Origin of the sequence: Myroides phaeus, assembly GCF_900099675.1 — a bacterium.
Classification (GTDB): Bacteria; Bacteroidota; Bacteroidia; order Flavobacteriales; family Flavobacteriaceae; genus Flavobacterium; species Flavobacterium phaeum.
In genome coordinates, this window is record NZ_FNDQ01000016.1 from 1 (window position 1) to 57,671 (window position 57,671).

The window sequence follows — 57,671 nt, forward strand, 5'->3', positions numbered from 1 at the left end:
TAAAGTATAATCTCGTTGACTACGCTTTTCCCTTGTGTTTTCTGTCTCTTTCATAAATAAGTCTATTTTGTGTAAACCTATTTTAGGACGGGACATAGGTATAAAAAAAGCCTTTTCAATTTTGAAAAGGCTTTTCGTGCTATTTTATTACAAAAAAATGTGTTTTATTCTTCTTCGTTCTTTAAAGCATTCCATCCTTGAGCTTTTAATGGAATTTTAGTATTTGCTCTTGTAATTAGATGAACACCTTCTTTTTCTTCTGTCATATGTCCTACTACAGTTAGATTTGGATTTCCTTTAATCTTGTCGTAGTCTTCCATTTTCATAGTGAATAGTAGTTCATAATCTTCACCTCCGTTGATTGCCATTGTTGTTGCATCAATATTGAACTCCTCACACGTATTGATAAACTGTGGGTCAAGAGGTAATTTATCTTCATAAATATTACAACCTACTTTAGAGTGTTTACACAAGTGCATTACTTCTGATGACAAACCATCAGAGATATCAATCATAGAAGTTGGTTTAACCCCTAAATCTGCTAATAACTGTTTTATATCTGTACGTGCTTCTGGCTTTAATTGTCTTTCAATAATATAGTCATAAATAGCTAAGTCTGGTTGGCTATTCGGGTTTACTAAAAATACTTGTTTTTCTCTTTCAAGTACTTGTAGCCCCATATATGCTGCTCCAATATCTCCTGTTACAACAAGTAAGTCGTTATCTTGAGCTCCATCTCTATAAATTAGTTCATCTTCTTTTGCTTTACCAATAGCAGTAACGCTAATGATAAGTCCTTTTTGAGATGAGGTAGTATCTCCTCCTATTAAGTCTACTTTATAGTATTTACAAGCTAAATTGATTCCTTCATAAAGCTCTTCTAATGCCTCTAAAGGGAAGCGATTAGACACAGCAATAGATACTGTGATTTGTGTAGGAATAGCGTTCATAGCACAGATGTCAGAAATGTTGACAACAACTGCTTTGTATCCTAAGTGTTTTAAAGGAGAATAAGAAAGGTCGAAATGTACACCTTCAACTAATAAATCGGTAGAAACAACAACTTTGTCACCTGCAAAGTCAAGTACTGCTCCGTCATCTCCAATTCCTTTATTAGTAGTAGGTTGCTCGATTGTAAAGTTTTGAGTTAATTGCTCGATTAAGCCAAACTCTCCTAAGTTTCCTAAATCTGTTTTAGACTGGTTTTTATTTTCGATCATTGTATTTCTTCTTGTTTTGAATGGCAAAGGTAAAAAGAAAAGGCGATAGATTTTTTTCTATCGCCTTTTTCTATTATAAGTTAGGTCTTCTAAACCTTTTGAAATTACTATTATAAGTATTAAACTCTTCTTTTAAAGTAGCATAATTACTTGCATCGTACTCTTTAACTATTTGAAGTAATTGACGCCAAACTTCAATGTCTGTTACAATTTCATTACCATAGTATTCGATGTCTTCTAATTTCAACGTTTTGTAGTAATCTAAAGACTCTTTGCTTTTTTGAACTAATTCAGTAGCAAGTTGGCGAGCTTTTTCTTTTTCTCCAACGTTGTAATATCCTTCTACAAATGGATGAACTAATTCATACAAACCGTAGTATTTGATAGGCATATTAGTCATTGCTATATCAATGATTTCTTTTGCTTTATCTTTTTTATTTTCTTCAATTAATTTCTCCATTAATCGAGCAAGGTTTATTCTGTAACTTACAGCATTACGTCTTGTCTGTGGGTCGTGGTAGATTTTGTCGCTACCCATATTACCCCAATACCAATTTTTTACAGTATTATACATTCTATCTGCATCGATAGAACCTCTATCTAATGGGTGATTATTTTCTGCTGTTGTTTTGATAGGAACTAATTTGTAAACTAATCCATTTAGCTGTAAGTAATCCTTCATCCAAATAAAATCATCGTCATTCCAGCTACCTCCAGAGAAGTAAATAGGTCTTTCCCAGTTGTTATTAGCTACAATATCCAACATAATTAAGCGGTGTTTATAAATCGCTTGGTCTGTGATGTCAATATCTAATTGTGGTAAGATAGAGTCTCTTAAATGAGGTGATACAATATTGTTTTTAGCAATACTCGCACTGTCAACAGGAATAGATATTTTGTTTGTAGGTGCTAAATATAACGTTGTCCCAGCTTCTGTAGTCATCTTAGTTCTTTTGTCGTCTGAGCGAATAAAGTTTAAGAATGATTTTACATCAACTCTTTGATCGATTGTCTGGTTGATTAATATTGCTTCACGCTTGTTACCAACATATTGATCATGTGTAAAAGAAATAGGCAGTGGTTCTGATTCGTATGCTTTTGCCTTCATTTGATCGATATACCAGTCTAACGGTAATAAACTTGTACAAACCACACGCACGTCCGTACGGTATCCTTCTACATCTTGTAAATACCAAAGAGGGAAGGTGTCATTATCACCAATCGTAAATAAAATAGCATTCGGATCACACGAGTCTAAGTATGCTCTTGCATTGGCTAAAGCAGTATAACGGTCAGAACGGTCGTGGTCATCCCAGTTTTGCTGTGCCATTAAAACAGGCGCTGCTAATAAAGATGCCGCTAAAATAGCTGGACCAGCAATTTTTGGACTAACGTATTTTCTTAGACCATCATAGATAGCAAATACTCCAAAGCCTAACCAAATTGCAAATACATAGAATGCAGGAACTACTGCATAATCACGTTCACGAGGTTCAAAAGGTCTTTCATTTAAGAACATTTTTAAGGCGATACTTGTGAATAAAAACAATACTAAAAGTACCCAAAACATTTTAGGGTCTTTTCTAAAGTTGTAGATAAATCCTATTAACCCTAAGATAAAAGGTAAGAAGAAATAAGTGTTTCTTCCTTTGTTTTCTAATACATCCGTAGGTAGGTTACTTTGAGAACCTAAGCGTATTTCATCTAAAAATGTAATCCCACTTAACCAGTTTCCGTGTTGTAAATCACCTTGACCTTGAATGTCGTCTTGGCGTCCTACAAAGTTCCACATTAGATATCTCCAGAACATATAACCAAATTGGTAGTCAACCATATACACCATATTATCTGAAAATGAAGGTACTTCAATCTCTAAATATTGTCCATATTGGTCTAAGAATTGGTCTAATCCTTCAATGCCAATTTCTCCTGTAGCCAATCCTTCTTTTACACCTTTAACAAGTGCGTTTAATTGAGGATCATCATATTTAGGGCTTGGATAGAAATTCAATGGTTTTGAATAACGCATATAATTGATACGGTGACTTCTATCTGTACTCCACATTCTTGGGAAGAACCCTTTGTGTGTTTCGTCGAAGTTTTGGCCAGCGTTTTTCCATTCGTTCACGATAACGTACTTACCTGTTTTGTAATCACGTTCATAGTTCGGTTTATCGTCTTTCCAAGGGGTGTTTTTGTCTAAGCCAACATACTTTTTAGTGAAGTAAGAATCATAAAATATACTCTCGTCACCATACTGTTCACGTTGGTAATAAGCTAATAATTCGGCAGCATCAGAAGGTGTATTCTCGTTGATTACAACATTTGCATTCGCACGAATAGGCAACATAATCCAACTTGTAAGTCCAATACAGATAAATAATAGAGAAAGGATTATTGTGTTGGCTGTTACTTTATTTTTCTTCTCTGTGTATTTTAAACCAATCACAAAGAAAGCTACAATAGCAAGGAAAGCGAAGATTGTTCCACTGTTAAATGGCAGACCAATACTATTAACCATAAAGATTTCTGTCTTTCCAAAGAAAGCTAAAAGCTTAGGAAATAAGAAGGCAAATAAGAAGAATAAAACCCCAACAGCCGCAATGTTTCCTATGATAAAGTTCTGAATTGTAATTTTTTGATACTTCTTAAAAAAGTAAAGTAAAGCAATTGAAGGTACTGTAAGTAATGCCATTAAGTGTACACCAAACGAACATCCGATTACTAATGAAATTAGCAATAGCCATTTATTTCCTTTAGGTTGATCTAAATCGTCATACCATCTTAATCCCAGATAGAGTAGAAGTGATATTAAGAACATAGCAGAAGCATACACTTCAGCTTCTACAGCACTAAACCAGAAACTATCACTAAAAGTAAATGCTAACGAACCAATAGCAGCACTTCCTAATACTACAATTGCATTCATATTTGTCCACTCGGCCTGAGAAGAAACTATTTTTTTTAGAATATTGGAAATTGACCAATACATAAAAAGAATTGTAAATGCACTTGAGAGTACAGCTACCATATTGACCATTAAGGCAACTTTGTCAGGAGAAGTTGCGAACATTGAAAAGAACGCTCCTAACATTTGGTAGAAAGGTGCTCCAGGAGGGTGTCCTACCTGTAGCTTGGCAGAAGTTGCTATATATTCTCCTGGATCCCAGAAGCTCACAGTAGGTTCTACTGTCAAAGTGTAGGTGATTAATGCTATTAAAAAGCATAGCCAACCGCCTATAATATTCCACTTCTTGTAATTGAATGTCAGCATATTTGTAATTACTTGATATATTTATAGTTTGTACTTACAAAGAAAAGATTTTTTTTGAGTTGCTTAAAGGAATAAGAAAAAATTAATTTTTTTTAACTGAAAAGTTTGGAGAATATAAAAATTGTGCTACTTTTGCATCCGAATTGAAGAAGTAATAATGCTTTTGAAATGATTGGTATTGGCCTATGGTGTAATGGTAACACAGCTGATTTTGGTTCAGTCGTTCTAGGTTCGAGTCCTAGTAGGCCAACGAAAGCCTCTTGAGAAATCAAGAGGCTTTTTTTATGCTTTGAAATTAATTGTTAAAGTTTTCTTATCGTATTGTTGAGAATGAATAGGTTACGGTTTTACTGAGGAGGATAACAACAAAAAGTTTAAATAATATTTGCAAGAATAGAAAAATGTGCTAATTTTGCCCTCGCATTGAAGAAGTAATAACGCTTTTGAAATGATTGGTACTGGCCTATGGTGTAATGGTAACACAGCTGATTTTGGTTCAGTCGTTCTAGGTTCGAGTCCTAGTAGGCCAACGAAAGCCTCTTGAGAAATCAAGAGGCTTTTTTTATTGCTCAAGGTCATATAAGGAGTAGTGAACAAATAAAAGAGGTCAGATATTTATCTGACCTCTTTTATAATTAATTATGTCCTGTGAAGTTTGCTTTTCTTTTTTCTAAGAAAGCTGTTGTTCCTTCTTTAAAATCTTCTGTTTCGAAACACTCTCCAAAGTTTTTGATTTCCTCGTGGTAACCATTTACATTCTCTTTGAAGTTTGCATTGATTGATTTGATTGCTTTGGCAATTGCAGTTGCTGAATTTAAAGCTATTTTAGACGCTATCTTTTTTGTAAAGTCTAAAAGTTCGTCTTGTTCTACAACGTGGTTAACTAAGCCGTAATTTAATGCTGTTTCTGCATCAATCATTTGGGCAGTCATAATCATTTCCATTGCACGTCCTTTTCCTACTAATTGTGGTAAACGTTGTGTTCCTCCGTAGCCTGGAATAAGGCCTAATGTTACCTCAGGTAATCCCATTTTAGCATTTTTTGAAGCAACTCTAAAATGAGAAGCCATTGCTAACTCTAATCCTCCTCCTAATGCAAATCCATTAATTGCAGAAATTACAGGTTTACCTAAATTTTGAATATAATCAAATAAAAGCTCTTGTCCTTTAGATGCTAATTGAGAACCTGCACTTTGTCCAAAGTTTGAAAACTCTTTGATATCTGCTCCGGCTACAAAGGCTTTTTCTCCACTTCCAGTCAAGATGATAACTCTTGTATCTTTATCTTTTTCAAGTTGTTTTAAAGCCTGGTTTAATTCTTCAATTGTAGGCTTGTTTAGAGCATTTAGTTTTGTTGGACGATTAATCGTCACTATGGCTAAATTACCTTCTTTCTCGATTAGAATATTTTCAAAATCCATAATATATATTTTTAAGTTTTAGTTATTGGTAATGTTACAATGAATGTAGTTCCTACATTTAGTTCACTTTCAAACATAATAGTACCGTTGTAATTGGTGATAATGTTTTTAATAATACCTAACCCAAGTCCCATACCACTTGATTTTGTAGTAAACTTAGGTTCAAATATTTTAGTCTTATCTTCAATTGTTATCCCTGTTCCATTATCTGAAACTTGGATAATTACGTTCTCATTTGTTCTTGAGATACTAACATTTACCTGAGGATTTTCGTTGTCATCAGGAATAGCTTGTATTGCATTTTTGACTAAGTTAGTAATAATTCTAATTAGTTGTGTTCTGTCTATTTTGGAAATGATCTCTTTATCAGTGCTTTCAAAATGAATGAAGCTTTCATTAAAGATGTCTAATGAAAGTTGCACGGCTTTTACAACATCGATTGTTTCATTTTGTTGCGCTGGCATAGAAGCAAAACTTGAGAATGCTGTAGCCACAGAGGTCATTGTGTCTATTTGCTGAATTAAAACTTGACAGAAGTCGTTTAGTTTTTCTTTTACATTAGGATCTTCTGGATTGAAACGTCTTTCAAAACTTTGTACCGTTAACCTCATTGGTGTTAATGGGTTTTTAATCTCGTGGGCAACTTGCTTTGCCATTTCTCTCCATGCTTGTTCTCGTTCGTTTTGAGCGAGTTTTAGATATGATTCGTCTAATTTTTCAACCATCTCATTATAAGCGTGAATAAGTGTTGAAATCTCCTTACTGGTAGAAGACATTTCAATCTTTTCATTTTTCTGTCCAAGTTTAGTGCTGGTGATCTTTACACTAATGTTTTTTAAGCTTTGTGTAATGTAGTTGGAAAGGAAGTAAGAAATAGCTATGGACATAATTAGCATAATTATATATACTTGTCCGAATTTAATCATGAAGTTTTTAATCTCATTTTCGTAAAATTCTGTCTTCTCTTCATAAGGAATTTTGATAATTCCCAAAGGCTTAAATTTTAGGTCTTTTAGAAAACTATAGGCAATGCGAATTCTATTGTTGTCAATCGTTTGAATATCGACAAATCGTTTGTTTGGTGCCGATTGTATAGTCTTTAAGATTAAAGGAGATATATTTTTGGGAATACTATCAACAGAAAAAGTACCTCTTGATGAAATCAAGAGGTTACCCGTTAAGTCGTGTATATTAATTTCTGTATTGTGAATTGCTGCTAATTCGTGGATCTTATCTCTAAAGATAAGAGGAATATTCTCTGTGTTTAGAGGATATGTGGTTGTTGTAAGGATGTAATTTATATTCTCATTAACGGAGCTTTCCTTTCTTTCCAATCTATACTGATGATAAGTACGTGCTTCTTCTCTGAATTGATAAACAGATACTGCTGATATCAAAACAGAAGATATTATACTTAGGAAAATTAATGAAAAGAATATTCTGTTTCTCAACGAGAAATTCTTTAATATAAATTCATCTTTCATTATTTGTTGTTGCGTTCTCTCACGCGTTTATAAAATTTAATGCCAATCATTAATAAAACTGAAAGGCCAACTAATCCTACAACGCCAAAGATCCAATTAAAAGTACTCTTTAAAATTACTAAAAATACAACAGAAAATAAAATAAGAGTTGCTCCTTCATTCCACAATCTAAAATAAGAAGATGTTTTTGTCAAGGTTCTCTTATTTATTTGTTGTACATATTTGTGGCATTGCAAATGATAAGCGATTAATAAAACTACAAATAATAGTTTGATGTGCATCCATGGCATTTGTAATAAAGCAGGATTGTAAATAAACATTCCAACTCCAAAGGCAGTAGCTAACACCGCAGCAGGCCACGTAATAATGTTCCAAAGCCTATTGGTCATTATGGTGTACTGATCTCTAAGAATTTTTTGTTCTATTTCTGTTTTATCTGCTGTTTCAGCATAATAAACAAATAAGCGTACGATATAAAATAGTCCTGCAAACCAACATACAATGAAAATGATGTGTAGGGCTTTGAGGTAAAAATATAACATGATTATTTATTTTGCCATTCTTTAATCCACGTAACTAATGCGTCAATCCACATCTCGTCTTCATTTAAACAAGGAATTGTTCTAAACTCTTCTCCTCCGTGTTTGATAAACTCTTCGTGTGCTTCCATTCCGATCTCTTCTAAAGTTTCTAAACAGTCTGCTACAAAGGCTGGTGTTACAACAGCTAATTTCTTAATCCCCTTTTCTGCTAATCCGTTTACAGTTGCATCTGTAGGTGGTTGTAACCATTTGTCTGCTCCTAAGCGCGATTGAAATGAGTTTGTGTATTTGTCTGTCGGAATGTTTAATTTTTCAACTACTTGACGTGTTGTTTCTAAACATTGATGTCTATAGCAAAAGTCGTGCGCTTTTGATGCTGTGACGCAACAAGAACCATCTATTTTACAATGTCCTTTCGTAACGTCTGATTTTCTAATATGTCTTTCTGGTACGCCGTGGTATGAAAAAACAATGTGATCATAGTCGTATCCTTCTAAATGTGATTGAATAGAATGTGCTAAAGCATCTACATATTCTTTTTTGTTGTAAAAAGCAGGGAAGCTTGTTACTTTCATTGCAGGGAAGTGTTTTTGTCTAACTTCTTCTGCTAAAACATCAATTGTTTCCGTAGTCGCCATTGCAAATTGTGGGTACAATGGAATCATTAATACATCATCAACACCTTTAGCGTGTAAAGCGGCTAATCCAGTCTTGATTGATGGTTCGCCATAGCGCATAGCTAATTCAACTGGAATATCAACTTTTTGTTGCACTTTTTTGTGTTGACGTTGTGAAATAACAATTAATGGAGAGCCTTCTGGCCACCAGATTTTTTTATAAGCTTCTGCTGATTTTTTAGGTCTTGTGTTTAAAATGATACCTTTAACTAAAAGAGCTCTTAGGATGTACGGCATATCAATTACCCTTTCATCCATTAAGAATTCTCCTAAATATGGTTTAACATCTTTTGCAGTGGGCGTTTTTGGCGACCCTAAGTTTACTAATAATATACCTTGCATTGTTTAATTGTTTGAGTTTAGAGACATTAAGTATTTTTTTGGAGTAGTGCCAAACTTCTTTTTAAAAGCAGCAATAAAATGACTTGCTGAACTATAGCCAATTTTTAATCCTACTTCATTTACATTATAAGAGCCATTGTCTAATAATTTTCTGGCATATTCCATTTTATAATCAAATAAGAAACTAAATACTGAGTCTCCGTAAATTTGTTTAAAGCCTAATTTTAATTTTTTAATATTAATTCCCACCATATCTGCTAATTCTTGCAATGTTGGTGGTTCTGCCATTTTACTTATTATAATATCCTTTGCTTTTTTGATTTTCACAACGTCATCTTCGTCAGATAAGAAAGGACAGTTTTCTAAGTTTTGGTCTTCATTTTGGTTAAAAAGCAAGCTTAATAACTCATATGTTTTTCCTGTGTAGTAAAGTTTTTTGATTGAAGGATTCATATAGAAGTTGAACAATTGGTTCAAAACAATCGCCATTGAAGGGGTGATGTCTTCTTCTCCATAATACTTCTTATCTTGATTTTCTGGAGTCAAAAAGCCTATAAACTCTGCTTCTGTTGAGAAAAGAGAGTGGAATTTTTTAATCGAGATCAATACACTAATAATCCAAGTGTTTGGAGCTATTTCAAGATGAACTGGTAATTTCTTTTGTGGATTATAAAGAATAAGAGATTTATCTTCATTAAGAGCCAGTGCATAAGCTCCTTGGTTAAATATAAACTTGCCATTTCCCTTTAAACCAAAGTAGAATTGGATAACATCTGTGCCCATTTCTCTTTCAAAGCGAATAGATTGTTGGGTGGTGTTTTCAAAACGCAATATTGAAAAATGTTCGTCTATAATAATTTCTTCAGTTGGACTCATAGCGATATTTTATGGTTAATAGAAAAAACTTATTGTTATACTTTTTATTTAGAAAGACTCTAATTAAGCTTTATTGGAGCCCTTGCTATCCCTGCAAATGTACTGTATTATAACGGAATATGATTCTTTTTTTTTGATATTTCTCTTAGCGATATAAATAGTCCCTCCAGCGTTACTTTTGTCGATTCATTAATCCTAAATTTGTTTACTTTTTTGAAATAACGATATAGTATGGACAAAATAGATAAGGCTAAATCCGCTACTTTTTATGCAGTCGGTTTAAGTTATAAGAAAGCAGATGCCGAAATGCGTGGAAAGTTTAGTCTAAGTGATGAAGCCAAAGAGAATCTATTGAATCAAGCCAAGAATGAAGGAATCGGAAGTTTAATTGTGATTTCTACCTGTAATAGAACTGAGATATTTGGCTTTGCACAACACCCTTTTGAACTGATTAAATTACTTTGTGATAATAGTAATGGTACTGTGGATGATTTCCGCAATGTTGCTTATGTGTATAAAACACGTGAGGCTATTGAGCATTTGTTCAGAGTGGGTACAGGGTTAGATAGTCAGATTTTAGGGGACTTTGAAATTATCAGTCAAATTAAGAATGCCTTCTATTTATCGAAAGAAAAAGGGTTAACTACAAACTACTTCGAACGTTTAGTTAACGCTGTAATTCAAGCAAGTAAACGCATTAAGAATGAGACTGAGTTGAGCTCTGGTGCTACTTCTGTGTCTTTTGCTTCTGTACAGTATATCATGGACCACGTTGAAAACATATCGAACAAGAATATCTTGTTGTTTGGAACGGGTAAAATAGGACGCAATACGTGTGAAAATCTTGTAAAACACACAAAGAACGATCATATTACTTTAATTAATCGTACAAAAGAAAGAGCTTTAGAGGTTGCTGGTAAGTTTAACTTAATTGTAAAAGATTATGCTGATTTACAATCTGAAATTCGCAAAGCAGATGTGTTGATTGTGGCTACAGGGGCACAGAAGCCAACTGTTGATAAAGCGTTATTAAGCTTAAATAAACCTCTTGTTATTTTAGATTTATCTATTCCGATGAATGTTTCTGAGGATGTGAGAACCCTGGATAATGTAGAGTTAATACATCTTGATTATTTATCTCAAATGACAGATAAAACAATTGAGAGAAGAAAAGAATTTATTCCCCAAGCAGAAGAGATTATTGAAGAGATTATGAAGGAGTTTATCGCTTGGACTAAAATGCGCAAATTCGCCCCTACCATTCACGCCTTGAAATCTAAATTAGAGGAAATAAAAGATGGTGAGTTAGATTATCAAAGGAAGAAAATTGATAATTTCGACAGTGAGCAAGCTGAAATTATCAGTATGCGCATTATTCAAAAAATAACGACTCACTTTGCTAACCACCTTCGTCACGAAGAAACAGTGGTTGACCAAAGTATAGAGTGGATAGAAAAAGTTTTCCAATTAGAATCCAATCATAATGAATAGAGTTATCAAAATCGGTACACGTGATAGTGAACTGGCTTTATGGCAAGCAAAAAAAGTTGAGAGCGAACTTAAGAAGTTAGGTTATCAAACTCAATTAGTACCTGTTAAGTCTACGGGTGATTTAGTATTAGATAAACCCCTATATGAAATGGGTATCACGGGTATTTTTACAAAAACCCTTGATGTAGCTATGATAAACAAAGAAGTCGATATTGCAGTGCATTCGATGAAAGATGTGCCTACTATGCTACCAGAAGGTATTGTGCAAGGGGCTGTTTTAAAACGTGCTAATTCTGTGGATATCTTGTTACATAAAGGTGATGTTGATTTTCTTAATCCAGATAAAGAGGCGGTTGTTGCAACAGGTAGTTTAAGAAGAAAAGCACAATGGCTTAACCGTTTTCCAAAACATACGATAGTTGATTTACGTGGGAATGTAAATACGCGTATGCAAAAATTAGAAGACAACGATTGGAATGGAGCAATCTTCGCTTCAGCGGGATTAGATCGTATTAAAAAGAAACCTAAAAATTATATCAACTTAGATTGGATGATTCCAGCTCCAGCACAAGGCGCAATGGTTGTTGTTGTAAACAGTGACGATAGTTTTGCAATGGATGCAGTTTCTATGTTAAACAACTATGAAACGGAAATGGCTACACATATCGAACGTCAGTTTTTACGCACGTTAGAAGGTGGGTGTACTGCTCCAATTGGTGCATTAGCTACTTATAATGACCACGATGATACAATCAACTTTAAAGGGGTGTTGTTCTCTTTAGATGGAAAAGAAAAGTTTGAAGTTAATAAAGTTGCCCCAATTGAAGAATGGAAAAAGCTTGGTTTTTTTGCAGCTAAAGAAATTCTTGAAAACGGTGGAAGTATGTTAATGGAGAAGTTGCGCGAGCAATTAAAAAAATAATATGTCTGTAATTCCTACAATTTTATCTACACGTAAAGTAAAATCAAAAGATTTACAAGGGTGGAACGATGCTGCTTGTACACTTTTACAAGCCGACTTTATAACAACAGAGGCAATACCCTTTGATTTAACAAAGGTGAACGAATATTTGTTGTTTACCAGTCAAAATGCTGTTCGCAGTGTTTTGCAAATTGATGAGTTGGCAGTGTTGCAATCAAAACCGACACTATGTGTAGGGATTAAGACCAAAGAATTATTAGAACAAAACGGGTGGAAAGTAAAAGCTTGGGCACATTATGCAAAAGATTTAGCTCCTATTTTAATAAAGGACTTTAAACAATATACGATCACTTTCTTTAGTGGAAGTATGCGAAGAGATGTTTTACCAGATGCATTTCGAGCGAATAATATTCACTTTAACGAGTTTAAGGTTTATCAAACAGTATTGAGTCCCCATAAAATATCTGATAAGGTTGATGGACTGTGTTTTTACAGCCCATCGGCAATTCAGAGTTACCTCCAGTTAAATACAATTACCGATGAGGTGTGTTTTTGTATTGGAGATACAACAGCAGAAGCATTAAAAGAAGTAACACAAAATATTGTATTGGCAGAACAACCAACAGTTGAATCAACATTACAAGCTTGTGTCAAATATTATCAATAAAGTCAGCTAAAAATTGACGTATTAAAATCTATAGGAAATGATTAAAAATGATTTATTCTTAAGAGCCTTAAAAGGAGAAACAGTAGAAAGACCACCTGTGTGGATGATGCGCCAAGCAGGTAGATATTTACCAGAGTTTCGTGCCTTACGAGATAAATATGATTTTTTTACACGTTGTAGAATGCCTGAGATCGCGGCTGAAATTACAGTGCAACCAATTCGTATTGTAAAACCAGATGCTGCAATTTTATTCTCAGATATTTTAGTAGTACCACAGGCGATGAATATTGATGTAGAAATGAAACCAGGTGTTGGACCTTGGGTGCCTAACCCTATTCGTTCTGCAAAAGATGTTGAGCAAGTGATTGTTCCTAATATTGAAGAGACATTAGGATATGTAATGGATGCTATTAAAGTTACAAAGGAAATGTTGAATGATGAGGTGCCATTGATTGGATTTGCTGGTTCTCCTTGGACTATCTTTTGTTATGCAGTAGAAGGAAAAGGTTCTAAGAGCTTTGATTTAGCAAAAGGATTCTGTTTTTCTGATCCTGTTGCAGCACATACATTGTTACAAAAAATTACTGATACTACTATTTTATACTTAAAAGAAAAAGTAAAAGCAGGGGTTAATGCTGTTCAGATTTTTGACTCTTGGGGTGGAATGTTATCTCCGGTTGACTATCAAGAATTCTCTTGGAGATACATTAATCAAATTGTAGAGGCGTTATCAGAGATTACTCCTGTTATCGTTTTTGGTAAAGGATGTTGGTTTGCGCTTCCTGAAATGGCAAAATCTAAAGCATCTGCATTAGGAGTTGATTGGACTTGTAGCCCACAAAATGCTCGTTTGTTTACAGGTGGAGATATTACTTTACAAGGAAACTTTGACCCAAGCCGCTTAATGTCGCCAATTCCTACTATCAAAAAGATGGTACACGAAATGATTGATGCATTCGGAAAAGATAAATATATCGTGAATTTAGGACACGGTATCTTACCTCATATCCCTGTTGACCACGCAAAAGCTTTTATCGAAGCTGTGAAAGAATACGAACAGAAATAATAAATATAAACAGAAAGGTTTACGAGTTAATTGTAAACTTTTCTGTCTTTTTATACCATATCGTTTATGCTAAATAAAGGAATAAAAAGTGAAGAAGATAGACGTATTGAGTCTATCGTTATGAAATTGTCGTCTATTGGTTTTGTACCTGATGACAAAAAAGTTATGGAAGACTTAGATGAGGAGTTGAAAAAAGTAGGGTTGAGTTATGAACATATGTTGACAATGACAGATAAGGAATTAGCACAACATCTCCATCGACTTAATTTTGCTTGGGATAAAATGGAGCAATTTGCAGATATTTTAGTTCAATGGGCTAAAAAAGAGGTTGCTTTAAAGCCAAAAGCAAAGGCTGTCTATCAATATATTCAGGATGAAAGCAAAATGTTTTCATTTGATATAATGAGCAAGATTAGTCAATTATAAAACAAGGTGATTGTTATGGCTATGGCGTACTATATCTGTTGTGATATAATTTTAATAGCTAACAAGAAATAGTGAGGGTAAACTTATAAACAATAGTGTTCATAAGTTCTTTTTTGTAGTAAAAAGCCTTCGGAAAGAATAGGTAGTATGAAAGAAAAATTTTATCAGTATATACAACAACTACAAGACCAAATTACAAAAGGGTTAGAGGATGTTGATGGAAAAGCTAAGTTTCAAGAAGATTTGTGGACTCGCCCTGAAGGGGGAGGTGGAAGAACGCGTGTCATTGAAAACGGGAATGTATTTGAAAAAGGGGGAGTAAACATCTCTGCTGTTCACGGCGTTTTACCTGTTTCAATGCAAAAGTATTTTAATGTAGGAGATGTTGATTTCTTCGCTTGTGGATTGAGTTTAGTTATTCATCCTACAAGTCCAATGGTGCCAACTGTTCACGCTAATTGGCGTTATTTTGAAATGTACGATAAACAAGGAAATGTGGTACGTTCTTGGTTTGGAGGAGGACAAGATCTTACGCCTTATTACTTATTTGATGAGGATGCGATTCATTTTCATTCTGTGTGTAAAACGGCTTGTGATAAACACAATGAAGCGTTTTATCCTCAGTATAAAAAACAATGTGATGAGTACTTTTGGAATGCACACCGCAATGAAGCAAGAGGTGTTGGGGGATTGTTTTTTGACCGTTTAGAAGAAACAACGGAAATGACTTCACAACAATGGTACGATTTTGTTACGGAGGTAGGGAATAGCTTCTTAGAGGCTTATGTGCCAATTGTTGAAAAACGCAAAGATTTGCCGTATACTGATGAACAAAGAAATTGGCAGGAGATTAGAAGAGGTCGTTATGTTGAGTTTAATTTAGTACACGATAAAGGAACTTTATTTGGACTGAAAACGAACGGTCGTATAGAGTCTATTTTAATGAGTTTACCTCCACACGTGCAGTGGGTGTACGATCATCACCCTGAAGAGGGAAGTGAGGAGGCACGACTATTAGAGATACTTGGTAATCCAAGAGAATGGGCAATTTAGTTTTCTGTTAACTATAAACAATATTAAAAACACATCGTAGTTTCCAGTTAGTGGTTTGCGGTTTCAATACTGTAAACAGTCAACCGTTAACTGTAAACTATCGACATTAATCAAAATATAAAGATTATGTTTCCATTACAAAGAGGTAGAAGATTAAGAACAAATGAGTCTATTCGTAGTTTAGTAAGAGAAACTATTGTGACTCCACAAGATTTTATGTTTCCAATGTTTATCGCAGAAGGAACAAATGTACAAGAAGCTATTCCGTCAATGCCAGGAATGTTCAGACGCTCTGTTGACTTAACGGTTAAAGAGGTAAAAGAACTTTATGCATTGGGTATTCGCGCTGTAAACATTTACGTAAAAGTAAGTGAGCATTTAAAAGACAATGCAGGAACAGAAGCGTGGAATCCAAACGGATTAATGCAAACGGCTATTAAGGCAATTAAAGACGCTTGTCCAGAGATGATTGTTATGCCTGACGTGGCATTAGATCCATATTCAATTTATGGGCACGATGGTATTATTGAAAACGGAGTAGTTGTCAATGACCCAACAGTAGATGCATTGATGAAAATGAGTGTTTCTCACGCTGAAGCAGGAGCAGATTTCGTAGCACCAAGTGATATGATGGATGGTCGTATTTTGCGTATGAGACAAGCGTTAGATCAAAGCGGATTTACAAACGTGGGAATTATGAGCTATTCTGCAAAATATGCGTCTGCTTTTTACGGACCTTTCCGCGATGCTTTGGATAGTGCACCTGTTGATAATATGGAGATTCCAAAAGATAAGAAAACGTATCAAATGGACTATGCAAATAGAATTGAGGCAGTAAAAGAAGCGTTGTATGATGTGGAAGAAGGAGCAGATATTTTAATGGTAAAACCAGGGATGGCTTATTTAGACATCGTACGTGAGGTTAAAAATGCTGTGAATGTGCCAATTTCAGTTTACCAAGTTTCTGGTGAATATGCAATGGTTAAGGCTGCATCAGAAAGAGGATGGTTAGACCACGATCAAATTATGATGGAGCAATTAACTTGTATTAAACGTGCTGGGGCAAGTATTATCTCAACATACTTTGCTAAAGAAGCGGCAATTTTATTGAATAAATAATTTTTCAATTGTTATAATGAGAAGGGTGTCCTACTGCGACACCCTTTTTTTGTGGCCTTTTTTTGTTATAAATGGGAGGTGCTTAATTGGAATAGATAGTAGGATAAACATTTTTATTTTTAACTACAACCAGTATTTTTAAAACTTATTTTCGATGATAAGGTGGTTTTAAAACAAAATTATATGAGTTTTATACTGTCTGTTTGTATATTCATTCTTAACTGTATGTATATTCAATGTACAGTTTTACATAAGAAGTATACATTGACTATACATACAGTATACATACACTATACAAGGAAGCACTTTAAGATGTGCTTAATTATACTTTATTTTTAGTATAATTTGTGTATTACAGCAAGTAGAGACAAGGCGTTTGTTTCGTCATTTTATCTAAATAAATAGAATGTTTTTCAAATCTATATTTTGGTACTGATTTTGTAGTTTTGTAAGAACAACAAATAAATAAAGTGTATGACAACATTTATAAAATCTGCTTTAGTGGTTTTTGCCGCTATGAGTATGCTTGCTTGTGGTAATAAAGAAGAAAAGAAAGCACCAGAACCTGTTTATGAATCAGAAAGAGGTGGAGCGACAGAGATGTCTGATGCAGAGAAAATAGCTTTGGGTAAAAAGTTATTTGAAGGAAAGGGAACTTGTTTTTCGTGTCATATGGCCGATAAAAAAGTGATTGGACCAAGTATTAAAGAAATTGTTGAGGTATATGAAAAGCACAATGCTGATCTTGTTTCGTTTTTGAAAGGTAATGAGGAACCAATTGTAGAGCCTTCTCAATTCGCTGTGATGCAAGCAAATTTCACAATAACTAAAAAGATGACTGATGTTGAGTTGGAATCATTAGTTGCTTATATGAAAAGTATTTAGTTGAACTGTAAAACGTTCTCATTTATAGTTAGAAATCCTGAGGTGTAATGCTTCAGGATTTTTTTTGTGTTTTTTGAGAGGTATTGATCTTCTTTGAAAAGAAAAGGCCTTTAATTCTGGTAATGAGTAGATTGATCGTTGTTTGCTTACTAATAAGAAAAGTGTTTTTTTCGTGATTAATAAGTTTTTATAGAAGAAATGTGAATAGAATAATTTAATTAATTGTATGAAATACAGTGTTTTATTCTATTAAAATTAGAAAGATAGAAGATTTGATGTATAGAGTGTTGAGGTTCGCTTTAAAAGTTGTAATAACCTTTTTACTGCTTTTACAAATGAATTATTTAGATGAATTCAAAATGTTGTTAAACCCTTGTAAATGCTGGTTATTTAGACTTGTTCTAAGGATGTTTGAGGGGTATATTTAGTAACTTTACTAAGTTAAATTAAACTAACAATTCAATGGACTTCATATATCAAGAACCGTATCCAATCCTAAAGGATGATACACAGTACAAAAAGATATCTTCTGAGTATGTAAAAGTAGAGAAATTAGGAGATCGTGAAATTTTAGTAGTTGATCCTAAGGGGATTGAATTATTAGCAGAAACGGCAATGACTGACGTTTCTTTTATGTTGAGAACAGCTCACCTTGAAAAGTTAAGAGCTATTTTAGATGATCCGGAAGCGACAGATAACGATCGTTTTGTGGCTTATAACTTATTGCAAAATGCAGCTGTTGCTATTGACGGGCAATTGCCTTCTTGTCAAGATACAGGTACTGCAATTGTAGTAGCTAAAAAAGGTGAAAATGTATATACAGGTTCTAATGATGCCGAGAGTTTATCAAAAGGGATCTTTGAAACTTACCAAAAGAAAAACTTGAGATATTCTCAAATTGTTCCGATTAGTATGTTTGAAGAGAAAAACTCTGGTTCAAATTTACCTGCACAAATTGATATTTATGCGACACAAGGGAATAAGTATGAATTCTTATTCTTAGCAAAAGGTGGAGGTTCTGCTAACAAAACGTTCTTGTACCAAAAAACTAAGTCTTTATTAAATGATAAAAACTTAACTGAGTTTATCAAAGAAAAAATTATGGACTTAGGTACTGCTGCTTGTCCTCCTTATCACTTAGCTTTAGTGATTGGTGGTACGTCAGCTGAGGCTAACTTAGCTGCTGTGAAAAAAGCATCTGCAGGGTACTATGACAATTTACCTACTTCTGGTAATATGGGAGGTCAAGCTTTCCGTGATTTAGAGTGGGAGAAAAAACTACAACTTATCTGTCAAGAGTCTCATATTGGAGCGCAGTTTGGTGGTAAATATTTTACTCACGATGTACGTGTAATCCGTTTACCTCGTCACGCTGCTTCTTGTCCTGTTGGATTAGGTGTTTCTTGTTCTGCTGATAGAAATATCAAAGCGAAAATTACTGCTGAAGGATTATTCGTTGAGCAATTAGAAACTAACCCAGCAAGATTATTACCTGCGACAGCTCCTCATTTAGAAGAGCCGGTAGTAATTGACCTTGATAAACCAATGAAAGAACAATTGGCTGAATTGACAAAACATCCAATTAAAACTCGTGTAATGTTAAATGGAACTGTGATTGTAGCACGCGACATCGCTCACGCAAAAATCCAAGAAATGTTAGACAATGGGCAAGAAATGCCTGAGTACTTTAAAAATCACCCAGTGTATTATGCTGGACCTGCAAAAACTCCAGAAGGAATGCCTTCAGGAAGTTTTGGACCGACAACTGCTGGACGTATGGACCCATACGTTGATGCTTTCCAAGCTGTAGGTGGTAGTATGATTATGCTTGCTAAAGGTAACCGTTCTCAAGCTGTTACTGATGCTTGTAAAAAACACGGTGGTTTCTATTTAGGTTCTGTTGGTGGACCAGCTGCTATACTTGCAAAAGAGAATATCTTAAGCGTTGAGGTGGTTGACTTCCCAGAATTAGGAATGGAAGCTGTACGTAAGATTAAAGTGAAAGATTTCCCTGCGTTCATCATCACTGATGACAAAGGAAATGACTTCTTCCAAAACTTATAAGAATAAACTAACGATTCAATAAGCAAAAGAGCTAACTATTATGGTTAGCTCTTTTTTTGTGGGATAATTTTAGTGGGGAATATTCTAAATCTAATAGTTGTTTATAGTGTAAGTAAATACTTGATTTTGAAATAATAATATTATTATAAAACTGGTGTTAATATTAGCAAATACGAGTGCTTTTTTTTTATTATTTCGTAATTTTAATATGTCCTAAAGAAGTGAATAAAGGTTGTAGGAATAAGGATAAGGTTACCAATTAAAACAGAAGGCATACTTTCTGTATGCGTTTACAAGAAAATAAGTTTACATAGTTTTGATTTATATTTGAGATTTAAAAGAGGCTGTCTTTTTAGACAGCCTTTTTTTATGTTCTGTGAATTCAAGTGTATAGGTGTATTTCTTGTTCAATTTAAAAAAAATATTCTTTAATTGGTTGTTTTATAGTTTGTTAAATCAATATAAAATAGGGATAATCGTTTTTATAAATAAAATTTTCTTGCAGATTTTGAGGTCAAAATGTTAAATATAATTTTTACTCATTCTAAATAGTGATGTTTTGTAATTTTGAATGGAAGTAAATTTAAAAATATAATAATGATTTATGAAATTGGTTAGTTAGTTTTATAATTGATAAAGGATGCTTTTTGTTTTTATAAGGCATCCTTTATTTAGTTTACTAAGTACTCAATAGTTTTTTTGACTGTGAAATGTGGTTGAGTCATAGCATTAAATGTCAATAAAGGGTTTGGTAATAGTTAATCATTTTATCAGTTTTAATAGCATACAGCTGTATTAAATTATTTAGAATTAATCAGAAATAAATTAACTTTGCAGCATGCAAACGGATAAAAAAGATATTAGAAGCTTATCGAAAGAAGAATTGAGAGACTTTTTTGTAGCTCAAGGTGATAAGGCATTTAGAGGGAACCAAGTTTACGAGTGGTTGTGGAATAAAGGAGCGCATACTTTTGAAGATATGAGTAACTTATCTAAGACTACACGTGAAATGTTGATGGATAATTTTGTGATTAACCACGTAAAGGTGGATAATATGCAATGTAGTTCAGATGGAACTATTAAAAATGCTGTGAAACTTCACGATGGCCTTGTAGTTGAATCTGTTTTAATTCCAACTGCTACAAGAACTACTGCTTGTGTTTCGTCTCAAGTAGGATGTAGTTTAGATTGTGAATTTTGTGCTACTGCGCGTTTAAAACGTATGCGTAACTTGAATCCAGATGAGATTTATGACCAAGTATTGACGATTGATCGTCAGAGTCGTGAACATCGCAATATTCCATTGTCAAATATTGTATTTATGGGAATGGGTGAGCCATTGATGAACTACAATAATGTACAAAAAGCTATTGATAAGATTACTTCTGAAGAGGGCTTAGGTATGTCGCCTAAACGTATTACTGTATCAACTTCTGGTATTCCAAAGATGATTACGAAATTAGCAGATGATGGCGTTAAGTTTAAACTGGCGGTTTCTTTACACTCAGCTATTGAGGAGATTCGTAACCGTATTATGCCTTTCTCAAAAAGCTTTCCTTTAACTGATTTGCGCGATTCATTGCAATACTGGTATTCTAAAACGAAGAGTAAGGTTACTTTTGAGTATGTGATTTGGAAGGGAATTAATGACGATAAAAAGTCTATTGATGCTTTAGTTAAGTTCTGTAAATACGTTCCTTGTAAAGTAAACTTGATTGAGTATAATCCAATAGATGATGGGGAGTTTCAACAAGCAGATGAACAAGCAACGCTGAATTATATCAAAGCATTAGAGGCAAATGATATTACTGTAGTTGTAAGAAGAAGTAGAGGAAAAGATATTGATGCTGCTTGTGGACAATTAGCTAATAAGTCGTAATTACTTTTAACAGAAGTAATGTTGATTATTGGTTTAATGACGCTTTTTTTCAATCGATTTTAAGATTTGTTAGAAATGCTTGTTTTTTAGTTGTTTAGGATTGTGAAATCTCTTAACAGGAAAGGAGCTATAGATATAAAAAAGTCGTATTTTTGGTTACAATGAATATAGTACAGCAAATAAAACAGCCCATACAGCAGGAGATGGACCTCTTTGAAAAGAAGTTCCGCAATTCAATGGCTACAAAAGTAGCCTTGCTGAATAGAATTACTTACTACATTGTAAATAGAAAGGGGAAACAAATGCGTCCAATGTTTGTTTTCTTAGTGGCTAAAATGACAGGAGAAGGACAAGTTAATGAACGCGCTTATCGCGGGGCTTCTGTTATTGAACTTATCCACACAGCTACTCTTGTACACGACGACGTTGTGGATGATAGTAATAAGCGAAGAGGGTTCTTCTCTCTTAGTGCTTTGTGGAAAAACAAAATTGCCGTTTTAGTAGGTGATTACCTTTTGTCAAAAGGATTATTATTGTCAATAGATAATGGTGATTTTGACTTATTACGCATTATTTCTGTGGCTGTACGTGAAATGAGCGAAGGGGAGTTATTACAAATTGAAAAGGCAAGACGACTTGATATTACTGAAGATGTTTATTACGAGATTATTCGTCAAAAAACAGCTACATTAATTGCTGCGTGTTGTTCTCTTGGTGCGGCAGCTGTTCAACCAGAGAATGCTGAACTTATTGAGCGTATGCGTAAGTTTGGTGAGTTGATAGGTATGGCGTTTCAGATTAAAGACGACTTGTTTGATTATTCTGATGGGCCGATTGGTAAGCCAACTGGAATTGATATTAAGGAGCAAAAGATGACTCTTCCGTTGATATATGCATTAAATGTGTCTGAGCCGAAGAACCGAAAATGGTTGATTAACTCGGTGAAGAACTATAATGAGGATAAGCGTCGCGTGAAGGAAGTGATTGCTTATGTGAAAGAAAAGGGAGGATTGGAGTATGCTACAAAAAAGATGGTTGAATACCAACTTGAGGCATTAGCTATTTTAAATGATTTTCCTGATTCTCCTTATAAAGAAGCGTTAACCACTATGGTTAATTACGTTATTGAAAGAAAAAAGTAGTAATCTACTTTGCTATATATACACGGGAGTTGCTTAGACTAAAATGGTTTAAGCAACTTCTTTTTTTATCTTTGTCTATTCAAAATTAAAGTGAAATGATTTCTAAAAGTACTATTGATGCCGTTTTTGACGCAGCTCGTGTAGAAGAGGTGATCGGAGATTACGTAAACCTGAAAAAATCGGGTAGTAATTTCAAAGGTCTAAGCCCTTTTGTGAACGAGAAGACTCCGTCGTTTATGGTATCTCCAGTTAAGCAGATATGGAAAGACTTTAGTTCTGGAAAAGGAGGGAATGTGATTAGTTTCTTAATGGAACACGAGCATTTCTCTTATCCTGAGGCAATTCGCTACTTAGCCAAAAAGTACGGTATCGAGATTGAAGAGACGCAACAGACAGATGAGGAGAAGGAGCATATGAATGAAAAGGAAAGTATGTTTGTGGTGTCTGAGTATGCCAAAAAATACTTTCACGATACAATGTATGAAACGGAAGAAGGAAAGGCAATCGGGATGTCTTATTTTAAAGAACGTGGGTTTACACCAGAGACTATTAAAGACTTTGGGTTAGGATATTCTCCTGATAAATGGACTGCATTTACTGATGATGCGATACAAAAAGGATATTCATTGGAGTACCTTGAAAAGACAGGACTAACGATTGTTAAAGAAGACAAGAAGTTTGACCGCTTTAAAGGACGTGTGATGTTCCCTATTCAAAGTATGTCTGGTCGTGTTTTAGGATTTGGTGGACGTATTTTGACTAATGATAAAAAGGCTGCTAAATATCTGAACTCCCCAGAGAGTGATATTTACCACAAAAGTAAAGTGTTGTATGGTATCTACCACGCAAAACAAGAAATAGCAAAGAAAGATAATTGCTACTTAGTTGAGGGGTATACAGACGTTATCCAGATGCATCAAGCAGGGATTAAAAACGTGGTTGCGTCTTCGGGTACTGCCTTAACACCCGATCAGATTCGCTTAGTAAGCCGTTTGACAAAAAACATTACGATGTTGTTTGATGGTGATGCTGCAGGAGTACGTGCTTCGTTGAGAGGAGTAGATCTGATTTTAGAAGCAGGAATGAATGTTCGTGTTTGTTCGTTGCCAGAAGGAGAAGACCCAGATAGTTTTGCAAGAAAACATACACAAGAACAATTAGAGGCGTATTTTGAAGGAAATGCGAAAGACTTTATCCGTTTCAAAGCAAGTTTGTTGATGGATGAAGCAAAGAATGATCCTATCAAAAAAGCTGATCTAATTAGGGATATGGTTGTGAGTATTTCTAAAATACCAGACCAAATTCAGAAAGAGATTTACGTGCAAGAATGTGCGCGTATAATGGATATTTCAGAGGAAGTATTGTTTAATTCTTTAGCACAAATCGGGCGAAAAGAATTAGCAGATGCTAATAAAAAGTTCATTGAAGAGAAGAAAAAACTCGAAGTAGTTCATTCAACTCCACAAGATAAAGAACAGATAGATCCTCAATATAATTTAGAGCGAAAGATAATAGAGATATTGCTTTTATACGGTAATGAACGCGAAGTTTTTATTGAGTTACTTCTGGATGCAAATGAAGATAACGAAGTAATTGAAGTAGAGAATAAAGTAGAGCAAAAGGTGTATGAGCGCATTTTCTTGAGTTTACAAGAAGATGAGGTGCAATTAGCTAATCCGTTATTTAAAGCTATTTACAGTGATATTATGGATTATTACAACCATAATGAGTGGAGTTTAGAAAACTATTTAAAAAGGTTAGATCCACAGTTTTCAAATGAAGTAACCAGTATCATTATGGAGGATGAAAAGAATTCATTACACAAGTGGGAGTCACAGAATATTATTGTGAAACAAAAATCACAAGGTATTTCTCAGTACGTTACAGAAACAATATTGACACTTCGAATGTATTTAGTTAATACAATGATAGATAAGTATAAAGCGAAATTGAAAGATGCAGAAGAGAAGCGTTCGTTGGAACTATTGTCAATCATTATGGATTATACAAGTCTGATAAATATGTTTTCAAAGCGATTAGGACAAGTAACGTCTCGTTTTAAAACAATAGATAATTAAACAAGAAAGCCACTTTAGACTCTAAAGTGGCTTTCTTGTTTTTATTCGTATATGATTGTATCAACGATTACATCATCTGTTCTTAACTTTGGTACAATAGCATTGTACGTTATAAAGTCCTCATATCTTTGACGGTTATTGTAAAGTTTAACTTCTAATAAAACTTGATTAGAATAATTGCAAAATTGCGTTAGGATGGTTTCAATTTTTACATTTCTGTTTTTAATATAAACCTGCCCTATGATTAAATCATAGCGAGAAAAGTCTATTTGATTTTCGAAATAACGCGCATCTTTAACTCTATCTCTAAATTCTCTTTGAGACCTAATAACCGTGTATTCATTTACTTTAAGTCCGCGAACGATTAAATCTCTTGGATCAATATTAGCAGAAGGCCTAAGATCATAAGTATTGACATATCCTTCATAGCATCCATAATCATCTGTTGTAGAACAAGCAGAGAAAGACAAGATAGCTATAAATAATAAAATAATTTTTTTCATTCCCTTATTTTTTGTCAAATGTAATATTTTTAGCCAATAACTGACAAAAAGTATAGAATAGCGATTGTTATTTTAATTCTTGCGGTATTATACAAACTGGAATAGGCTGTATTTTGTGTTGATTGATTCGATTTAATCGGCTGTATATTTCGAAAACTTCTTTTTCTCTACCTGTAAAGTCCTCTACTTTTGCACCTCTTTCATAAGCAAGCATTGCTACTTCTAATTCGTCATAATTAGCACCTAATTGATCCTCATCAGAACGTTCATCACCAAATAAACCATCTGTTGGTTTAGCGATTATAATGCTACTCGGAACTTTTAAGAACTCACCAATAGCTCTAACTTCAGATTTCATTAAGTCGGCAATTGGACTAACATCTACACCACCATCACCATATTTTGTAAAGAAACCAACACCAAAGTCTTCTACTTTATTTCCTGTTCCTGCAACTAAGCTTCTGTGTAATCCAGCATAGTAATAAAGCGTAGTCATTCTCAACCTCGCTCTTGTATTAGCAAGCGTAAGATTTAAAAGGACTTCGTTGTCAGAAGAAGGTACAGCATTTTTAAATGTTTCGAATGATGAAGTTAAGTCAGCTTCTGTAGCTTGAACATTAGGAAAGTTTTGTTGTAAAAAAGCGATGTGCTCTTTTGCTCTACTAACCTGTGTAGGGTCTTGATGAATAGGCATCTCTACACAAAGAAGAGGTAGTCCCGTCATCGCACATAAGGTTGAGGTAACAGCAGAGTCAATGCCTCCTGAGATCCCAATTACATAACCTTGTACTCTTGCATTCTCAGCGTATTGTTTTAACCAAGTAACAATATGTTGTGTAACCGCTTGTGTATTGAAGTTTTTATTAATCATGTCTTAGAATATTTGTGATAGGTTGTGTACTATCTTACTATATTTGTATTCGGTATAAAAATATAACAAGATGACATTTTTCAAATTTAGTAATTTATCCCTTGTAGTTTTGTTTGTGAGTAGTCTTTTTTATGTTGGATGTGGCAATAAAGAAAGTCAACTCGAAAAGGAAATAGGTGCTATTCCTGTTGAAATGCAAGTAGAGCGTTTTGATGAAATATTTTATGCAAGTAAAGCAGAAGAGTTACCTGCAGTAAAACAAAAGTTTCCTTATATGTTTCCAGCTCAACTTACAGATGAGTTTTGGATTGAGAAAAAGAGCGATACAATTTTTCAAGAGTTAAATGAAGAAGTAGAGAAACAATATAAAGATTTGGGTGCTTTGCCAAAGGATTTGGAATCATTCTTTAAGCATATAAAATATTACTTTCCTGAAGAGGGTACAAAAAAGAAAGTAATAACAGCAATTTCAGAAGTAGATGTTTCTGTGAAGGCAATATATGCTGATAGTTTAGCTTTGATTGCTTTGGATACTTACTTAGGTAAGGACCACCGATTTTATATGAATTTCCCGGAGTACTTAAGAGGAACGTTTGACAAAAGTCAGATATTACCAGATTTAGCAGAGAGTTTTGTGATGCAGAAAATGCGACCGAATACTGACAGAACATTTGTAGCAAATATGGTTCAACAAGGGAAGATGTTATACGCAAAAGAGCTATTGTTGCCAAGAGTTGATAAGGAAAATTTAATTGGTTATACCAAAGAACAATTAGCTTGGTGTGGGGAAAATGAAGAATATATGTGGCGTTATTTTGTTGAAAATCAATTGTTATTTGAAACAGATTCAAAGTTAAGTACCCGTTTTATAGAGCCTGCACCTTTTTCTAAATTCTATTTAGACATAGATACAGATAGTCCAGGAAAAGTAGGGGCTTGGTTAGGTTGGCAAATTGTACGTTCGTATATGAAAAATAATAATGTAACTTTGCAACAACTTTTTAATACACAAGGAAAAGAAATTTTCGAACAATCAAAATACAAACCGAGAAAGTAATGAGTAAAAATCACGTTTCTGATATAAAAATTAGAGTAGAGTTAGATGAAAATCGCGTTCCAGAAAATATATCATGGACTGCAAAAGACGGTGGTGTTGAAAATGCTGCTTCAAAAGCGATGTTGTTATCTATATGGGATCACAAAGTAAAAGAAACTTTGCGTATTGATTTATGGACAAAAGATATGCCTGTTGATGAAATGAAAAAATTCTTTCATCAAACATTAGTAGCTATGGCGGATACTTTTGAAAGAGCGACAGAAGACGAAAAGATGTCTGCTACAATGAAAGACTTTTGTGATTATTTCGCAGAGAAAATGGACTTATTAGAAAAATAAAATAAGGAATAAAAAAGGAGCTTAATAGCTCCTTTTTTTATACTACCATAAGGTTACAACCTCGTATGTCAGAATTGTCAAATCTTCCAAGTATTTCGAAAGTTCCATCTGAGTATTTCTTTCCTAAATCTTGTGTTGCGATAAATGAACACGAGTTTATATTCGCTAAATCAATTACATTAACTCCTCCTGTTTTACCTTCTTCCACATAAGTTAAAGCATCTTCGGGATCGCGCGTAAGGATATCCATCCACGGTGGGCATTCAAAAATACCGTCTCCAAAAGAATACCCTTGAGACAGTAATTCTGTCATTCCATACTCTGAGTGTATTTTATTTACACCGAATCCGTCACATAATATTTTATGTAATTCCTCTCGGATCATTTCTTTTCTACGACCTTTCATTCCTCCTGTTTCCATAATAATGGTATTTTTTAGGTCAAACTTATTCAGTTCGATTAAATCAAGAAGAGCATAAGTAACTCCGATAAGAAGAATGTTTTTTCCTTGTTGGTCTAAGTCTATTAATTTAGAAGATAGCTCTTCGTAATTGTGAAGATAGAAACCACTTTCAGGATGATTAGAAGAATTGATGAAGTCCTCAGCCATATAAATAAGAGAAGATCCTTCACGCTCCAAATAAGAAGGCAAAAGAGCTAAGACTACGTAGTCTTCAATATTTCCATAAAAGTGTGAGAAAGCAGCTCTAAAGCTCTCCTCGTAGAAAGACAGGTCTGTTACGTGATGTTTACTTGTTACCATTCCTGTTGTACCACTACTTGTAAAAGTAGTTTTAATAGGATCTTTAGAGCTTAATACCTCTTTTGATTTAAAGAATTGGATAGGTAAAAAAGGTACATCAACTAATGTTTTTACATTGGTAGGAGTTCTTTCTAATAAGTTACAGAATTGTTGATATACAGGATTATTTTCATACTGAAAACGAAAGACTTTCATAGCAATTTTATGAAATTCTTTCTTCGTTTGAATTTGTATAATTTCTTCTGGTTTAAACACGGTACAAAATATTTTAAGGCAAAAGTACAAATAAAAAAAGAGCATCACTTTTATGCGATGCTCTTTTTCAGTTAAATCTAATATTTTAAAAATGCTTACTTGATAACAATCTTTCTTGTAGAAGTAGCATTATTTTCTCTAATCTTTATAATATAAATTCCTGCATTAACGCTGTAAGGCAAACTAAGTTCTTTTGTATTCATAGTCATTGCAAATACTTTTTTACCCACTACATTATAAAGCTCAACCTCTTTAGGGTCGTTTTTCGTCGATTCTATATACAACTTTCCGCTGGCAGCAGCAGGGTTAGGGGATATAGATAGCCCTTCGATATTCTGGTTCGAAAATCTTGGTTCATTGTAACGCAATCCACTTTGCGCGAATGCTGAGCTTGCGCCTAACATTGTAATGAACAATACGATAGTGTAAAAGTATTTATTTGCCATCTAAGAGAAATTATGGTATAAAAGTAGTAATAATTATTCTAATAAAAAATTAAAAAGCGTATGCTTTTTAGGGCATACGCTTTTTTTTAACATTTTTTATTTTGAAAAGTGATATGTTATAATCCCACTGTCCATCCTTTTGTCCATTCTGGAACACCAGCACCATTACCAGCACCACTGTTATTTGCTTCACTTAGTACTTTAGTTGCATCAGAAGCATTTCCTTTTGTGTCTTTACCAGAAACTTTAGTTGTTACATCAATTAACTGTACATTTTTAACAAATAAAGATCCTTTAGATACGTTGTCAAGTGTTTCATCGTGTTCAACATCGATACCTACTTTCCATCCGCTTAATACAATATTAGAGATTTGACCTTTAGTACCTTCACGTAATTTTAAGGCAGTACCTTCTCCTTTTTTAGCAGAGATTAAAGTAACACCATCAATTTTTGGATCAGAATATGGGTTTGCACTTCTGTTATTACTGTTATTATCTGCTTCAAATCCTCTATCTGCAGTTCCTGATTGTTTAGAATACCAAAATTTGTTTTCTTGTCCATTCCACCCTTCAGTCCAATCGAATTGGTCGTCATCGTTGTTTGTAGATACTAAATATTGCGCACTTACAGTTCCACCAAACCACTCAAAACCATCATCTGAACCTTCGTGAGCTTGTACATATTGAATAGTAGTACCGCTACCAACTCCAAACATTGAAAGACCATTAAATTCTTTTTCACTGTTGTAGTTTGCTCCTGCATATTCAATTCTTAAATACTTGATTGAACCTGAGTTGTCATTTGCAACGTTTCCTCCGTACGTTAAGTCTGATACTTCAGCAGTAGCAGATGTTCCTTTATTGATAGGAGCTTTTCCACATAGTACTAAACCTCCCCAGCTACCTCTTTCTTTTTCAGCAGCAGTCATTACAACTGGATTATTTTTATTTCCTTCAACAAAGATTTGTCCTCCTTGAGCAACAGCGATATAAGCGCTTGTTCCTCCTGTTCCAACGATTACAACACCTTCAGGAATAGTTAACTTAGCACCATCTCCAACTACAAGTTTACTTTTTAAGCTGTATGTTTTGTTTTTCTCAAGTTTTAAGTGTTCTCCTTTTTTAAGTTCCCCTCCAATTGAGTTTTCTGTTGTTGGTGGAGTAATTGTTCCTCCGTCTCCAGGTTTACCTGTATTGTTTGAGTTGTCGTCTGACGAGCAGCTTACAAATAATACTGACGCTAATGATAGTGTTAATCCAAGTCTAAGTAGCTTTTTCATAATTTAAAAGTGTTATAGTTTTTTTTCTGTAACAAAGATGCAGCTGTAATATTACCAGTGTGTTAATGAAGTGTGATGAAAACATTAAATATGAGCCACTTGTATGTCTTTTGTGTTAAGACAACAAAGAAGTTTAGTTAGGTAAATTACTTGTTTTTCAAGGGGGAATAGTACGCGAGTAATCTTGGCAGATTATTATATTTAATGGATTTCAGATTGATGAGATAAGAAGGGAATATGATTGTACTTGTTCTATTAAACTAAATAAACTATATCTGCATATTAGCTATTTACCTTTTTATCAGAGCAATTACATTTACCTATTGATAATCTGTATGACGTTAAACGGAACTACAGATTATATTTCTATTTTCAGAGATCTACCTGTGCTACTGTAAAGTTGTTTGTAAGTGTATAAGATTGACAGCAATATTTTAAATATTTACGAGAAGAAGCATATTGATGATGGTCAAAAAAAAACCGGTTGAATTCAAATTCAACCGGCATAAGTTCCCTCGAAAAGTTACTTATCTAAACACAACGTTAAAATGTATAATTGAAGCCTAAACTGAAATTAGAACCAACTTTATACGATTGTACTAATATGTCTTTTGTTAGATTTTCTTGTTTTCTTTCAATTTTTGGATCTAATAAGTTTTTAGCTGTAAAACTCATTCCAAAATTTTTAGAGAAGTTCATTTTAAAAGAGAAGTCTAACATTCCAAATGATTTGTCAACTAAGTTCCCTCCTTGCTCAGTACCTAAAGAATATAATTTATCAGAGAAGTGTGCATAAGAAACAGTAGTAGTCAAACTTTGATCCCCCCATTCCTTGATGTATGAAATGTCAGCATTTAATAAGAAGTCTGATGCCCCTGTAAAACTTGCATCTTCGTGTGTAAAAGAAGTACTTAGATATTTGTTTTCACGGTTTACTTTTTCGTTGTCTAACTTTTGGTATGTTTTCATAATTGAAGCATTCACACCACCAGTAATTTTATTTGTATTCACATCATCAAAGCTGATTAAGTTTTTTCTAACCTCTATTTCAACTCCTGCTGCATAACCATAATCACCCGTATTAGCATACGTAATGTCATTTGAAGATGAAGAAGAAACAATCTCATTGATTGGATTTTCGATGTACTTACCAAAACCAGTTACAGAAAACACTTCATCATTAGTAGGGAAAAACTCCCATTTTAAGTCAAAGTTATAGTCATCAGAAGCGTATAAGTCAGGGTTACCCACTTTAATTTCTGTTACATCTTCATAAATAAAACGCGCTCTTTCTTTGAACTGAGGCAGAGTATATGTTTTAGAAAAAGCAAATCTTAAATTGTTTTTATCATTTACAGCGTATCTCAATGATAAACTTGGCAAGAATGCATTCTTAGAAAACTTATTCTCTGTTTTTATAACATCTAATTGCGTTTGCCAATCAACATCCTGAGATATTTTTTCAAAACGCAATCCTACAATACCAGACAATTTGTCTGACAATTTATATTCCACATTTGCAAAACCAGCATTAATAAGTAAATCACCATTATAAGTTTGTGGTTTTAATGCGTCAGGCGTATTTACACCACCTCTAAACGTATACGTTTTGAAGTATCCGTTTTCAAAGTTAGTTTGATTAAAGAACTGATCTAAAGCATACGGATTAATGTTATTATTGTATTCATTATTGATTTGGAATACAAATTGAGTTGCTTCAAATTTACGCTCCTTACTTCTCATATTGTATCCAACAGTAAGTTTACCATTGTATAAATTCTCTTCATTTTTACCGAATTTATAATCTACAGCTAAGTTAGCAGCAATTTCATTTTCAGTAAGGTCTTCAAAGTAACGATTGTTATCAGATCTTGAATTGATTGAAAATTTATAAGCATCGCTATCTTTTAGCTTATTGACTGTGTACTGTTGTCTATCAGGAGTTTGTGCCGAAACGCGGTTATATGTAACTCCCCAATTTAAGTCCCATTGCTCTGTTAAGTTATGCGTACCCAACAATTGGTTAACAAACAACATATCTTGTTTGTAGTTTTGTCTATTTAAGAAAGTATAGTCAGTATTATCAAGCGTAATATCTCTAATAAATCCGCGATATTCATCGTTCTTTTCTTGAGAGTCGTTAATGAATAATACGTTGTATTTAATGCTGTTTTTAGAATTGATATTATAATCAGCATTAAACATTGCAGTAGTATTTGTATTGTATTCAAAAGACTCCATATCTAAGTTCTTAGTAAAGTCGTTTTGCGCTTGTGCTGTGCGAGAAATACCCTTTTTATGTTTGAAATTATTGCTAAAAGAAATTGTAGCAAATAAATTTAAAGACGACTCAGCTCCAAAGTAAAAAGATTTACCACCATCTAAGCTAAGACCTAATCCGTATGGCGTTCTTTCGTTAGTCTGTGTGGTATTTGTAAAGGTATAAGCAGCCAAAGGATTAGTAGGAATATCTTTTTTAGAAAAACCAATATAATTTCTATTACCCGTTGTTCTAAAGCTATTTTGATCAAAAGCATTTGTGTTAAGGTTTGAACTAACCCCCAACTGTACATAACCTTCTCCGCTGTGTTTTTTAGAAATAATATCAATATTACCCCCAGCAAAATCCCCATAATTACGAGTACTATATGTTTTATCGATAGATAAATACTCTACAATATCCGTATTAAAGATATTTAAACTGATATTTTTCTTTTCTGGATCATTTGAAGAAAGAGGCAAACCATTGAAAGAAGTACTATTGTAGCGATCACCTAATCCTCTTACGAAGATAGTTCCAGAGCCTTCTTGTTTAGAAACTCCTGTTGTTTTTGTCACAGCAGTAGCAACATCACTAACCCCTTTTCGAGAAAGTTCTTGAGAACCAATATGCTGTTTGATTTCAGCAGAGCGTTGTTGTTCAATCAATAAAGCAGATTCTCTTGCTTTAGAACGAGTAGCAGTTACAACTACGCCTTCCAACTCTACGTGTTCATCTTGTAAAGCTATATTAAGTGATTTTTTTTCTTTGGCTACAACGGTAATCTTTTGTTCTTGTTGAAGGTATCCAATGTATTCGAAAATGATTGTGTGCGTACCCGGATCTAAAGTTAATAAGTAGTTTCCATCAAGATCTGTATTTACTCCAATAGATGTATTTTTAATACTAACTGTGGCATACGGTAAAGGTTCTTTAGTTGTGTTGTCTGTTATTTTTCCTTTGATTTCTGCTTTTTGACCAAAGGCTATTGCAGTTGCCAATAAAAAAATAAATGATAGGTAGTTTTTCATAAAAATTTAAAAGTTGTGTTTATGAATGCAAATAACCTTTGTTTTTTATTGAATAGCATTAATCTAATATTATGCTTTAGTAATCTAATATTAATTAATTGTTAACACATTAATTAATTGTAAAGTAGGTGTTTACTTCTATTTAATATTCTATATTTGGAAGGTAAAACATTGTTGAAATCATGAAAAACTCGAAGATTAAAATCTTGTTGGTAGATGATGACCCGGATATTATTGACGTAATTAATTACAATCTAAAAAAAGAAGGTTACAAGATTTTTATTGCTAATAGTGGTGCAGAAGCATTAGAAACAGCAAGAAAAGTAAAGCCACATTTGATATTGCTTGACGTTATGATGCCTGAAATGGATGGTATAGAAACGTGTGAAGGGCTAAGAAAGATGAAAGGTCTTTCTAACACAGTAATTGCATTTTTGTCAGCAAGAGGAGAAGATTATTCTCAAGTTGCAGGATATGATGCTGGAGCAGATGACTATATAACTAAGCCTATAAGACCAAAAGTTTTAATTGGTAAAGTAAAAGGATTGCTTAGACGTTTTACAAATGATGATGAAAATAATGGAGATGCTGTTTCTTTTGGGGACTTAGTTATTAATAGAGTGATGTATAAGGTTTTCTTGAGAGACGAAGAGATAAGATTACCTAAAAAAGAATTTGAATTGTTATCATTACTGAGCTCTAATCCAGGTAAAGTATTTGATAGATATGAAATTCTTGACCTTATCTGGGGAGTTGATGTTGTAGTAAATGATCGTACAATTGATGTTCACGTAAAAAAACTTCGCAGTAAACTTGGCGAGAATATTATCAAGACTATTAAAGGAGTTGGTTATAAATTTGAAATGGAAGATTAATCAATGGCTGTTAAGTTTAAGAACTCTTATAAGTTTGCAATAAAGTCATCATCTGTTATTACTTTGATTAGTTTTATTGTTTTATTTCCTTTTACTTTTTACTTTTTAGAGATCTCTTTGTGGTATCTTTTACTTTATAGTGTCTTTCTTTACACCATATCCTTTTTTATTTTACAATATAGGGTAGAGTACTTTATATACCGTAGAATAAAAAAAATTTATGACAATGTCTCACTTTTAGAGCATAGTGAATTACGACCAAGATCTGTGACTACGGATATTAAAACGCTCACAGAAGAGATTGAAAAGTTTGCTTTAAACAAAAAAATAGAAGTAGAGTCCTTAGAAGTTCGTGAAGAGTATAGACGTGAATTTTTAGGCAATATTTCTCACGAATTAAAAACCCCTCTTTTTACAATTCAAAGCTACTTAGACACACTAATTGATGGTGCTATTGATGATTTAGAAGTGCGTGATAACTATTTAGAACGCACAAGTCTCAGTGTAGAGCGATTAATCTATATTGTGCAAGACTTGGATATGATTACAAAATTAGAAACAGGTCGACTTCATTTAAATCTAACCACATTTGATATTGTGGAGACTATTCAAAATGCGTTTAACTTTTTAGAATATAAAGCCCAAAAGCGCAATATTTCCTTGATTTTTGATATGAACTATGACAAGCCTATTTATGTCGTAGGAGATAAAGAACGCATTGGTCAAGTTGTAACGAACTTAATTGACAACTCGATTAAATACGGTAAAGAAAAAGGAACTACGGAAGTAAGTATAGAAGACCTTGTGAAGAATAAATTAATCGTGAGAGTTACGGATAACGGAACAGGAATTAAAAAAGAGAATATCTCTCGTTTATTTGAACGTTTTTATCGCATCGACAAAAGTGGTTCACGAACAGTAGGAGGCTCTGGATTAGGACTTTCTATTGTAAAACATATCGTTGAAGCTCACGATGAACACATCTATGTAGAGAGTAGTTATGGCTACGGTTCTGAATTTTCCTTTACCTTAGAAAAGGCTTTAACGAGTAAGCTTGAAAAATAAAATCTGTATCTTATTGACAGATAGCGTTAAAGAAAAAAATAAAAAATTTTACTTTCGGTATAATTACTTAATTTTGCGCAAATTTTTAATTGAATAAAACGTGGGAAGTAAAAATAAATTAAAGCGATTCAGAGAGAACGAAACTTTTGACAACGTGTTTCAACCTACAAGAGAAGAAATGCTTGAAAATTTACCACAGAAAGGTAACTGGGGTAAAGAAGTATTTAAAAACGACAATCCAATTATCCTTGAGTTAGGATGTGGAAAAGGAGAGTACACCGTTGAGTTAGCTAAACGTTTTCCTGAAAAGAACTTTATTGGAATAGACATCAAAGGAGCTCGTTTTTGGCGAGGTGCAAAAACTGCTGTTGATTCTGGAATGAAAAATGTAGCTTTTTTACGTACTCAAATTGAATTAATTGAATACGCTTTTGCACAAGGAGAAGTTAGTGAGATCTGGATTACTTTCCCTGATCCTCAAATCAAGTACAAACGTACAAAACACCGTTTGACAAATAGCGAGTTTTTACAGCGTTATAAGCGTATTTTAAAAGAAGATGGTATAATGAATTTAAAAACTGACAGTGAGTTTATGCACGGTTATACTTTAGGTTTATTACACGGTGAAGGACACGAAGTGCTTTACGCTAACCACCACGTTTACAAAAATGAAGGTGCTCCAGCTGTAGTAACTGAAATTCAAACGTTCTACGAATCTCAATATTTAGAGCAAAACAAAGCGATTACTTACATTCAATTTAGAATTAAGTAGAATGGTATTTGAGATATTTACATTACTATTATTAGGATTTTTTGCAGCAACTCTGGGAGTTTCCCTTCCCGGGTTGCTTAATATGACTGCCGTAAAAATAGCTAAAGAAGACGGAGGTAAGCAAGCGTTTTTATACGTTTGTGGTGCTTTGGCTGTAATATTTGTTCAAACCTATATCGCTATCTTTTTTGCAAAGTTAATTGATTCGAGTCCTGCTATAACAGAAGCATTACACGAAATAGGGCTTGTTATTTTTGGGTTGTTAACTATTTACTTTTTATTCTTTGCTAAGAAAAAAGAGAAGAAGAAAAAACAAAGTCCTTCTAAGCTTAAGTCTCCTTTTTTATACGGAGGTTTATTAGCTGCTATTAATGTATTTCCAATACCATATTACGTATTTTTAAGTGTTACATTATCCAGTTACAATTATCCCATTTTTGAGATGATTTATACAAGTTTCTTTTCATTAGGAGTTGTTTTAGGTTCTGGATTAATGTTTTACATCTACGTTTCTTTCTTTAAAAAGCCTTCACGTGAAGATGCTTTTATCCTCAAAAATATCAATTATGTGATTGGTTCAATCACAGGAATAATCAGTTTAATTACCATTTATAAACTGTTTTCGTAATGGCAGACAAAGACAATTTCTTTGAACGAGTTTATGCCGTTGTAAGGCAAATACCTGAAGGAAGAGTTACAACTTATGGTGCTATTGCAAAGGTGATAGGAGCTGCAAAGTCGGCTCGAATGGTTGGTTATGCAATGAATGCTTCTCATTTTGACGACACAGTGCCCGCACATCGCGTTGTAAATCGCGTTGGACTATTAAGTGGTAAACATCATTTTGATGGAACTAATCTTATGCAACAGCTTTTAGAGAGCGAAGGCATTGTTATTAAAGACAATAAAGTTCAAGACTTCCAAGAACTATTGTGGATACCCCCTGTATGTGTAGAATAGTAATTATTCTGGTCTTTATATATTATATCAGTTAGTTTCTTTTGTGAAAAACAAGGCGGAGAAGTAAAAAGTACCATTGGTTTCTGCACCACTTTTTTGAATTAAAAAGTAATTTAATGACTCTTTTTTAAAGCTTTTTTCTATAAAAACACAATTCAAAAGTTGTTTTTTGTCCAAATTAACCTATTTCAATCCTTTTTTTTGTAGTTAATTATAAAACTTTTTTCTTGTTCAAAAAAGGCTGTGTAAAAAAGATAAATCTCTTGTATCCCTTGCTGTAAAAGGGCCTGTAAATGCTATTAGGATTGTATTCTCTTGTTAGCAGTAGGATTTATAGTATAATTTAGTCCAATTTTTAGATTAGTTATTCTCTGACATATACGCAAAATTCTCTGACAATTGTCCGAGTTTACTGGCCTGAGCATCATTTTAGTCGGACAACTGTCGGAGGATTGTCAGATAAGCCTCAGATAAGTCTAAAAATAGAGCTTTGTTATTGTATTTTAAAAGAGTTGTTTAAATTAGGCTATATGTGTAATTTGTCTTTGTTGACAGAAAATTATACTCCTTTTTTTATAAGATGTAATTGGTGGTGTAGCACGTCAAAAAGAAATTTTCTTTAAAGGCAAATATATTCTCAGGCATAGTGTTGTAGTCTGGCGAATTTAAAGAAATTGACAACAAGTAACCAAAGCGTAGGACATTACAATACAGTAGCTAAACAGCCTAAGAATACTTTTATAGCAATGCCAAGTACTAAACGTTAAGTGAAGTAAATGGTGTTTACTATTTAGAAATTAATCATTTTTAGTTAAGAGGGAAGTTTAAAGTAAATACAGTCGTTTCCTCTTTGCGACTATAAGAAAGATAACCATTGTGCATTTCCACGATATTTTTAGACAACGGCAGACCAATTCCTGCCCCTTCTTCACGCGTAGTGTAGAAAGGAATAAAAATTTTATCCTTAATTGCTTCTTCAATACCAGGACCATTGTCAATAACCTCAATCCACAAGCGATTGTTCTTTTCAAAAAGGTGGAGTTGTATTAATTTACTTTCTTGTTTATTAACAGCAAACATCGCGTTGGTTAATAAGTTTATGATTACCTGTTCCATTTGATGCACATCCCATTCAAGAGTAGGATTACTTTCAAAGTTATACGCTAAGGTAATTTGTTTGTTTTTAAACAAAGGAGACAATGTTTCCATACTGTTTTTCAATACATCAGCCACAGCTACTAATTGTTTTTTAGGACTTGGCATCATTGTCAACTTGCGGTAGTTATTGATAAACTGTTGCAAGTGATCTGTTCTATTGACAATAGTGTTTATACTCACCTTTAAATCGTCTATATCATCATCTGTCAGCGGAGTTTCTTCATTTAAAATTTCTTGTGTATTATGAGCTAAAGAGTGAATAGGTGTAAGGGAATTCATAATCTCGTGAGAAATAATTTTCATTAGATTTTCCCACGTATCTCTTTCTTTTTTGTCCAATACCTTTTGAATAGAATCTAAGAGAACAATGAAGTATTCTTGATTTTGGCTAACCGTTGTTGAAGTTTGTAAAATGAAAGTCTGTTTTTCGTCATTTTCAATTTTAATATCAATAGGTTCTTTCGACTCCTTAAAGCCTAAGTGTTGTAAATGACTTGTCAATGCAGGTAATAGGCGGTCTAAGTTAGTCCACGATTTTACCTTTGGAATATCAAACAAATGAGAGAAGTAATCGTTGATCAAAAACACTTCCCATTTGTCTTCTTTTTTTTCAAGGATAACAATTCCCGTTTCTATATTGTTTAGAATGTTGAGGTACACCAATTCTCTAACCTCATTTTCTTGTTGTTTATTCTGTAATTTCTGATAGAGCAATTGCAAATTGTTCATTGTCTCATTCGCTTGTGGTTTATTTGATTTCAAAGAGAAGTCATCATAAATCATCGCTAATAATATGCGGTCAATGGTGTTGTAATACTTCTTTTGAAAAAAGTATAATTCCACAAAAAGAACAGCAATTAGCAATACTACTAATAGCAAAGAATAGTACAATCCCTGTGAATATAAATTCATAGCTAATACTCCTAAAAGAAGTATTAAAACGATGCGTATAAATGCTTTAGTGTGAAAAGACATATTGCGTACTTTATTTAGTTTTTAATATTGTATTTTTCAAGTCTTCTATAAAGGGCAGCACGTGATAAACCTAACTCTTCTGCCGTTTGACTAATATTGCCTTCGTGTTTTTCTAAGGCCTTTAAAATGGAAACTCGCTCCATATCTTGTAGCGTATTTTCTTCAACAGGACTATCATTTATCATTGTTTGAGAAATACCAAAGTCAGCTAACTTTAATTCAGCTTCATCTGTTAATATTAAAGCACGCTCAACGCGATTTTGCATTTCGCGAATATTACCCTTCCAATCATAAGCTTCTAAAGAAGAAATTGTTTGTTGACTTACCACAGGAATGCTTCTCTCGTATTTAGAGGCGTATTCATTGATAAAGAAAGATAAAAGCGGACTAATATCTTCTTTTCGCTCTCTCAAAGGAGGAAGCTGTAAGGTTACCGTATTAATTCGATAATATAAATCTTCTCTAAATAGTTTGTTATTTACTTCTTGTTCTATTGCTGCATTAGTAGCTGTAATAATTCGAATATCTACAGGGCGAACTTTAGATTCTCCTAATCGAATAACACTTTTTGACTGAATTACCTGAAGTAGTTTTGCTTGTAAGTGCAAAGGCACATTTCCAATTTCATCTAAGAAAACAGTACCACCATTTGCTGCTTCAAAACGGCCTTCTGTATCTTGTTTAGCATCTGTAAAAGCCCCTTTAGCATACCCGAATAATTCACTTTCAAATAAGTTTTCATTCAACGAGCCTAAATCAACGTGTATAAATGGTTGGTCTTTTCTTAGGGAGTTGTCGTGAATATACTTAGCTAATACGTATTTACCCGTACCATTTTCTCCTAAAATAAGCGCATTAACATCCGTCTTAGCAACGCGATTTGCCATAGCATATACCTTTTGAATACTCGGTGCTTCACCAATAAAAACTTTGTCTTGTTCAGAAGAAACAAGAGGTAAGTTTTCTTTTTTACGGGCTTGTTTGACTGCTCCTTTAACGGTTTCAATCAATGCATCGTTGTTCCAAGGTTTTAAAATATAATCCGTAGCCCCTAATTTAATTCCTTCAACCGCCGTTTCAATATTTCCATAAGACGTCATTAAGATAATCTGTGTAGCAGGCGATAGCCGTTTAATTTCTTTAAACCAGAAAATACCTTCTTTTCCGTCTTCAAAACCAACGCGATAATTCATATCCAAAATAACTACATCAACACTGTTTTCTCCTAAATACTCTATTATTTTTTTAGGATTTGTATTTGTGTTTACTGTTTCAAAATGACGTTTCAATAACATTTTAGCCGCGATTAAAATCTCCGGATTGTCGTCTAAAACTAATATGTTGGCTATAATCTTTCTCATAGTAATTTATTGCTGTTTTAAAAGCGGACAAAAAAGTGTTCGTTATCGGACACGTTGATTTTGTCTTTTTGTGTAAGGTGTTGTTATTTAAGGGTATATTGTTTTTTAGTCTACTGGCACATTTTTCTCATTGTAAAAGAAAAATAGAGTTAGTATGGACAGAGCCCTTCCTCGTAAAAATAGAAAAAAACTTAAAGTATTAGTTACTATAACGGGAATAATACTTTTATTGTTAGCTACTTACTTTACATTTTTTCAAACGGTAGTCTTAAATATACCTAAAAAAGAGATAAGAATTAGAGAAGTTACAGAAGACTTTTTTGAGGAGTATATTTCATTTCAGGCACAAGTAGAACCACTACATTCTTTGTTGGTGAATATCGTTGAGGGAGGGTCTATTCAGGAACGCTTTGTAGAAAATGGGAGTATGGTTGAAAAAGGAGAACCTTTAGTACGCATATATAATCCAACTGCAGAGTTCAGTTTTATGTCTCAAGAAGCATCGCTAATTGAACAAATGAATAATTTGAATGTGAATAAGATGAATATTCGAAGTCAAGAGTTAAATTTAACAAAAGATTTGATTAGCATCGAATACGACTATAAAAATGCCGAATTGCAATATCAGTTAAACAAAAAACTATATGACCAAGAGGTACTTTCTCAGAGTGATTGGGATAAAACAAAAGAGACATTGTCTTATCAAAAAAAGCGAAAAGCATTGATGGAAGAGAGTATTGCTAAAGAAAAGCAAAGTAATCAAGTACAGTTACAACAAATGGATAAATCGCTGATTGTCTTAGCGAAAAGCTTAGAGAAGTTGAAAGAAAACAAAGGCAACTTTTTATTGAAAGCTCCTATTTCTGGAAGGTTATCTTCTTTTGAAGCTGTATTAGGGAAAACCTATCAAGCAGGTGAAAGTATTGGAAAGATAGATGTAATGGAGGGGTATAAGTTGGTTGCACAAGTTGATGAGTTTTATTTAGACAAGGTAGTTATAGGACAAAAAGGGCAGGTAGATTTAAAAGGACACATTACAGCTGTAGAAGTAACGAAGATATTGCCAGAAGTAAAAAGTGGCCGCTTTGAAGTACAGTTGAAATTTTTGACTGAAGGTGAGTTGAAATTACAAGAAGGAACAAGTTTCGGGGTTAAATTATTCTTGTCTGGAAAAGAAAAGAGAGTATTATTAGCCAAAGGAAACTTTTATCAAGACACAAAAGGCGAATGGGTGTATGTGGTTAAAAATAACAAAGCCCAAAGGCGAAATATAGAAATAGGAAGAGAAAATCCGGCATATTATGAAGTGATATCTGGATTAGAAGTTGGAGAGCAAGTGATTGTATCGAGTTATAAAGATTATTTGAGAGTTGAACATTTAAATATAGAGGATTAGTTATGGTAATATCAATTAAAGAGATGTCTCGCATTTTCCAAACAGAGGAAGTGGAGACAACAGCATTAAACAAAGTATCCTTAGAAGTGAGAGAAGGAGAGTTTATCTCAGTGATGGGACCTTCAGGATGTGGAAAATCAACATTGTTAAATATCATCGGATTATTAGATGATGCGTCATCAGGAAGTTATTTACTGTTAGGCAAAGAAATGGTGGGTTTGACAGAAAGTCAACGTGCAAAGATTAGAAAAGAAAACATTGGATTTATATTTCAAAACTTCAATTTAATAGACGAGTTATCTGTTTATGACAACATTGAATTGCCGTTAATATATAATAAAGTGCCAAGTGGAGAACGCAAAAAACGCGTAATGGAAATAGCAGAACGCTTGAATATTGTCCACCGTTTAAAGCACTATCCACAACAATTATCAGGAGGACAACAACAACGTGTAGCAGTAGGTCGTGCATTGATTAATAACCCTAAGATTATTTTGGCGGATGAGCCTACGGGTAACTTAGACAGTAAAAATGGAAGTGAGGTAATGGAGTTGTTGACAGATTTACATCAACAAGGGGCAACTATTATAATGGTAACCCACTCTAATCACGATGCTTCTTATTCAGAGCGTACTATTTTGATGAAAGACGGAATGATTCTTTCAGAAAAGGTAAATACCAAAATTGTAGATGTCTTTGCGGACTAAAAAAAGTAAGAATATGATACGTTTTATATTGACTTTATTGCTGATGTTGTGTACTTGGTTAATGAGTGCACAAGGAAAGCAAACAATAACAATCACAGGTGGGGCAACTCATTTATATACTTCGATGCCTATTGAAGTAACTGTGGACCCTACAAAGGATTCTAAAACAGTTGACATCATTACAACCAAACAAGAAGGGGCTGATGCAATAAGTGTAAGACAAGTAGGAAAGAAAATTTACGTTGATTTATCAAGCGGTAATAGAAAGAGAAATTTTAAGGGCAGTATTGGTAGTATTAAGGTTTCCATTGCTCAAAAAGGAATTGTTAGTTATAACGTAAGTACAGTTTCAAAGGTAATTTTATCAGGAAGAGCAACCGGAGACAATATCAATATTAATTTGGATTCAAATGGGTATCTGTCAGGTTCATTTCAAGCGAATACAGTTTCTTTAAATATTGACTCAGCCAGTAAATACGAGGGAGATATTGTAGCGAAAACTATTAAAGCAAATTTGGATAGTGCAGGTAAGGCTGTAGTAACAGGAGATGTAGAAACATTAACTGTGAATATTGACAGTGCCGCGTATTTCAACGGGAAAGGCTTGGTTGCTAAAGATGTAAAAGTAGAAGCAGATTCGATGGGAAAAGCAGAAGTATATCCTACGGAAAGCCTAAATGCCTATGCAGACTCTATGGGGAGTGTGATTTACTACAACACGCCTAAAACACTTAAAAAATACACAGATTCGATGGGGTCTGTTAAAGCAAAGTAAACTACGATGTTAACAAATTGGTTTAAAATATATCTGAATTATATCGGTAAGACTAAGATGTTCTTTCTGTGGAATATCCTTGGGTTAGCTATTGGTATAGCATCTGTTTTAATGGCAGTTGTACACTTGAAAGAGGAGTACAGCTACAACAGATGGATAACAGATATAGACCAATTATATGAAGTTAATATTGAAATGGGGGAACAAGGAAACTCCGTCTTAATTCCCGCAGGTGTAGGACCTTCTTTAATGCAAGCAGGAGAAGTAGAAAGCTATTGCTATTTTGCCTTAGAGTACATTGATTTTTATGGAGAAAGTCGCCAAGAACAAGGTATTGTCAATAAAATTTTAAATACACAGAAGACTTTTTTTGACTTTTATAATTTCGATTTTATCTATGGTCAACCAGAAAGAGTTTTTAATAAAGAGTTGTCTGTGGCGATTTCAGAGCAAACGGCAAAGCGCTTTTTTGGAGAAGTAAATCCAATAGGAGATACACTTTCATTAGCACATCAAAAATATGTGGTTAATGGAGTATATCGTTTGAACCAAAAAGCAACGATAATGCCAGATGTTGTAATTGCTAATATTGAGTGGAATACTGCAGATTCGCCAAGTCTATGGCAAGAGAATACGTCTGGTTTAGTGGTTAGAATTTCGAAAGAGCAGCCACTGGAAAATATCAGTAAAAAGGTTAGTGCAGAATATTACGAAAAGAGAAAACAAAACAAATACGACAATGATGCGGGAGATAAAATAGCAGTTAAGTTGTCATCGTTAAAAGAAGGTCGCTTCGATTCTAAACAGACAGCATTGTTAGAAGGTCGTTCAAAAATAGAGACTGTAAAGTTGATTTTTGGAAGTTCTCTATTGATATTTTTCTTAGCTATTTTAAACTATATCAGCCTTAATCAAGCCAATGTTTTGAGAAGAGTTAAGGAGTTTAAAATTAGAAGAATTATAGGTGCATCAAAAAGACAGATAGTAGGACAGATAATTTTCGAAACAGTTTTAAATGCTGTAATCGCTTTGTGTTTAGCGCTTGTATTTGTGGAGTTGAGTTTGCCTGTTTACAACAATTTTTTACATAGTGAACTTCAATTTGAAATAGGAAAACTAATAGGTGTTCTTGTGCTATTGTTGTTAGCGGTTATTTGTTTTGGAGGAGTTCTTCCTGCTTTATACGCGAATTATATTGCACTTAGAAACTTAACTAATGCCCCTTTTGTAAAGGGATATAAAGGAGCTGGTTGGCGAGGTACAATTGTAACTGTACAAGTTGTTATTGCTTTTTTCTTTTTAATTGTCGGTTGGATAATTAACAATCAGGTAGGATTTATGCAAAAACAACCTTTAGGTTTTGAAGGAGATAATGTTTACCAAGTGAAGTTATACACCCAACAAATAAGACGTAAGTTTTACCGAAACGACAAGTTAGTCGAGGCTTTACAAGGGATAAAAGGAGTAGAGGATGTTTCTTTATCAACTATTTCATATCGTGCAAAAGCAGTTAATCACAATTATACCGCTTATTTAGGATTGAATAAGATTACTGATTTTGTGATGGAAGGAGTAGATGATAATTATATACAGATGCTCGGTTTTGAGCACATTGCTCAAGCTAATATTGCAGTAGATAGTTTGTCAACAGTGGTGGTTAATCAACAATTTGTTGATAAAGTAGGTAAAAGAGCAGATGAAGTAGTTGGGGAGATAATTTCTTTTGATGGGAATACGTATATCGTAAAAGGGGTTATCAACAATTTTTACCGAGATGGGTTTGACGAAGTGATTAAGCCAATGGTTTTATTCAACTGGAAAGACATTGACTTTTTGCCATACAGTATAGAATCTATTTCTATTCGTATTGCCGAGGGAATAAAAGAGGAAACGTTAGAACGCATACAAGCATTTTGGTTGGTTAATGTAGATTATGAATATCCATTTGAACCTATTTTGGTGAAGGAGCAGTTTGCTCAGACGTATCAAAAAGTGCTATCACAACGCGATATGTTTGTATTGTGGATTGTTGCCGTAGTGCTAATTTCTTTATTTGGGTTATACGCTGTGATTTCATTTGTGGTTGAGCGCAGATTAAAGGAAATAGTTATACGCAAGGTCTTAGGTGCTGATACAGGGCAGATGCTAAGGCAGTTGTTATTGCCTTATGTGATAATGGTAATTGTAGGATATGCCTTGGTAGTTTATCCAACCTATTGGTTGATGAATAAATGGTTAATGAGGTTTAGTTATCGACAAGAAATAGAACTATTACCTTTTATATACGCCTTCGTTCTTTTGTTAGGGTTGATACTCTTGATATTGACAACAAAAGTTTTGAGAGCAACGAGAATTAATGTTTTAAAATACATCAAATACGAATAAGATGATAAAAAATTGGTTGAAAATATATTGGTACCACACGGTTAAGAACAAGATGTATTTCTTGCTGACTGTGATTGGTTTGGCTATTGGTTTATTGTCAGTGATATTATCGTCTTTGTACTATTTAGAGGAATCAAGCTACGACAAATGGAATCCAAATAAAGAAGAGGTTTATGTTGTAATGAATAAAGGAAAGACAATCACCTATTCAAGTCAGCCTATGCCATTAGGAAGAACAATCAAAGAGAGTTCTTCTGTAGTTGAAGATTATATGTACTATAATTCAGGCTATACGAGTGAATTAGTTGAGTATAACGGAAAAGGATCGACTATTGAAAAGGTGTTTTTAACACAAGATAACTTTTTTTCTTTTTTTCCTTTCGATTTTGTTTATGGGAGTACTTCAACGGTTTTTAAAAACCCAAATGATGTAGCGATAGAACAAGATATTTCGGAACAATTATTTGGAAAGGGAGTTAACTCTATAGGGAAAGAAATTGTAATAAAAGACAAGCATTATATTGTTTCTGGAGTTTATTCAGTAAGTAAAAAAAAGGCTTCAATTAGCCCTAATATAGTTTTGAGAGATCTAAACGACGATGTTTTGACAAATGATAATTGGTACACTTCTAATTTTTCTTTGTTGGTTAAAACAAAAGATTCAGGAAAAGTAAGAGAAGCAATCAATCAAGCTTTTTTAGAGAATTACTATAAGCCTATAGCTTTATCAAAAGGTATAAGTGTAGAAGAGCTAATGAAAGAACAACGCAATGAGTTCTATACAGAACCAGAGTTATACGTGCTAAAAGGGTTGAGATTAAGTGGAAATGAATACCATTTTCCTGAAAGAGATTCAAACATACAGATGCTTAAGATAATGAGTGGTTTATCTGTTTTGATTTTGGTGTTGTCTGTGTTCAATTATATCAATTTGACTTTGTCTCAAATATTAGGCAGAGGAAAAGAAATAGGAATACGAAAAGCGATTGGAGCCAATAAAAAAGATGTTGTATTACAAGGTCTGTTTGAAGCCTTGATAACAGTTGTGATTTCATTGTTAATAAGTATTGTTTTTGTAGAGTTAATACTACCTTTTGTAAACGTCTTTGTGAAGGCAGATATGGTATTTTCAATAGTAGAATTTTTGCCCATATTAATAGGTATTTTAATTTGTACGATTTTTATCGTCGGAGGATTTCCAGCCTTATATTTAGCAAACTATGAAACGCTTTCTGTTCTTAAAGGAAGCTTTCACCGCAGTAAAAAAGGTGATTTTGTGAAGAACACTTTTTTAGTAATTCAATTTGCTATTGCTTGTTTTTTCACCATTGGTTCTCTTATAGTAAATCAACAAGTAAACTTTATGCTAAATAAAGATTTGGGATTTAAAGGAGATCAAGTCATTGGAATTCCTTTTATGGACAAGGAACGCTGGGATGAAGGAGAAGAGCGTTTACATAAGTATTTTAATTTCAAAGAAGAGTTATTAAAAATGCCTGGCGTAGAAGGAGTAGCTATTAGTTCTTCTCATTTTGGAGGTAGAGGAGGATCAGGCGTTTTTACTTATTATCCATATAAAGAAGAAAATATTTTGACAGAGCAAATTGCAATGGATTATGAATATTTTGATTTGTATGAAATTAAAATGAAGGAAGGTAGGAATATTGCTAAAGAATTTGCTTCCGATAGTATCAGTAATGTTGTGATAAATGAAAGTTTCGTAGAGTCAATGAAAGAGTCTTCTCCAATCGGAAAGTTTATAGAAGGAAAGAATTATAAATATCAAATAATTGGTGTGGTTACCAATTTCAATACATCTGGACTTGAGAGTAAAGTTCCTCCAAAGATGTACACACAATTGAATACTAATAAACGTATAAAAACACAGTTTGCGATAGTTTCTATTAAACTTAATCAGGAGGATATTCCGTCTGCTTTGAAAACTGTTGAAAAAATTTGGAATAAGTATAATATAGGGCAGAAAGAGCCATTTACGTATGAGTTTGTAGATAAGCAATTTGCCAAAACATTTGATAGAGTTCTCTTGGAGAGAAAAGTATTTAGTGTATTGAATTATGTAGTGTTGTTCATTGCCTTATTTGGATTGTTTGCAGTATCCTCTTTTACGATTGGTACTAAACTAAAAGAAGTGGCAATTCGCAAAGTGTTAGGGGCGGATACCAGTAGCTTATTAAAGCGTTTGAGTATGCAATACGTGGTTTATTGTGTGCTTGGTTTTGCTATTGCAGTCTTTCCGAGTTATTACTTTTTGAATAAATGGTTGAGTAATTACGCGTTCCGCATTGAAATAGGGTGGGGCGTGTTTGTAATAAGTTTTGTTGTTATTCTGTGTTTGACTTTACTCATTGTGTTGAGTAGAGCTTATGCAGCAACAAGAATAAATGTTTTGAAATACATCAAATACGAATAATAAATAGAAACCCTCAAAAACGAATAGATATGAAAAAATTAGTAATGTTCTTCTTATTAGTAGGAAGCAGTGTTTTTGCACAAGTAAAAGAAACGCGCCAGGTAAGTGATTTTGATAACGTAAAAGCATCACAGGGAATTAGAGTTGAGTTTACCTATGGTGAACCTAAATCAGTAGTTGTTGATGCAGAAGACCAAGAGTTATTAGATCGTGTAAAAACAGAAGTAAACGCAAATGGGCGTTTATTGGTTTACATTGAGTCAAAAGAAAAGAGAAAGCGAAATAAGGTTGTTTATATGGGAAGTAATGGGAAGTCAGTTGTTGTTACAATTCACAACCCTAAGTTAGAAGGAGTACAAGTGTCATCTTCAGCTCGTTTTAATTTGGTCAACGAAGCAAAAGCTAAGCACTTCTCAGTGACAGCATCAAGTTCAGGAAGATATGAAGGAGCCTTAGTTAAAGCGGATGACTTGACAATAGAAGGAAGTTCATCTGCTAAAATAGGAGGAAGCTTTACGGTGATGAGTAATGCAAGTTTATCTGCCAGTTCATCTTCATCAGTAGAGGTCGGTTTAACAAGTAAGAAAGCAAGCTTTGGAGTGAGTAGTTCAGGTAAAATTATTGCATCAGGAAAAGCAAATGAGGTTAATGCATCAGCATCAAGTTCTGGAAATATCAAAGCAAGAGAATTTGCTACAAAGACATTAGATGGCCGTGCAAGCTCATCAGGTTCAATGATTTTTACTGTTTCTGATGAGGTAGTAGGGAGAGCAAGTTCATCAGGGCGCGTTCAATACGTTGGTGATGTTCAAAAAGTAAATGTTTCAACTTCTTCATCAGGATCAGTGAAGAGGGTTGAGTAAGCAATACAGATAAAAAAAAGTGTAAGGATTCCTATGATAGCGAATTGGTTTAAATTATATATCAAGAATTTAATGAAGAACAAGATTGTTTCTGCATTAAACATTTTAGGGTTGGCGGTTGGAATGACAGCTGTTATCCTCGTATTGTTATTTTGGAATAACGAGCATAGTTATAACCAGTGGAATCCTTATAAAAATAGAGTATATGAAGTAGAAGGAACGTCAGAGTCGTATTTTAAAAATTGGTTTCCAGCACCTGTTACAAACAATTTAGATAAGCTATCAGATATTGTAGAAGCTTATAACTTTAGCTTTACGTTTGACGATATTTCAAGTGTTGAGGTAGAGGGACGCAAAGATTTTTTGTACGAAATAAGTGAGAAGCAAGCTAACTTTTTTGATTTTTTTCCGTTTGAAGCAATTTATGGAAGTGCAGAGGAATATAAAAAGAATTATAAAGACGCTTTAGCGATTGACATAACAGAAGCAGAGCGATTATTTGGCAAAGGAGTTAATCCAATTGGGAAGACGATTGTACTGGAAAATGGAAAGGTGTTATCTGTCCGTTTTGTTTATCGTGTTCCTGGAAATAGTTCCGTTACTTTTAAAGGTTTAACCTCTTTTGTTACTGAAGACCAAATAGCTTTTAATAGAGAAAATAATTGGGGAGATCACAATTATACTTTGTTGCTGAAGTTAAAAGAAGGAATCCAGATTAAAGATGTTCAGGAACGTATCAGAGATGTGATTTACGATGATGTTTTTCAAATGTATATGAAGAATAAGTCGCTTACTTTAGAAGAGTTAAAGAAAAATTTTAAAGATAACATTGTACTTCATTTTAATCCATTAGATACAGTTCACTTAAATCCCCTTTCAGGAGGATTGGGAGGAGGAGCAACTGCCGCAAAGGTGTTAAATATAATGATGGTTTCTGCTGTCTTATTGTTAGTTTTATCTATTATAAACGCAGTTAACTTGGCTTTAGTTAACAGTTTTAAACGCGCCAAAGAAATAGGAATCAGAAAAGCAATAGGCGTTACAAAAGGACAATTGTTTCAACAGTTTATTTTTGAATCAATTCTTACTGTAGCTGTAGCTTTGGCGATTGCTTTAGTGTTTGTTGAGGTATTACTACCGTATTTTAATTTGTTAGTTAATCGAACCATTGTATTTAATCTATCTACTCTTGCATTGCCAATTGTTGGAATTGCTTTGGTGGTTATTTTATTGTCGGGTACATTGCCAAGTTTATTCTTAATTTCATTTGATACGTTGAAAGTGCTGAAGGGGAATTATATGCGTGGAAAAGCAGGTATTCACATTCGAAATGTGTTTTTAATTATACAGTTTGTCATCGCCTTTTTCTTTTTGTCAACCGCTGTTTTTATTCACAAACAGGTAGATTATATTTTACAAGAGGATTTAGGTTTTAATGGCAATCAGGTTGTTAATATTAATTTTAAAATTAAGGATATTAGCAAGCGAAATACGCTTTATCAACAGATAGAATTTGACTTAAAAAAGATTGCAGGCGTAAAAGAAACGACGATACATTCAATGCGTATTGGTGGAGGGTATAGCAGTGCTTCTGGAAATAAAATAGGAGACACTTCTGTTCAAAGTAACAATGTTCCTGTAGGTTATGATTTTTTAAAAGTGTTTGATGGAGAGTTGGTAGAAGGGCGTTTCTTTGATCGTAACCTTGCAACAGATAGTGTTAGTAAAGTTCTCGTTAATGAAACATTTAAAACAACTTTCAATTTTTCAGACGGAATACTTGGAAAGAAGCTAATGTGGAATGGAAAAGAGTTTGAGGTTATTGGTGTTGTAAAAGATATGAAGATAGAAGGGGTTAGTAAAAGCACTAATCCGTCAACCTATTTTATGCCTAATTCAGTTGATTGGTTTTATTATTTGTCGGACCATATCGCAGTAAAAATAGACGCAAAAGATACACAAAAAACATTACAGGCATTAGAGGAGTTTTGGAGTAAAAGGATAGATTCTACATATCCTATGCAATATACATTTGCAAATGAAGACTTCGCTAAGAGTTACCAAAAAACACTATATCAACGTACGTTGTTTATGTGTTTGATGGGGGTATCAGTATTTATAGCGCTGTTTGGCTTGATGGCAATTGTGTCTTTCAGTATTGAAAGCAGGTTAAAAGAAATAGCAATTCGCAGGGTATTAGGAGCTGATTCCACTAATCTGATTTTAAAGTTATCTGTGCGATTTATTGTTTATTGTCTTATTGGTTTTTTTATATCAATTTATCCTGTAGTCTATGTAATGAATCTGTGGTTAGAGGACTTTGTTTATCGCATTTCAATCACCGTATTACCATTCGTTATTGCTTTTGTATGCTTGATGCTTTTCTCAATGTTATTAGTGTTTTGGAAAGCTTGGCAAGCAACGCGTATCAATGTTTTAAAGTATATTAATTATGAATAAAGTAAGTTGTTTATTGTTTGTCATAATGCTTGCGTTTAGTTCTTATGCTCAAGAACAATGGACTTTGCGTGATTGTGTTGAAAAAGGCAAAGAAAATAGCTATAAGCTGATGATCGCCAGTTTAACGAAAAGTGTTGCAGAGAAGTCAAAGCAAAGTATTGCCTCTTATTATTTGCCTAAAGCAAGTTTAAATAGCAGTCAGGGCTACAACTTTGGTTCGGCCGTAGATATGAGTACAAACTCGCGTGTTAGTTCAAATATTGCAACAACACAAGCTTCTGTAAATACCAGTTTAGAGTTGTTTAATTGGTCAAATTTTGTAGAAAATAAACAGCAGCAGTTATTGGTTGATTATGCAGAATTGAGCGAACAAGAAGTATTTTATGAATATCAATCAGAATTGTTGCAATTGTTTTTTGGGATAATTGGAACACAAGAGTTTTTAAAAATACAACAACAGCAATACGTCAACAGTGAGGAAAACTTCCACCGTGTAAAGAAAGAAGTTGAAGCAGGTGCAAAGCCACAGAGTGATTTGTATGATATAGACTTTATTTTTCACAATGAGAAAATCAATATTCAGCAAACAGAGAATGATTTGAATAATCAAAAGATGCGTCTATTGCATTTGTTGAATATAGACTCGCTGTCAACAAGTCAAATTACGTTGGTTTATCAAGAGGAAACAATTGATTTATTTACAGACTATACGTTCAATCCTACGCTTGAAAAGTTTCGTTTAAATCAAATGATTTTGGAGAAAGACAAGCAACTTTTAAAGTCGTCTAATTTGCCTTATTTATCAGCTAATTATTCTTTTGGATCTTTCTATTCACGTCCTTTTAACTCTGATTTAGATCTTGATATTCACGCTTTTTCAAAGCAAATGGGAGATAATAAGAGTCATTCCATTGGTTTACAATTAACCATTCCGATATTTCAAGGAGGGAATGTAATTCGTAAAGTGCGAAAGAAAGAAGAAGAATTACGATTAAATGAAGTGCGAATTAAAGAGAGTGAAACAGGATTATTAAAGCAAAATCAAGAAATAAATCAGGAGATTGAACAGTTAGACCTAATAGCTCAGCAACTGTCTAAGGGAATAGAGTTGTCACAGAAGTCATTCATAACAACACAAGTTAAGTATGAAAATGGTAAAGCCGACATTTTCTCTTTCAATGCGGCTAAAAATCAGCTATTAAGTGCCCAATATGCCTTGATTAAGAATAATATAAACAGGTCTTTATTGGTAAAAAGGCTTCAGTTAAATAATACTAATATGCTATAATTAAAAGTTATAGCATTATTTGTATTTAGAATATATTAACATTAAAATTTCAAATATTCCCACTATATTTGCGTTAGTCAGAATTTATATTAAATTGTTGAAAACTAATCGCATATAATGAAATTAGATAGAAAAGAAATTCTTAAAGCATTGGAAACTATTTCAATCGCTGGAGAAGGAAAGAATATGGTAGAAAGTGGAGCTGTTAGCAACGTAGTAACTTTTGGAGACGAAGTAGTTGTTGATTTAGTGTTAACTACACCAGCTTTACATATTAAAAAAAGAGCGGAAGTGGATGTAATGAAAGTTATTCACGACCACATTTATGACAAAGCAAAAGTAAAAGTCAATATAAAAGTAGAAGCTCCAGAGAAACCTGAAATCAAAGGAAAAGCAATACCAGGTATTAAAAATATCGTTGCTGTATCTTCAGGAAAAGGAGGAGTAGGTAAATCTACTGTAACTGCAAACTTAGCAGCAAGTTTAGCAAATATGGGATTCAAAGTTGGTATTTTAGATGCTGATATCTATGGTCCATCTATGCCAATTATGTTTGATGTAGAAAATGCTAAACCAATCTCTGTAGAAGTAGATGGTAAATCTAAGATGAAACCAGTTACAGCATATGGAGTAGAAATTCTTTCAATCGGATTTTTCACAAAAGGAGACCAAGCAATCATTTGGAGAGGACCGATGGCTGCAAAAGCATTAAACCAAATGATTTTTGATGCAGACTGGGGAGAATTAGATTTCTTATTAGTTGACTTACCTCCAGGAACAGGAGATATTCACTTATCAATTATGCAATCTTTACCAATTACGGGAGCAGTAGTAGTTTCTACACCACAAGCTGTAGCATTGGCAGATGCTAAAAAAGGAGTATCAATGTTTATGTCAGAAAGTATCAATGTACCAGTATTGGGAATTGTTGAAAATATGGCATATTTTACACCTGAAGAATTACCAGAAAACAAATATTACATTTTCGGAGAAAACGGGGCTAAAAACTTAGCAGAAGATTTACAAGTACCTTTCTTAGGAGAAGTGCCAATTGTACAAAGTATTCGTGAAGCGGGAGATTACGGTCGTCCAGCAGCGTTACAAAACGATACAATCATTTCAGAAGTTTTCACTAATGTAACAAGAAACGTAGTTGAGCAAGTTGTGTTAAGAAATGAATCTTTACCACCGACAGAAGCTATTAAAATTACTACAATGGCTGGTTGTTCAGCAACAGGTAAAAAATAATGATTAATTTATAAAGAAATATGACATCACAAACTATCAAACAGAATGTTGAGAAGGCGTTAGATGAAATTCGTCCGTTTTTACAAGCAGATGGAGGAGACATCACACTTTTAGACATTGTAGATGACAAGCACGTTAAGGTTCGCTTAGAAGGAGCTTGTACAGCTTGCAGTGTTAATCAAATGACGCTAAGTGCTGGAGTGGAAACTACTATTAAAAAGTATGCTCCAGAGATTGAATCTGTAGTTAATGTCGGCTAAAAATAACATAGTCAACTATCAATAAACAACCCGTTTGTGGTGTTATTCATTGATAGTTGACTTTTATCATTTTTAATAATTATAGCAAAGAGGAACTTTGCCCAAAAGAAACTACATCATGATTGAAACAGATATAATAATTATTGGAGCGGGCCCTACAGGTCTGTTCGCTGTATTCGAAGCAGGATTATTAAAATTAAAATGTCATCTAATCGATGGACTTCCTCAGCCAGGAGGTCAGTTAACTGAGTTGTATCCAAAGAAACCTATTTTTGATATTCCTGGATATCCATCAGTTGGTGCTGCAGAGTTAATCGATAATTTAATGGAACAAATTAAACAGTTCCAACCTGGATTTACATTAAACGAAGTTGCAGAAACAGTTGAAAAACTTGAAGATGGAACATTTATCGTTACAACAAATAAAGGTACTAAACATCACGGAAAAGCAGTTGCTATTGCTGGAGGTTTAGGTTCTTTTGAACCAAGAAAACCGGAATTAGAGAATTTAGCTTTTTATGAAGATAAAGGAGTTGAATACTTTGTGAAAAAACCTGAAATGTTTGCAGGTAAGAAGATTGTTATTGCTGGCGGTGGTGACTCAGCTTTAGACTGGAGTATTTACTTAGCTGAGATTGCAGCTGAAGTTCACTTGGTTCACAGAAGAAATGAATTTAGAGGAGCTTTAGACTCAGTTGAAAAAGTACAGGTTTTAAAAGATCAAGGTAAGATTAACTTAATCACGCCTGCAGAAGTTATTGCTTTAAAAGGGAATGACGAGAAATTAGAAGCTGTAGTGATTGAGAAAGATGGAGAGCAATCAGAAGTTGCTTGTGATTACTTTATTCCATTATTTGGGTTAACACCTAAGTTAGGACCAATTGCTAACTGGGGATTAGAGATAGAGAAAAATGCTATTAAAGTTAATAATGCATTAGACTATCAAACGAACATTCCTGGTATTTATGCTATTGGAGACGTAAACACTTACCCTGGTAAATTAAAGTTGATTTTATGTGGTTTCCACGAAGCAACATTAATGTGTCAAAGTGTTTATAATATGATGAATCCTGGTAAGAAATTTGTATTAAAATATACAACAGTATCTGGAATTAACGGGTTTGATGGAACACGTAAAGAAGCAGAAAAAGCTGTTGTAAAAGCAATAGACTAATATGGCGGAAGATATTAAAATTACGATTGTAGATCGAGATGGTGTTGCCCATGAGGTAGATGCTCCTACAGACATGAATATGAATGTAATGGAGTTAGTACGTGCTTATGAGTTAGCTCCGGAAGGAACAATCGGGATTTGCGGAGGTATGGCAATGTGTGCTTCTTGTCAGTGCTACGTTTTGAATGCGGATGAAGTAGAGCTTCCTGAGATGAATCCAGATGAGGATGCTATGCTTTCAGAAGCATTTAATGTAAAGGACAATAGTAGATTGGGGTGTCAGTTGCATTTAACCCCTTCATTAGAAGGTTTAAAAGTTGAATTAGCGCCAGAAGGCTAATTATAACAATACATAGTAATACAAAGGTTGTGCGTTTACGTACAACCTTTTTTTGTGACTATAATAGTTTGTCAGTAGATTATTATGGATACAAAAAAAGGATAACGAGAAGTTATCCTTTTTTGTATGTATTATTTTAAGCTTCTTCGCTGTTTTTTTTCTTTTCAGAACCACCTTTGCTTTTCATCAATTTGATGATTACAGGAAGTGTAGTAACTAAAACTAAGAATAAAACAATGTACTCGATATAATCTTTTAAGTTGATACCATAACTATCCATTAACCATACTTGTAAGTAATGACCAGCAAAAATTAATGTAGTAGCCCATAAGAAAGAACTGATTACGTTATATAACATAAAACGTTTGATATCCATTCTTACAATTCCAGCAATAATCGGAGCAAATGTTCTTACTACAGGTAAGAAACGAGCAAAGATTATAGCTCTACCACCGTGTCTTTCAAAGAAAACTTTAGACTCGTATAGGTATTTCTTTTTGTATATAAAGTTATCTTTTACGTTGTATAGATAATTACCACTTTTTGCTCCAAACCAATAGCCAAAGGTATTACCTAATATTCCAGCTATGGCAACTAAAGTAGAAAGTAAAGCAACATTTACAAAGTCGCTTTCAATAGCAAAAAGCTCTTGCATTAAAGCTGTACTATAAATTCCAGAAAGGAATAATAAACTGTCTCCAGGTAAAAAGAATCCTGCAAACAGTCCTGTTTCAGCGAATACAATAAATAGTACTACATAGATTCCGATTGAATGTCCCGCAATTTGTAGGTTTATATAAAACTCAGGATTAATTAACTGAGAAATTTGAAATTCGTCCATAATTGTTTTTATTCTATATCAAGTGTTTCATTAGTGTGTTCTTCTTTTTCCTCAAATTTATCAATTGCTGCAGTAGATAATGCATTACCTAAAACGTTTGTCATACTTCTTCCCATATCACAGAAGTGATCAATAGGTAAGATAAATGCAATACCTTCAGGTGGAATATTAAACATAGCACAAGTAGCAACAATAACAATTAAAGAAGCTCGAGGCACTCCTGCAACTCCTTTACTTGTAACCATTAAAACAAGAAGCATTAATATTTGATCACCTAAGGTCATAGGTACGTCGTAAATCTGGGCAATAAAGATACTGGCAAATGTAAGATACATCATACTACCATCTAAATTGAAAGAGTAACCCAAAGGTAAGGTAAATGAAACTATTTTAGAAGAACAACCGTAAGCTTTTAATTGTTCAACTAATTTAGGGAATACAGCTTCACTACTTGTTGTAGAAAAGGCAATTAGTAAAGGTTCTTTAATTGCTTTTAGCAATTTCCAAACGTCTTTTCCAATAATAAGGAACCCTACAAAGATTAAAACTGCCCACAGAATTACTAATCCTAATGCGAAAGCACCTAAATATTTAGCATACGTAATAAAGATTGTTAGTCCATACAGAGATACTGCACTTGCAATTGCTCCAAGTACTCCCAATGGAGCAGTCCACATAATATATGTAACCATTTTTAAAACTACTTCAGATATTCTGTCAAATAGTTTAATAACTGGTTTTGCTTTTTTACCTAAAGTAGATAAGGCAATTCCAAAGAAAACAGAGAATACTACAATTTGAAGGATCTCATTATGAGCAAAAGCTTCAAAAATACTCTTAGGAATTAAGTGCTCAATGAATGACTGTAAACTAAGTGCATCTGTTTTAGTCAATAAATCATTGGC

Annotated in this window: 48 protein-coding genes and 2 tRNA genes (1 of these 50 running past the window's edge); 33 read left to right on the top strand and 17 right to left on the bottom strand. The window is 33.6% G+C overall.

The features are described 5' to 3' along the window. Positions 1-164: 164 nt before the first annotated feature. Together thiL and BLT46_RS09010 are read right to left on the bottom strand one after the other, a co-directional pair. Entirely contained in the window at positions 165-1,220 is a 1,056-nt protein-coding gene (thiL, locus tag BLT46_RS09005) for a thiamine-phosphate kinase (protein WP_090409424.1), read from the bottom strand. A 73-nt stretch (positions 1,221-1,293) separates the two neighbouring features. Next, positions 1,294-4,494, bottom strand: a complete 3,201-nt coding sequence (locus BLT46_RS09010) for a glycosyltransferase family 117 protein (RefSeq protein ID WP_090409427.1) — start codon at positions 4,492-4,494, stop codon at positions 1,294-1,296. Between the two features lie 179 nt (positions 4,495-4,673). Between BLT46_RS09010 and BLT46_RS09015 the strand changes: the two genes are divergently transcribed. Together BLT46_RS09015 and BLT46_RS09020 are read left to right on the top strand one after the other, a co-directional pair. Beyond that, a tRNA-Gln gene (locus BLT46_RS09015) sits at positions 4,674-4,744 on the top strand. A 209-nt stretch (positions 4,745-4,953) separates the two neighbouring features. Next, positions 4,954-5,024 (top strand) — tRNA-Gln (locus BLT46_RS09020). A gap of 105 nt (positions 5,025-5,129) precedes the next feature. On the opposite strand, the gene BLT46_RS09025 is transcribed toward BLT46_RS09020, so the two are convergent. The 5 genes from BLT46_RS09025 to BLT46_RS09045 are packed head-to-tail and all read right to left on the bottom strand — an operon-like array spanning position 5,130 to position 9,836. Beyond that, positions 5,130-5,915, bottom strand: coding sequence for an enoyl-CoA hydratase/isomerase family protein (locus BLT46_RS09025; RefSeq protein ID WP_090409433.1), 786 nt, complete (start codon positions 5,913-5,915; stop codon positions 5,130-5,132). An 11-nt stretch (positions 5,916-5,926) separates the two neighbouring features. Further along, positions 5,927-7,399: a sensor histidine kinase gene (locus BLT46_RS09030; protein ID WP_090409435.1), complete on the bottom strand. Its 1,473-nt coding sequence runs from the start codon at positions 7,397-7,399 to the stop codon at positions 5,927-5,929. Next, complete coding sequence (locus BLT46_RS09035; protein WP_090409437.1) at positions 7,399-7,941, bottom strand: CopD family protein; 543 nt, start codon at positions 7,939-7,941, stop codon at positions 7,399-7,401. The genes BLT46_RS09030 and BLT46_RS09035 overlap by 1 nt, the downstream gene beginning before the upstream one ends. Positions 7,942-7,943: 2 nt before the next feature. Beyond that, a complete protein-coding gene (hemH, locus tag BLT46_RS09040; RefSeq protein WP_090409439.1) occupies positions 7,944-8,960 on the bottom strand; it encodes a ferrochelatase in 1,017 nt (338 codons plus the stop codon). A 3-nt stretch (positions 8,961-8,963) separates the two neighbouring features. Beyond that, on the bottom strand, positions 8,964-9,836 hold the full coding sequence (locus BLT46_RS09045; protein WP_090409441.1) for a helix-turn-helix transcriptional regulator: 873 nt from the start codon (positions 9,834-9,836) through the stop codon (positions 8,964-8,966). A 231-nt stretch (positions 9,837-10,067) separates the two neighbouring features. Here BLT46_RS09045 and hemA point away from each other — a divergent pair, with 231 nt between their 5' ends. The 12 genes from hemA to dnaG all read left to right on the top strand — a co-directional run bounded on the left by hemA (position 10,068) and on the right by dnaG (position 24,628). Next, positions 10,068-11,327, top strand: coding sequence for a glutamyl-tRNA reductase (gene hemA, locus BLT46_RS09050; RefSeq protein ID WP_090409443.1), 1,260 nt, complete (start codon positions 10,068-10,070; stop codon positions 11,325-11,327). Then, positions 11,320-12,249: a hydroxymethylbilane synthase gene (hemC, locus tag BLT46_RS09055; RefSeq protein ID WP_090409444.1), complete on the top strand. Its 930-nt coding sequence runs from the start codon at positions 11,320-11,322 to the stop codon at positions 12,247-12,249. The genes hemA and hemC overlap by 8 nt, the downstream gene beginning before the upstream one ends. Before the next feature lies 1 nt (position 12,250). Further along, entirely contained in the window at positions 12,251-12,916 is a 666-nt protein-coding gene (locus BLT46_RS09060; protein WP_090409446.1) for a uroporphyrinogen-III synthase, read from the top strand. A gap of 37 nt (positions 12,917-12,953) precedes the next feature. Continuing rightward, entirely contained in the window at positions 12,954-13,982 is a 1,029-nt protein-coding gene (gene hemE, locus BLT46_RS09065; RefSeq protein ID WP_090409448.1) for a uroporphyrinogen decarboxylase, read from the top strand. Positions 13,983-14,048: 66 nt separating this feature from the next. Continuing rightward, positions 14,049-14,408: a hypothetical protein gene (locus BLT46_RS09070; protein ID WP_090409451.1), complete on the top strand. Its 360-nt coding sequence runs from the start codon at positions 14,049-14,051 to the stop codon at positions 14,406-14,408. Positions 14,409-14,555: 147 nt separating this feature from the next. Beyond that, on the top strand, positions 14,556-15,461 hold the full coding sequence (hemF, locus tag BLT46_RS09075) for an oxygen-dependent coproporphyrinogen oxidase (protein ID WP_090409453.1): 906 nt from the start codon (positions 14,556-14,558) through the stop codon (positions 15,459-15,461). 126 nt (positions 15,462-15,587) lie between these two features. Continuing rightward, positions 15,588-16,580, top strand: a complete 993-nt coding sequence (gene hemB, locus BLT46_RS09080) for a porphobilinogen synthase (RefSeq protein ID WP_090409455.1) — start codon at positions 15,588-15,590, stop codon at positions 16,578-16,580. Between the two features lie 474 nt (positions 16,581-17,054). Beyond that, a complete protein-coding gene (locus tag BLT46_RS09085) occupies positions 17,055-17,465 on the top strand; it encodes a c-type cytochrome (protein WP_090409457.1) in 411 nt (136 codons plus the stop codon). A 462-nt stretch (positions 17,466-17,927) separates the two neighbouring features. Further along, positions 17,928-19,529 carry a fumarate hydratase gene (locus BLT46_RS09090; RefSeq protein WP_090409459.1) on the top strand — a complete coding sequence of 534 codons (1,602 nt, stop codon included), beginning with the start codon at positions 17,928-17,930 and terminating at the stop codon, positions 19,527-19,529. Between the two features lie 838 nt (positions 19,530-20,367). Further along, a complete protein-coding gene (gene rlmN, locus BLT46_RS09095) occupies positions 20,368-21,408 on the top strand; it encodes a dual-specificity RNA methyltransferase RlmN (protein WP_090409461.1) in 1,041 nt (346 codons plus the stop codon). Positions 21,409-21,569: 161 nt separating this feature from the next. Continuing rightward, positions 21,570-22,550 carry a polyprenyl synthetase family protein gene (locus BLT46_RS09100; protein ID WP_090409463.1) on the top strand — a complete coding sequence of 327 codons (981 nt, stop codon included), beginning with the start codon at positions 21,570-21,572 and terminating at the stop codon, positions 22,548-22,550. Between the two features lie 95 nt (positions 22,551-22,645). Further along, positions 22,646-24,628: a DNA primase gene (dnaG, locus tag BLT46_RS09105; RefSeq protein WP_090409465.1), complete on the top strand. Its 1,983-nt coding sequence runs from the start codon at positions 22,646-22,648 to the stop codon at positions 24,626-24,628. Positions 24,629-24,669: 41 nt separating this feature from the next. On the opposite strand, the gene BLT46_RS09110 is transcribed toward dnaG, so the two are convergent. Beyond that, positions 24,670-25,131 carry a hypothetical protein gene (locus BLT46_RS09110; RefSeq protein ID WP_143021885.1) on the bottom strand — a complete coding sequence of 154 codons (462 nt, stop codon included), beginning with the start codon at positions 25,129-25,131 and terminating at the stop codon, positions 24,670-24,672. Positions 25,132-25,198: 67 nt separating this feature from the next. After that, the gene (gene nadE / locus BLT46_RS09115) at positions 25,199-26,002 is read right to left on the bottom strand and encodes an NAD(+) synthase (RefSeq protein WP_090409469.1); all 804 of its coding nucleotides are present in this window, start codon (positions 26,000-26,002) and stop codon (positions 25,199-25,201) included. 70 nt (positions 26,003-26,072) lie between these two features. Between nadE and gldB the strand changes: the two genes are divergently transcribed. After that, a complete protein-coding gene (gene gldB, locus BLT46_RS09120; protein ID WP_090409471.1) occupies positions 26,073-27,059 on the top strand; it encodes a gliding motility lipoprotein GldB in 987 nt (328 codons plus the stop codon). Beyond that, entirely contained in the window at positions 27,059-27,397 is a 339-nt protein-coding gene (gldC, locus tag BLT46_RS09125; RefSeq protein ID WP_090409473.1) for a gliding motility protein GldC, read from the top strand. The genes gldB and gldC overlap by 1 nt, the downstream gene beginning before the upstream one ends. A gap of 37 nt (positions 27,398-27,434) precedes the next feature. Here the strand turns inward: gldC and BLT46_RS09130 are convergent, their stop codons facing one another. From BLT46_RS09130 to BLT46_RS09145, 4 genes are all read right to left on the bottom strand, one after another. After that, a complete protein-coding gene (locus tag BLT46_RS09130) occupies positions 27,435-28,415 on the bottom strand; it encodes a LuxE/PaaK family acyltransferase (protein WP_090409475.1) in 981 nt (326 codons plus the stop codon). Positions 28,416-28,510: 95 nt separating this feature from the next. Beyond that, complete coding sequence (locus tag BLT46_RS09135; RefSeq protein ID WP_233269313.1) at positions 28,511-28,861, bottom strand: T9SS type A sorting domain-containing protein; 351 nt, start codon at positions 28,859-28,861, stop codon at positions 28,511-28,513. A 116-nt stretch (positions 28,862-28,977) separates the two neighbouring features. Then, positions 28,978-30,141, bottom strand: a complete 1,164-nt coding sequence (locus BLT46_RS09140; protein ID WP_090409477.1) for a hypothetical protein — start codon at positions 30,139-30,141, stop codon at positions 28,978-28,980. A gap of 543 nt (positions 30,142-30,684) precedes the next feature. Beyond that, entirely contained in the window at positions 30,685-33,432 is a 2,748-nt protein-coding gene (locus tag BLT46_RS09145) for a TonB-dependent receptor (protein ID WP_090409479.1), read from the bottom strand. A gap of 182 nt (positions 33,433-33,614) precedes the next feature. Between BLT46_RS09145 and BLT46_RS09150 the strand changes: the two genes are divergently transcribed. The 5 genes from BLT46_RS09150 to BLT46_RS09170 all read left to right on the top strand — a co-directional run bounded on the left by BLT46_RS09150 (position 33,615) and on the right by BLT46_RS09170 (position 37,104). Then, on the top strand, positions 33,615-34,307 hold the full coding sequence (locus BLT46_RS09150) for a response regulator transcription factor (protein ID WP_090409481.1): 693 nt from the start codon (positions 33,615-33,617) through the stop codon (positions 34,305-34,307). Positions 34,308-34,310: 3 nt separating this feature from the next. Then, positions 34,311-35,372 carry a sensor histidine kinase gene (locus BLT46_RS09155; RefSeq protein ID WP_090409483.1) on the top strand — a complete coding sequence of 354 codons (1,062 nt, stop codon included), beginning with the start codon at positions 34,311-34,313 and terminating at the stop codon, positions 35,370-35,372. 100 nt (positions 35,373-35,472) lie between these two features. After that, positions 35,473-36,144 carry a tRNA (guanosine(46)-N7)-methyltransferase TrmB gene (gene trmB / locus BLT46_RS09160; protein ID WP_090409485.1) on the top strand — a complete coding sequence of 224 codons (672 nt, stop codon included), beginning with the start codon at positions 35,473-35,475 and terminating at the stop codon, positions 36,142-36,144. Position 36,145: 1 nt separating this feature from the next. Then, complete coding sequence (locus BLT46_RS09165) at positions 36,146-36,772, top strand: amino acid permease (RefSeq protein WP_090409487.1); 627 nt, start codon at positions 36,146-36,148, stop codon at positions 36,770-36,772. Continuing rightward, the gene (locus BLT46_RS09170) at positions 36,772-37,104 is read left to right on the top strand and encodes an MGMT family protein (RefSeq protein ID WP_090409488.1); all 333 of its coding nucleotides are present in this window, start codon (positions 36,772-36,774) and stop codon (positions 37,102-37,104) included. The genes BLT46_RS09165 and BLT46_RS09170 overlap by 1 nt, the downstream gene beginning before the upstream one ends. A gap of 807 nt (positions 37,105-37,911) precedes the next feature. On the opposite strand, the gene BLT46_RS09175 is transcribed toward BLT46_RS09170, so the two are convergent. Together BLT46_RS09175 and BLT46_RS09180 are read right to left on the bottom strand one after the other, a co-directional pair. Further along, on the bottom strand, positions 37,912-39,237 hold the full coding sequence (locus tag BLT46_RS09175) for a sensor histidine kinase (protein ID WP_090409490.1): 1,326 nt from the start codon (positions 39,235-39,237) through the stop codon (positions 37,912-37,914). A gap of 14 nt (positions 39,238-39,251) precedes the next feature. Then, on the bottom strand, positions 39,252-40,598 hold the full coding sequence (locus tag BLT46_RS09180; RefSeq protein WP_090409492.1) for a sigma-54-dependent transcriptional regulator: 1,347 nt from the start codon (positions 40,596-40,598) through the stop codon (positions 39,252-39,254). Positions 40,599-40,752: 154 nt separating this feature from the next. Between BLT46_RS09180 and BLT46_RS09185 the strand changes: the two genes are divergently transcribed. The 12 genes from BLT46_RS09185 to BLT46_RS09240 all read left to right on the top strand — a co-directional run bounded on the left by BLT46_RS09185 (position 40,753) and on the right by BLT46_RS09240 (position 55,925). Then, entirely contained in the window at positions 40,753-41,994 is a 1,242-nt protein-coding gene (locus BLT46_RS09185) for an efflux RND transporter periplasmic adaptor subunit (protein WP_090409494.1), read from the top strand. A 23-nt stretch (positions 41,995-42,017) separates the two neighbouring features. Beyond that, the gene (locus BLT46_RS09190; RefSeq protein ID WP_176770744.1) at positions 42,018-42,701 is read left to right on the top strand and encodes an ABC transporter ATP-binding protein; all 684 of its coding nucleotides are present in this window, start codon (positions 42,018-42,020) and stop codon (positions 42,699-42,701) included. Between the two features lie 13 nt (positions 42,702-42,714). Further along, positions 42,715-43,476, top strand: a complete 762-nt coding sequence (locus BLT46_RS09195; protein ID WP_090409498.1) for a GIN domain-containing protein — start codon at positions 42,715-42,717, stop codon at positions 43,474-43,476. 6 nt (positions 43,477-43,482) lie between these two features. After that, entirely contained in the window at positions 43,483-45,861 is a 2,379-nt protein-coding gene (locus tag BLT46_RS09200) for an ABC transporter permease (protein WP_090409500.1), read from the top strand. 1 nt (position 45,862) lies between these two features. Beyond that, entirely contained in the window at positions 45,863-48,292 is a 2,430-nt protein-coding gene (locus BLT46_RS09205; protein WP_090409502.1) for an ABC transporter permease, read from the top strand. Between the two features lie 29 nt (positions 48,293-48,321). After that, on the top strand, positions 48,322-49,155 hold the full coding sequence (locus BLT46_RS09210; protein ID WP_090409504.1) for a GIN domain-containing protein: 834 nt from the start codon (positions 48,322-48,324) through the stop codon (positions 49,153-49,155). Between the two features lie 72 nt (positions 49,156-49,227). Further along, positions 49,228-51,615, top strand: a complete 2,388-nt coding sequence (locus BLT46_RS09215; protein ID WP_245722970.1) for an ABC transporter permease — start codon at positions 49,228-49,230, stop codon at positions 51,613-51,615. Beyond that, positions 51,608-52,903 (top strand): TolC family protein, encoded by a 1,296-nt coding sequence (locus BLT46_RS09220; RefSeq protein WP_090409508.1) that lies wholly within the window; start codon positions 51,608-51,610, stop codon positions 52,901-52,903. Before BLT46_RS09215 ends, BLT46_RS09220 begins: the two co-directional genes overlap by 8 nt. 117 nt (positions 52,904-53,020) lie before the next feature. Next, the gene (locus BLT46_RS09225) at positions 53,021-54,151 is read left to right on the top strand and encodes an Mrp/NBP35 family ATP-binding protein (protein ID WP_090409510.1); all 1,131 of its coding nucleotides are present in this window, start codon (positions 53,021-53,023) and stop codon (positions 54,149-54,151) included. A gap of 20 nt (positions 54,152-54,171) precedes the next feature. After that, on the top strand, positions 54,172-54,411 hold the full coding sequence (locus BLT46_RS09230) for a NifU family protein (RefSeq protein WP_090409512.1): 240 nt from the start codon (positions 54,172-54,174) through the stop codon (positions 54,409-54,411). Between the two features lie 118 nt (positions 54,412-54,529). Beyond that, a complete protein-coding gene (locus BLT46_RS09235) occupies positions 54,530-55,585 on the top strand; it encodes an NAD(P)/FAD-dependent oxidoreductase (RefSeq protein WP_090409514.1) in 1,056 nt (351 codons plus the stop codon). Position 55,586: 1 nt separating this feature from the next. Then, on the top strand, positions 55,587-55,925 hold the full coding sequence (locus BLT46_RS09240; RefSeq protein ID WP_090409516.1) for a 2Fe-2S iron-sulfur cluster-binding family protein: 339 nt from the start codon (positions 55,587-55,589) through the stop codon (positions 55,923-55,925). 136 nt (positions 55,926-56,061) lie between these two features. On the opposite strand, the gene BLT46_RS09245 is transcribed toward BLT46_RS09240, so the two are convergent. Then, on the bottom strand, positions 56,062-56,766 hold the full coding sequence (locus BLT46_RS09245) for a DedA family protein (RefSeq protein WP_090409517.1): 705 nt from the start codon (positions 56,764-56,766) through the stop codon (positions 56,062-56,064). 8 nt (positions 56,767-56,774) lie between these two features. Next, on the bottom strand, positions 56,775-57,671 hold the 3' portion of the coding sequence (locus BLT46_RS09250; RefSeq protein ID WP_090409519.1) for a dicarboxylate/amino acid:cation symporter. The gene runs 357 nt beyond the window's last position; only the last 897 of its 1,254 coding nucleotides appear in the window; its start codon lies off the right edge, out of view — the gene reads right to left on this strand; it ends in the stop codon at positions 56,775-56,777.

Excerpts from the sequence above, each read along its gene's own strand:
- nadE (WP_090409469.1), bottom strand. The coding sequence starts at position 26,002 with ATGATTAATAAAAACTTCAATACACAAGCGGTTACACAACATATTGTT.
- BLT46_RS09185 (WP_090409494.1), top strand. The coding sequence starts at position 40,753 with ATGGACAGAGCCCTTCCTCGTAAAAATAGAAAAAAACTTAAAGTATTA.
- BLT46_RS09180 (WP_090409492.1), bottom strand. The coding sequence starts at position 40,598 with ATGAGAAAGATTATAGCCAACATATTAGTTTTAGACGACAATCCGGAG.
- BLT46_RS09030 (WP_090409435.1), bottom strand. The coding sequence starts at position 7,399 with ATGAAAGATGAATTTATATTAAAGAATTTCTCGTTGAGAAACAGAATA.
- BLT46_RS09165 (WP_090409487.1), top strand. The coding sequence starts at position 36,146 with ATGGTATTTGAGATATTTACATTACTATTATTAGGATTTTTTGCAGCA.
- BLT46_RS09110 (WP_143021885.1), bottom strand. The coding sequence starts at position 25,131 with ATGAAAAAAATTATTTTATTATTTATAGCTATCTTGTCTTTCTCTGCT.
- BLT46_RS09175 (WP_090409490.1), bottom strand. The coding sequence starts at position 39,237 with ATGTCTTTTCACACTAAAGCATTTATACGCATCGTTTTAATACTTCTT.
- BLT46_RS09225 (WP_090409510.1), top strand. The coding sequence starts at position 53,021 with ATGAAATTAGATAGAAAAGAAATTCTTAAAGCATTGGAAACTATTTCA.
- BLT46_RS09195 (WP_090409498.1), top strand. The coding sequence starts at position 42,715 with ATGATACGTTTTATATTGACTTTATTGCTGATGTTGTGTACTTGGTTA.
- BLT46_RS09215 (WP_245722970.1), top strand. The coding sequence starts at position 49,228 with ATGAAGAACAAGATTGTTTCTGCATTAAACATTTTAGGGTTGGCGGTT.
- BLT46_RS09090 (WP_090409459.1), top strand. The coding sequence starts at position 17,928 with ATGGACTTCATATATCAAGAACCGTATCCAATCCTAAAGGATGATACA.
- BLT46_RS09045 (WP_090409441.1), bottom strand. The coding sequence starts at position 9,836 with ATGAGTCCAACTGAAGAAATTATTATAGACGAACATTTTTCAATATTG.
- BLT46_RS09155 (WP_090409483.1), top strand. The coding sequence starts at position 34,311 with ATGGCTGTTAAGTTTAAGAACTCTTATAAGTTTGCAATAAAGTCATCA.
- BLT46_RS09205 (WP_090409502.1), top strand. The coding sequence starts at position 45,863 with ATGATAAAAAATTGGTTGAAAATATATTGGTACCACACGGTTAAGAAC.
- dnaG (WP_090409465.1), top strand. The coding sequence starts at position 22,646 with ATGATTTCTAAAAGTACTATTGATGCCGTTTTTGACGCAGCTCGTGTA.
- BLT46_RS09190 (WP_176770744.1), top strand. The coding sequence starts at position 42,018 with ATGTCTCGCATTTTCCAAACAGAGGAAGTGGAGACAACAGCATTAAAC.
- BLT46_RS09070 (WP_090409451.1), top strand. The coding sequence starts at position 14,049 with ATGCTAAATAAAGGAATAAAAAGTGAAGAAGATAGACGTATTGAGTCT.
- gldB (WP_090409471.1), top strand. The coding sequence starts at position 26,073 with ATGACATTTTTCAAATTTAGTAATTTATCCCTTGTAGTTTTGTTTGTG.
- BLT46_RS09210 (WP_090409504.1), top strand. The coding sequence starts at position 48,322 with ATGAAAAAATTAGTAATGTTCTTCTTATTAGTAGGAAGCAGTGTTTTT.
- gldC (WP_090409473.1), top strand. The coding sequence starts at position 27,059 with ATGAGTAAAAATCACGTTTCTGATATAAAAATTAGAGTAGAGTTAGAT.
- BLT46_RS09010 (WP_090409427.1), bottom strand. The coding sequence starts at position 4,494 with ATGCTGACATTCAATTACAAGAAGTGGAATATTATAGGCGGTTGGCTA.
- BLT46_RS09060 (WP_090409446.1), top strand. The coding sequence starts at position 12,251 with ATGTCTGTAATTCCTACAATTTTATCTACACGTAAAGTAAAATCAAAA.
- BLT46_RS09235 (WP_090409514.1), top strand. The coding sequence starts at position 54,530 with ATGATTGAAACAGATATAATAATTATTGGAGCGGGCCCTACAGGTCTG.
- BLT46_RS09150 (WP_090409481.1), top strand. The coding sequence starts at position 33,615 with ATGAAAAACTCGAAGATTAAAATCTTGTTGGTAGATGATGACCCGGAT.
- hemB (WP_090409455.1), top strand. The coding sequence starts at position 15,588 with ATGTTTCCATTACAAAGAGGTAGAAGATTAAGAACAAATGAGTCTATT.
- BLT46_RS09100 (WP_090409463.1), top strand. The coding sequence starts at position 21,570 with ATGAATATAGTACAGCAAATAAAACAGCCCATACAGCAGGAGATGGAC.
- hemH (WP_090409439.1), bottom strand. The coding sequence starts at position 8,960 with ATGCAAGGTATATTATTAGTAAACTTAGGGTCGCCAAAAACGCCCACT.
- hemA (WP_090409443.1), top strand. The coding sequence starts at position 10,068 with ATGGACAAAATAGATAAGGCTAAATCCGCTACTTTTTATGCAGTCGGT.
- BLT46_RS09035 (WP_090409437.1), bottom strand. The coding sequence starts at position 7,941 with ATGTTATATTTTTACCTCAAAGCCCTACACATCATTTTCATTGTATGT.
- hemC (WP_090409444.1), top strand. The coding sequence starts at position 11,320 with ATGAATAGAGTTATCAAAATCGGTACACGTGATAGTGAACTGGCTTTA.
- BLT46_RS09135 (WP_233269313.1), bottom strand. The coding sequence starts at position 28,861 with ATGGCAAATAAATACTTTTACACTATCGTATTGTTCATTACAATGTTA.
- thiL (WP_090409424.1), bottom strand. The coding sequence starts at position 1,220 with ATGATCGAAAATAAAAACCAGTCTAAAACAGATTTAGGAAACTTAGGA.
- BLT46_RS09220 (WP_090409508.1), top strand. The coding sequence starts at position 51,608 with ATGAATAAAGTAAGTTGTTTATTGTTTGTCATAATGCTTGCGTTTAGT.
- BLT46_RS09200 (WP_090409500.1), top strand. The coding sequence starts at position 43,483 with ATGTTAACAAATTGGTTTAAAATATATCTGAATTATATCGGTAAGACT.
- BLT46_RS09170 (WP_090409488.1), top strand. The coding sequence starts at position 36,772 with ATGGCAGACAAAGACAATTTCTTTGAACGAGTTTATGCCGTTGTAAGG.
- BLT46_RS09025 (WP_090409433.1), bottom strand. The coding sequence starts at position 5,915 with ATGGATTTTGAAAATATTCTAATCGAGAAAGAAGGTAATTTAGCCATA.
- BLT46_RS09240 (WP_090409516.1), top strand. The coding sequence starts at position 55,587 with ATGGCGGAAGATATTAAAATTACGATTGTAGATCGAGATGGTGTTGCC.
- BLT46_RS09145 (WP_090409479.1), bottom strand. The coding sequence starts at position 33,432 with ATGAAAAACTACCTATCATTTATTTTTTTATTGGCAACTGCAATAGCC.
- BLT46_RS09085 (WP_090409457.1), top strand. The coding sequence starts at position 17,055 with ATGACAACATTTATAAAATCTGCTTTAGTGGTTTTTGCCGCTATGAGT.
- BLT46_RS09245 (WP_090409517.1), bottom strand. The coding sequence starts at position 56,766 with ATGGACGAATTTCAAATTTCTCAGTTAATTAATCCTGAGTTTTATATA.
- rlmN (WP_090409461.1), top strand. The coding sequence starts at position 20,368 with ATGCAAACGGATAAAAAAGATATTAGAAGCTTATCGAAAGAAGAATTG.
- hemF (WP_090409453.1), top strand. The coding sequence starts at position 14,556 with ATGAAAGAAAAATTTTATCAGTATATACAACAACTACAAGACCAAATT.
- BLT46_RS09230 (WP_090409512.1), top strand. The coding sequence starts at position 54,172 with ATGACATCACAAACTATCAAACAGAATGTTGAGAAGGCGTTAGATGAA.
- hemE (WP_090409448.1), top strand. The coding sequence starts at position 12,954 with ATGATTAAAAATGATTTATTCTTAAGAGCCTTAAAAGGAGAAACAGTA.
- BLT46_RS09140 (WP_090409477.1), bottom strand. The coding sequence starts at position 30,141 with ATGAAAAAGCTACTTAGACTTGGATTAACACTATCATTAGCGTCAGTA.